Source organism: Streptomyces sp. NPDC041200, from assembly GCF_055591805.1.
In genome coordinates, this window is the sequence record NZ_JBVIZF010000001.1 from 267,069 (window position 1) to 322,457 (window position 55,389).

Genomic DNA, 55,389 nt, shown 5'->3' on the forward strand with positions numbered 1-55,389 from the left:
GTCCTCGGCATCCTCGCCGGGCTCTACCGCGACCGCTGGCCCGACCATGTGATCTCCACGGTCAGCCTGGTCGGGATGTCCATCCCCGAGTTCGTCGTGGCCACCCTGCTGGTGCTCGCCTTCTCCGTCACCGTCCCCGTCCTGCCCGCCGTGGTGCTGTACGGGCCGGGGGCCTCCACGGGTGAACTGCTCCCGGCGGTCTGGCTGCCGGCCGCGTCGCTCGCCATCGTGATGGCCGCGTACATCGTGCGGATGGCCCGTACGTCCGTCATCGACGTCATGGCGAGCGAATACGTCACCACCGCCCGCCTCAAGGGCCTGTCCACCTGGCGCGTGGTCACCCGGCACGCGCTGCCCGGCGCGCTGCTGCCCACCCTCCATGTGATCGCGCTCAACGTGGCGTGGCTGGTGGGCGGCGTCGCCGTCGTCGAGAACGTCTTCAACTACCCCGGCATCGGCAAGCTGCTGCTCACCTCCGTGCAGAACCGCGATCTGCCGGTCATCCAGGCCATCGCCCTCATCAGCGCGGTCGTCTACGTCGTCTGCAACCTCGCCGCCGACCTCGGCTCCATGGCCCTCAACCCCAAGCTCCGCACCCGAGGAGGGAGGATCCGATGAGCGCGCTGAAGACGCCTGCCGCGGCCCCCGTTCCCACCCCGCCGCCCGCCCGGTCGGCGGCCCCCGGCGCCGCCGCCCGCATCTGGCGCACCGTACGCACCTCCCGCCCCGCAGCCATCGGGCTCGGGATCGTCGCCGTCCACCTCGTGATCGCGCTGCTCGCGCCGCTGCTCACCCCGTACCACCCCACCACCGGCGACGCCGCGCACGCGCTGCTCGGGCCCGGCGCCGACCACTGGGCGGGCACCGACCAGTACGGGCGCGATGTGCTGACCCGGGTGCTGTACGGCGGGCGGTACGCGCTCGGCGTCTCCGTCACCGCGACCCTCCTCACCATCGCGCTGGGCACCGTCCTCGGCTGCGCGGCCGCCCTGCGCGGCGGCTGGCTGGACGATCTGCTGATGCGGATCCTGGACGCGGTGCTGTCCATCCCCGCCATCCTCGTCCTGCTGGTCATCGTCACCGCGCTGGGCACCGGCTCCGGGGTCATCGTGCTGGCCATCGGCGTCATCTGCGTCCCCCAGGTGGTACGGGTCGTACGCGGCGCCGCGCTCGCCGTCGTCCCCCAGGACTACGTCACCGCGGCGCGCGCCCGGGGCGAGGGGACGTGGGCCATCCTGCGGCGCGAAGTGCTGCCCAACATCACCGATGTGGTGTGCGTCGAGTTCGCCATGCGGGCGTCGTGGGTCGTGCTGCTGATCTCGTCGCTGTCCTTCCTCGGCTTCGGTGCCGATCCGCCCACCCCGGACTGGGGGCTCATGGTGTCCGAGAACCGCACCGCCATCACCGTCGTGCCGATGGCCAGCCTCGCGCCGATCATCGCCCTGGCCACGCTTGTCGTCGGGCTCAACCTCGCCGCCGACGGGCTGTCCAAGGCGTGGGGCGTCGACCGCATCCGGGAGGGCTCCTGATGAGCGCCATCGTCTCTGTGGCGGGCCTCGGCGTCGCCTACCGGTCGGGCGGGCGGGAGATCCCCGTCGTCCACGATGTGGGTTTTGAGCTGCTTCCCGGCCGGACCCTCGCCCTCGTCGGCGAGTCCGGCAGTGGCAAGTCCACCGTCGCCGCCACGCTGCTGGGCCATCTGCGGCACGGTTCGCGGCTCACGGGTGGCACGGTGCGGGTCGACGGGCGGGACGTCTTCGCCCTTCCGGCGCGGGAGTTGCGGCGGCTGCGCGGCGGTACGGTCGCGATGATCGCCCAGAACGCGGGCCAGGCCCTCACCCCCTCCATGCGCGTCGGGCGGCAGATCGCCGAGGCGGGCGGCGACGTGCCCGTCACCGACCTGCTCGAACAGGTCCGGCTGCCGCGCCCCGCCGAACTCGCCCGCCGCTACCCGCACGAACTCTCCGGCGGACAGCAGCAGCGCGTCGCCATCGCGATGGCCATCGCCACCCGGCCCAAGGTGCTGGTGTTGGACGAGCCCACGACCGGGCTCGACGTCCTCACCCAGCGCTCCGTGCTGGACCTGGTCGGCTCGCTGCGCGACGAACTCGGCCTCGCGGCGGTTCTTGTCAGCCACGACCTGGGTGTCGTCGCGCGGATGGCCGACGAGGTGTGTGTGCTCCGGTCGGGCCGGGTCGTCGAAGCGGCCCCCACCCGGCGGCTGTTCGCCGCCCCCGCCGATCCGTACACCCGCCGTCTGCTGGCCAGCGTGCCCCGGCTGACGGATACCGGGCTGGCGCTGGTCGGGGAGGACGGCACGCGTGAGGTCCGTCCGAAGCGGCCGGTGGCCGAGGACGCTGTGCAGTCCGTCGACGTACGGGACGTGACGATCGACTACGGATCCTCCCGGGCCGTCGACGGTGTCTCCTTCCAGGTGCGGCGGGGCGAGGTGCTGGCCCTGGTCGGCGAGTCCGGCAGCGGCAAGTCCACCCTCGCGTGGGCGCTGGCCGGACTGCGGGGCCCCTCGGGCGGTGCCCTGACCCACGAGGCCGGGGATCTGGGCGCGTCCGCGCGGCGGCGTCCGCTCGCGCTCCGGCGCAAGATCCAGCTCGTCTTCCAGAACGCCGATACCTCGCTCAATCCCCGGCGTTCGGTGGGTGACGCGGTGCGGCGGCCCCTGCGCTTCTTCGGTGCCGTGTCCTCGCGTGATGAGGCGGCCTCGCGGGCCCGCCGCCTCATCACCGACGTCCGCCTCGACCCGGACTTCGCCGACCGGCTCCCCGCGCAGCTCTCCGGCGGGCAGCGGCAGCGGATCGGCATCGCGCGCGCGTTGGCCGGTGAGCCGGATGTGCTCATCGCGGATGAGATCACCACGGCGCTCGATGTGTCGGTGCAGGCGGATGTGCTGCGGCTGCTGGATGACTTGCGGCGGGAGCGGGAACTGGCCTGCCTGTTCATCAGCCACGACCTGGCGGTGGTGCGGGGCATCGCGGACCGGGTGGTGGTGCTGCGGCGGGGAGTGGTGGTGGAGGAGGGGCCGACGGATGCGGTCTTCGCTGACCCTGGCCATCCGTATACGCGGCAGTTGATGGCCGCCGCCCTTGAGCCCGACCCGGAGGCGGTGGGGGCGGCGCCCCCGACCGACGACTGGGCCGATGCGGCGGGGCCGGACGCCACCTGGGACGACCTGGGCGGCGGCCACCGGGTGCGCAGGTGGCGGCCGTCGGATGGCTAGCCCCCACCCCGCCCCTCCCCGAACCCGGGGCCGCGCCCCGGACCCCCGCCAGGGCTGCGCCCCTGGGGTGTCGCCGGGGCTGCGCCCCGGGCCCTGTGCGGGCCCTTGGGTTTCGTCGCCGGGTGCGGGGCGGTGGGTGGGTTGTGCCCACCCGTTCCTCCCCCAGCTACCGCTGGGAGGTGCCCCCTCCGCGGAACGATGGCCCACAACCTGGCCACTCAGCCCCTCCGGCGATTGAGGAGCGGGGCCGCAACCATCAATTGAGGAACCCCGACGGTGAGAACCCGGTCCGCGAGAGCGGCGCCGGTTTAGGCGCAATAAAGGGAGAAGCGTGAGGTACCGCGAGACGTTCGACCGTGAGGTGCGGGTCGAGGACGTTTGGATTCCGACCCGCGACGGAACCCGGCTGCACGCCCGGATCTGGCGGCCGACGGACGCGGAGGCCGCCCCCGTACCGGCCCTCCTGGAATACCTCCCGTACCGCAAGAGCGACTGGACCGCCCCGCGCGACGCGCAGCGTCACCCCTGGTACGCCGGGCACGGCTACGCCTCCGTACGGGTCGACCTGCGCGGCAGCGGCGACTCCGAGGGCGTGATGCGCGACGAGTACGACGAGACCGAGCTGGCGGACGGCGTGGACGTCGTCAACTGGCTGGCCGCGCAGCCCTGGTGCACCGGCAAGGTGGGCATGTTCGGGATCTCGTGGGGCGGGTTCAACGCGCTGCAGATCGCCGCCCTGCGCCCCGAGCCGCTGAAGGCGATCGTCACGGTGTGCTCGGCGGACGACCGTTACGACAACGACGTCCACTACATCGGCGGCGCCGTCCTCGGCATCGACATGCTCGCCTGGGCGGGCACGATGCTGGCGTTCACCGCCCGCCCCCCGCACCCCACCTCGGTCGGCGAGGACCGCTGGCTGCCGATGTGGCGGGAGCGGCTCGACGCGCTGGAGCCGTATCTCCACACCTGGCTCGCCCACCAGGAGCGGGACGCGTACTGGCGGCACGGCAGCGTGTGCGAGGACTACGCGGCGGTCGACGCCGCCGTGCTCGCGGTCGGCGGCTGGGCCGATCCGTACCGGGACACCGTGCTGCGGCTGGTGGAGCACCTGGACGCGCCCGTACGCGGGCTGATCGGCCCGTGGTCGCACCAGTACCCGGACCGGGGGCTGCCGCCGGGACCGGCGATCGGGTTCCTCCAGGAGACGCTGCGCTGGTGGGACCACTGGCTGAAGGGCGAGGAGACGGGGGCCATGGAGGAGCCGCTGCTCCGGGCCTGGATCAACGACCCGGTGCCGCCCGCCACCTCGTACGAGACCATGCCCGGCCGCTGGGTCGGCGACGACGCCTGGCCCGCCCCGTCCGTGACCTGGGACGAACGCCCGCTGGGCAGCGGCGAAGAGCCGGTGATCGTACGCTCCCCGCTGCACACCGGGCTCGACGCGGGCCGCTACTTCCCCTTCGGCAACGCCACCGATCTGCCGCCGGACCAGCGCGAGGAGGACGGCCGCTCGGTCTGCTTCGACTCGGCGCCGCTGACCGAACGGGTGGAGATCCTGGGCCGCCCCCGCGTCCGGCTGCGGCTCGACAGCGCGACCCGGCGGGCCCATGTCATCGCGCGCGTGTGCGACGTGGCGCCGGACGGCTCGTCCACGCTCGTCACTCGCGGAGTGCTCAACCTGATGTCCCGGCACGGCCGCGACAAGGCCGTGGAGTGGGAGCCGGGGCGTTACGAGGACGTCGAGTTCGAGCTGAACGGGACCGGGTACGCCTTCCCGCCCGGGCACCGTGTCCGGGTCGCGGTCTCCGACGCGTACTGGCCGTGGGTCTGGCCGCACGGCGAGCGCGGCCAGCTCACCGTACGGCCCGCCGAGAGCGCGCTGCTGCTGCCCGTACGGGACCCGGGCGCCGACGCCACGCGGGCGCCGATCACCTTCGAGGAGCCCGAACAGGCCACGCCGCTCGCCGTGACCGTGGACGCGCCCGCCGAGCCCCGCCCCGAACGCACCGTCACCCACGACGTGGCCACGGGGGAGTGGGTCTTGGACGTGGACCCCAACTACGGTGGCTCGCGTACGTACCCGGGCGGGCTGCGGTACGAGGAGAGCGCCCGCGAGACGTACCGCATCCGCTCCGGCGACCCGCTGTCGGCCGTGGCAAGCTCGCGGTGGACCATCCGGCTGCGGCGCGACGGCTGGGACGCGGAGATCCACACCTCGACCGAACTGCGCGCCACGGCGGAGGAATTCATCATGGACAGCAGCGTCGAAGCACGGGCGAACGGAGAGACAGTGGCCCACCGCGCATGGCAGCACACCATCCCGAGGACGTCCGCGTGACGCCCTCGTCCGATCGCCCGTCCGACCGCCGCCCGCCGCGCCGCGCCGTCGCCGCCTCCGCCCGCACCCGGCAGCCGACCGAGGTACGGCGCCGACTGATCGTGGAGGCTGCCGTTCCGCTGATCGCGGAGCGGGGCACCGCGGGGGTCGGGGTGCGCGAGGTCGCCGCTGCGGCGGGGGTCTCGGTCGGCACCGTCACGTACCACTTCGAGAGCGTGCAGGAAGTCCTCTCCGAGGCGATGGTCCTGCACATCGAGCGCTACTACGCCGCCCTCACCGAGGCCGCCGACCGCGCCACCAGCGGCGCGGAGGGCCTGCGGCTGCTCATCGACGCGCTCTTCACGGACGACACGGACCGGCACTGGCGGATGTGGTTCGACTACTGGAACGCGGGGGAGCGGGACGAGGCCTTCGCGCGGGGGCAGGCCGAGCGGTACGAGAGCTGGCACGGCGAGATCCGGTCGCTGGTGGAGCGGGGCTGCGCCGAGGGCGACTTCCGCTGCGAGGACCCGGCGGACTTCACCCTCCGCTTCTCCGCCCTCGCGGACGGCCTCGCCCTGCGGCGGCTGCGGCAGGTCCCGGCGCTGAGCGTCGAGGACGCGCGACGGCATCTGCGGCGCTTCGCGGAGGCGGAGCTGAGGGGCTGAGGGGCTGAGCGCGAGTTTTCGCGGGTCGCCCGGCCCCGCCCCGTCCCTCCCGGCACCGGTATCCGGAGGGGCGGGGATGGGCCGTCTCAGATCAGTCGGCGCAGAGGGTCAGGCTGATTCTGGCTCCCCTGGGCACGGCGGTCGGGCTGTGGGGGGGGGGGGGGGAGACCTCGACGACCGTGCCCGGCTTGCCGTTCTTGCCGCAGTCCACCTCGCCGACCTCGCCGAGCGTGAGCTGGGCCTTCAACAGCAACTGCTTGGCGAACTCCAGGCTGAGGCCCCCGAAGGCGAGCTTGTACTTGCTGTCCTCCAGCGCGACGTAGGCCGCTTCGGGGTCGGCGGTCGCGGTGCTGACGGCGGCGGGCTTCGCGGCCTCCGAGCCGCTGTTGATGGTGGCCAGGGCCGTGCCGCCGCCGGCCACGACGATTGCGGCGGCGATGCCCGCGATGGCCGTGACCCGCTTGCGGCGGGCACCCCGCGCGATGCGGGCCGGGTCGAAGTCGGGAGCGTCGGTGGCGCTGACGAACTCGTTCATGGCGTTCACCAATTCCTCTTCGAAGGGCGTGTAGCCCGTGCAGCCGGGAAGCCCTGGGTCATGCGAAGTCATCGGGTTCCTTCCGTGGGCTGCTGTGATGAAGGGCGGAATGCGTGGGGAACTGGCTTCTGAGTTTTCCGATTCCACGGGCCAGCTGGGACCGCACGGTGCCGGGTGAGATCCTCAGGTCGGCCGCGATCTCGGCATCGGACAGGTCGCGGGAATACCGCAACACCACGACTGTGCGCATGCGCATCGGCAGGGATTGAAGGGCGCGGACCAGTTGGTCCCTGCTGTCGATGCGCCCGTACTCGTCCCCGGGGGCCGCCCGGACGCCGCCGTCCTGGTACGGAACCATGCGGCGGAACCTCCGCCACCGGTCGTTGGCCAGGTTCACCATGATGCGTCGGACGTAGGCGTCCGGAGCGTCCTTGGCGGCGATCGTGCGCCACTTGCGGCAGGCCCGCTCCAGGGTTTCCTGGACCAGGTCCTCCGCCGTCTCGCGATTCCCCGTCAAAACGAGGGCGCCGCGGAATAATGCGGCCGACCGCGTGGCGACGAACCATGGAAATCGATTTCGGCAGAACCGGCCTCGGCGAGGCCGGTTCTCAGCTTCCACTCAGGTGCCAGATCCACACGCTCCTCCCTTCCTGTCACCCCTCCTCGACGGGGAGGCCCTCTCATCTGCTGCACTGCGGCGATGAGAGCTGGGTCACAGGCGTTCAGCTCAGGAGGCGGGCTCCAGCGTGATGTCCTGCCGCAGGTCCCGCCTGGGCGGGTCCTCCACCACCAGGAATCGCGCGCGGGGGGCGTGCGCCGGGCCGGAGGCGATCAAGGTATAGCCGCCGGGCGTCAGGCCGGGGATCCGGTAGCCGCCGCCGACCGCCCTGACCAGGGACTGACGCTTGCCGCGGTCGGTCACCACGGTGATCCACGCCTCGCAGCCGTCCGGGTGGGCCGGGCAGCGCAGGGCGCCGCTCACGGTCGCCGTGGCGGCGTTCTTCGTCGCCGTGGTGGCCTGCGGGACGGTGACTGTGCCCCGCGGTGCTGCCGCGGCCTTCGGGGCATCGGCCCTGGTGGGCCCTGTGCCTCCGCCGCCCCCATGTGTCGTGGCGCCGCGGCGCGTGGTGGCGGCCCAGGCGCTGAGGGCGAGGTGTGTACGGCGGTCCTCGCGGGAGGCCGGGGTAGCCGTAGCCGTAGCCGTAGCCGTAGCCGGGGAGGCAGGGGAGGCGGGGGAGGCGGCCGGTGCGGTGCTCGCCGAGGGGGCGGGGAGCGTGGTGGCGGTGAGGCCACGGTGTTCCGCGAGGGTGGCCAGGACCTCGTCCAGGGCGGCGAGTTCGCGCAGCGCGGTGTGCAGGCGGTCCGCCCGGGGGCCCGCGGGGGCGCGCAGGACGGACTCCAGTTCACAGATCACCGGGCTGACCCGGACCCAGGTGCCGCCCCGCTCGCCTGTCTCGATCACACGGCTGAGAGCGTGCAGGGAGGTGGCGAAGATCTCGGTGACGCGCTCCACGCGGGCACGCAGCGGCGGGGCGAGATCGATGTCGATGTCCGCGGCCACGGCCAGCGCGTGGGCGTGCCGGGTGGCCGTGCCGAGCAGCGCGAGCCTGTTCTCACCGAAGCGGTCGCCGGTGCCCAGCGGCATCCGGACCAGCGGCCGGGCCACGTTCTGCACCTGAAGCAGGGCGGAGTCCACGCCGCGCGCGGCGCCACGGAGCCGGACCGGGGCCTCGGGGTCCTTCCAGCGCTCCGAGACCTGGGCGATCAGGTGCTCCAGCGCGGAGAGGTAGCCCCGCTGGGTCTCGCGTGCGACCTTGCGGGTGGACACCGGGAAGATCACCGCCGCGCAGGCGGTGGCCACCACGATGCCCAGCACGTTGTCCAGCAGACGCTCCGTCAGCAGCCATTCCATGTCGCCGTACGGGGTGGTCAGACCGTAGAGCTGGACGAGCGCGGCGACGAGGCCGGTGACCCAGAAGGCGTACTGGCGCTGCATGCCCCAGGAACCGAAGGTGAGCCCGGCCACGATGATCAGCAGGGTCCAGTGGATGTGGCCGGGTCCGATGAAGCGGAGCAGGGCCACTCCGATCACCGCGCCGAGGACCGTGCCCACCACGCGGTGCCCCAGCTTGCGCAGCCGCTCATGGGTGGTGTTGGTCCCGAACAGGGTGATCATCACGCCGATGAGACCCCAGTAGAAGCGCTGGCCGTCCAGGGCGTCCGCTACGGGGACGACGATGGCGGCGGCGATCCCGGCTTGTAGCGGGGCGCGCAGGTAGGGGACGGCGCGCCGCCAGCCCCGGTCCGCCTGGGCGGCGGACACCCGCTGGGCGGCGGGGCCGGCCCCGCTCGGGCGGTTGCGTTCCAGCGCCACGGTGGGCTGGAACGGCACCTTGGCCCGTACGGCGGACGCGTCGCGGCCCAGGCTCAGCCAGCAGGCGAGGGCGTCGGCGAGCGCGTCCAGCAGATCGGCGGTGCGCCGGGCCAGGGCGTGGACCTCGGCTTCCTCGGCGCTCTCCGTCTCCTGTGCGTCTTCCTGTGTGCCGGCGGCCTGCTGCCGGATCAGCTCGGCGGCCGGACGCAGCGCGTCGGTGCGGCCCAGATGGGTGTCCCGGGCGATGACGAGTCCGATGACCATCGCCTCGCGCAGCCGGACCGGGAGGGGGCGGGAAGCCATCTGCTGGACCGACTGGCCGATGCCCTGGAGGGCGAGTTCGGCGTCGAAGAGGTATTGGTGGAGAAGCTCGGCCGCCTCCGGCTCGGCGGCGACCTCGGGCCGGGCGAGACATCCGTCGATGATGACCGTGGTGACGTTCAGCCTGCGCAGCGCGCGGCGCATCTTCTTGACCGCGGTGGCCTGGTCGGCGTCCGGATCGAGGGCGGTCGCGGCGGCGTCCGCGACCCGGCGCGCCTCGACCAGAAAGGCCCGCTGGGTCCGCAGCAGGTCCTCGCGCGGCATGGGGTAGCACAGCAGCAGCCGGGCGGCGAGCACGGCCACCGAGGTCACGACGGCGACGGCGAAGAGCTTGCCGCACTCGTCCAGGGGGATGCGCACGATCGAGCCGACCACGAAGGCGTTGAACATCATCATGCCGGTCAGCAGCCCGAGGGTCCCGAAGCGGACCAGGAAGAACGCGAACGCCAGGGCCACCACCATGACGCACAGTTCGAGCACCCGGTGCGGGGCGAGCCACGCGGCGACCGGCAGGGCGGCGGAGTACGGGAACGCCATCCACAGGCTGGCCCGTGCCAGCCGCAGCGGAGTGTTCTCGGCGATCACGAACGCGCTCATCAGCCCCATCATGCCGCCGACCATCATGCCCAGCATGACCGGAATGTCCAGGGCGTGCGCCATCCCGTACCCCACCGCGAGCGCGGTGGTCATGGCCACCAGCGCGCGCCAGCCCGCCTGGAGCTGGCCGAGCCCGGGGTCGGCCGCGAGCACCCAGTCCCACCAGCGTCTCGGCCCGCCGACGCGATGGGGCGCGTACCCGGTGCCGGTGGCCTGGGCGGCGGCAGCGGTGGTGGTGTCGGTGCTGGTGGTCAACTGACCTCCGGTTCGTAGGCGTCCAAAAGTGTCCGGACCGCCTCGCGGGCGACCGTCACGGCGTGTTCCGCATCGTCGGCGTTCTCCCGGAGTGCGGCGAGCAGCGCCGAGGCCATCCGCTGCCGCGCCCGCTCCAGCAGGTCCCGGCCGAGCGGCGTGATGTGGGCCTCGGTGGCCCGCCTGTCCGTGACGCAGCGCCTGCGCTCCACCAGTCCGTGCTCCTCCAGCTCCTGGAGGACGACGGTGACCCGCGGCTGGGTCAGCCCGGTGTAGGAGGTCAACTCGGTGACGCGGCGCGGCCCGCCCTCCAGGACGTCCAGGGCGCTCGCGGAACTGCGCGGCAGCCCGAACTCTCCGGCCTGGAACAGGACCCGGGAGAGCCTGCCGATGCCACCGAGCAGACCTCGGGTCGCCGCCTCGACGCGCTGTTCGTCAGGCGTACGCGATCGATGCATTACACAACTATATAACCGGCCTATGGAGCCCGCGGGGGCGGGCCCGCGTTCGCCCCGCCGTGCGCCAGGGTCCTCCCACCAGAAGGCGCGCTGCGGCCTGCTCACCGCATCCCCTCGGCCCGCACCTCACCCCGGAAGCGACCGGGACTTCGCCGCCCTCGCCCGCCGGGACGGGATCCTCATCGACCCGGCCGGGCACCCCTTCTGCCTGGCCCTCGGCAAGGGCTCCTGAACCGGCGTCACGCCGATGCCATGCGGCGAACGGGGCCTGCGCGCCGTGGGCTCACTTCTTCTCGACCGGCGGGCAGGTGCCGGTGTCGGAGCCGATGCTGTTGATGGTGGCGTTGTCGCGGGGGTCACTGCCGTAGTTGATCTGGTCGGTGCACTTCACGCCGTCCAGGTTGGGGGTGCCCTCGGACTTGTCGCCGCTCTGGACGGGCGGGCAGGTGCCGGTGTCGGAGCCGATGCTGTTGATCGTGGCGTTGTCCCGGGGGTCGCCCGCGTAGTTGATCTGGTCGGTGCACTTCATGTCGGGCTTGTTCGGGACCGCCTTCGAGGCTTTGGTGCCATCGGCCTGGTCCGAGGAACCGGGGGACTGGGTGGCGCTCGCCGAGGTGCGGTCCTGCGAGGACGAGGCGTCCGTCTCATTGCCCTGGCAGGCCGTGAGTCCCAGCGCGGCAACGGCGATCGCCACGGCGGCTGCGGCCTTGCGGGCGCGGAGGGTGGAAAGGTGCGACATGGGGTCCCCGTATCTGTCGAAGCGGTGGTTCGGGCTCGTGACAACAAGACTGTCGGTCGCCGCTGTTGAACCACCGCCGTACTGCTAACGCCCGGCTAACGCCCCCGGACGCATGGCGTGAGTGCCTGCCCGGGAGAGACGGCGCGACCGGCTCAGGCGAGGGAGATCGTGATCAGGACGGGCTCGGCCGTACCCGCGTCGCGCGCTCGACCCAGGGATGCCGGTCCAGGACCCCGTGCAGCCCCACGATGAGTGTGGGGTCATTGGCGGCCCCGCGACCGGCATCCCTCATGTCGTCACTCCTTGGTGGCTCAGAGGCCGCAGCGCACCGTCAAGGTCGTCGCAGTACGTCGCGTGCCCGGTCACGGCCATCACCAGGGCCACGGTAGGCGGAGGACAGCCACTGAGCGGCGATGTTGGTGACCATCGCGCCGCCGCGGTCGCTCAGGTGGATGTGGTCCACGAACAGTTCGAGACCGTTGTCGCGAGCGACCTCGTCCCAGCTGTATCCGAGCAGGTAGTACTTCGTGGCCGCCAGGTAGGCCGTGGTGAAGCTGAAGTCGTAGGTGGGCCGGTGCCCCTGGTCTTGGAGGCGGTCGGTGAATCGCTCGTTCACGGGCATGTAGTCGACTGTGGCGCGGGTGGCGGTCTCCTTGATCGCGGCGTTGTAGTCGCGGAGCTTGTGGTTGATCTCGGAGTCGAGGTCTTCGCCCAGCGGGGGCAGGGACATCAGCGCGATGCGGGCGGAGGTCTTGTCCTTGATGCGGTCGATGATCGCCCCGAGGTTGTCCCGGTACTCCTCCAGGGGGACCTCGTCGCGGACGTCGTTGGTGCCGATGAGGAGGGTGACTGTATCCGGGTCACACGCCACGATGTCGCTGTCGACGCGCTCGCGCAGGCCCGCGCTGGTGTTGCCGTTCTCGCCGGCATTGATGAACTCGTATCCGCGGAACTCGGGCTTCTCTCGCAGGTCGCCGACCCAGTCCCGGCCGAGCGTGCCCTGGGTCATGCTCGCGCCGGCCGCAACAACCACCGGCCCGCTGCCCTTGGGGCGACCGTCAGCGCAGGCGTCGGCGGGTGGGTTGGTGGGGGAGCGTAAGAACGTCAGGTAGCCGACCGCGCCGGCGGCGCTCAGTCCGGTGAGGGCCAACGTGCACAAGGTGATGACGATTCGCTTCTTCGTGAACAGCTGCTTCATGGTCAGTACCCCAGGGCGACGGTGTGCCCAGCGGTGGCGGGGTCGGTCAGCGTGGCGAGGATGGCGTGGGCGAGGTCGGCCCGGGCGATGGTGATGCCCCCGCGCACGTTGAGATCGATGGCGGTGCGGTAGGGGCGGGGTTTGCCGTTGGTGAGGCGCGGCGGTCGCATGATCGTCCAGTCCAGGCCGCTGCCCTGGACGGCCTGGTCGGTGCGGGCGAAGTCGGCGAAGCCCTCTCGCAGGTACTGCCGCAGCATGGGCTTGACCACGGTCCGGGTGAACGGCCCGTCACCGGCGTCGACGATGTGGCCGCTCGCCGTGACAACGACCAGGCGGCGGGTGTCGGTGGCTCGCATCGCGGTGATGATTGTGCGAGCGCCGTCGCTGCACACCGAGGCATCGCCCTTGGCGCGGGGGCCCAGGGCCGATACGACGGCGTCCTGTCCGGTCACCGCCTCCATGATCGCCTCGGGATCCATGACGTCGGCGGTCACGACGTCGAGCCGCGGGTGACTGACCTGCCGCAGCCGGGCCGCGTTCCGCACGACCGCGGTGACGTGATGGCCGGCGTCCAGTGCCTGGCGCACGAAGTGCTTCCCGGTGCCGCCAGTGGCACCGACAACGGTGATACGCATGCTGACCCTCCAGCTCGAACTGGGGCTAGTGAACACTAACCTCCAGAGTCCGCTAGTGTTCACTAACCTGTCAAGCAGAGGGGAGGGCAGCGATGAGCACACGGGAGCGGATCCTCGACGCGGCTGCCGACATCCTGCGTACCCGCGGCGTCGTGCACGCCACGACCAAGGAGATTGCGCAGGCAGCAGGGGTGTCGGAGCCCACCCTGTACAAGTACTTCGGCGACAAGGAGCGGCTGCTGCTCGCAGTCCTTGAGGAACGGGTGCCCGGCCTGTCCCGAATCTCGGTCCGCCCGGGCAAGGGCGACGTCGAGGAGAACCTTGCCGATCTTGCGCACGCGGTTCTGGACTTCTACCAGCGGTCGATCCCGATGTTGGGCGCGCTCCTGGCGGACCCGGAGCGCATGGCGGCACACCGGGTGGCGATGAGCCGGCACGGCGGCGGCCCCGAGAAGGCGGTCTCCGGCTTCGCCGCCTACCTGCGAGCCGAGCAAGACCTCGGGCGCATCGCCGGGGACGCGGACCCGGACTCGTCCGCGGCCCTGCTGATCGGCGCGTGCTTCCAAGAGGCGTTCCTGCGCTACTACGCCCAGGGCACGGGCGCTGACGCCGCCCCGCGCTCCCACGCCGAGGCCCTCGCTCGGGCGGTTGTCAGACCTCTGCTGTAACCCGAGTCACCGTCACCGACGGTTCGGTATCGAGTCGCGAGGACCAGGCCATGCCCCGGCATGCGTGCGTGCGCCCCCACTTGGCGATCAGACGGCTCGTCTACGAGCAAGCCATTGCCGCCGTGCAGACCGCCTACGGGCTGAGCCTCGTCAACCGTGCCGACTGGCCGGAATCAACTCGCGTCAAACGACGCCCCGGCCCCGGGACCTGAGCGACGGTTCGGCGAAGTGCAGGAGCACTTCGCCGACGATCCGAGCACCCCGATGATCGCACCGAAGACCTCTGTCCTGCAGATCGCTTGCTGCTGATCCGACCGAGGTCGCCCGTTCATGATCCGTTCGGAGGGTCTCCTGGGCAGATGTTGACGAAGGTCTGTGATCTCGCATCGTCTCCATCCTCGTCACCGTGTGCGGGCAAGTGACCGCCCCGGCTCTCCGCGACGCGCAGTGCGTCACGCAGCGCCTCGCACAGCCGCTCCGCGAGGAAGCGGACTTCGCGGACGTCGGCTTTCCGGTCATTGAGCAGCGCGCGGGCATGACCGAGGAGTTCGGTGCCCATGGTCAGCTGAAGGTCCTCGATCTCATCCGCCCTGCGGCTCAAACGGGTGCTGCCGCTGTCCGTTGACAGGAAGCACGGCTTGCCTTCGGGGCTGGACCACGGCAGCAGCCGTAGACCGTTCGTCGCGGTCATCGCGCCACCTCCGCGAGCGTGTCGTCGTGAACAGTCCGTTCGAGTGCACGCACATTTTCTTTTCTCATCAGACCAGGATTCGACGCAAACTGCCGTGAGATCGATACCCGAAGGGTAATCCCACCGTGGGATGGTTCTTTATTCCACGATGGAACCGGAGGGATCATGCCGACGGTGCTGGCGCCGATCGAGCTGCCCGACTGGGCCTGGCAGCGGACCGAAGTGCGCAGGGAGCTACGCGACCGCGACATAGGGGCGGTGTTCCGCCGTGTCCAGCAATACGGCGGAGTGAGTCAGGCCAGGATTGCGGCGGCGGTGGCCATGACCCAGGCGCGGGTGAACGAGATCATCAACGGCAGGAGGGAGGTCACTCGGCTCGATGTATTCGAACGTATCGCGGACGGATTGGGCATGCCGGATGAAGCCCGTCAGCTGATGGGCCTTGCGGCGATACGCGGCGCGAGAGACGACGGCAGGGCGTTCGACTTGGCAGCCTTTCCGGAAGTCGTTCACGTGTACGCGCAGCAAGTCGCCGCATCAGAAGAAATCAAGCAGCTCGCGGCTTCGGCGGGAGAACTGGACGTGCTCGCCGTGCGTGGCCTTGGGCTCATTGGACTGAAGGGTTCGCTTCTCTGTTCCTCCCTCGCCCGACCGGCAGAGCGACAGCGTCCGCGTGTTCGCGTCTTGCTGCTCGACCCTGAATCTCTGGCCTTGGTCGACCGGGCGGCGGAGATTGGTGAGTCCCTCGAATCACTGGCAGCGGGAATCACGCTCTCTGAAACCCGGCTGCGTGAACTGTCCGATATTTGCGACCTGCGCGTGTACCGGTACGACATGCGGCCGACCTGGCGCGTTATCCGTGTGGATGACACCATGTTCGTTTCGACCTTCGATGCCAACTGGGAGGGGCACGAGTCTGCTGCCTACAAGGTCGTGGAAGCGCCGCAGGGCCCCTTGTTCCGAGGGTTCCAGCGGATGTTCGAGTCCATGGTCAATGAAGGAACTCGTGTCATCTGAGTGGAGGGAGTAGGACTTGATCGAGGCCGAACTGAAAGCGCGAGTTCGCGATCCTGAATCCGTAATCGCGCGGCTTGACCGGCTTGCGGATGCGCGGATCGAGGTGTACCAGGACACCTACTACGATGTCCCTTCGGGAGACCTTGGGGTGCAGGACCGGGAGTTGAGGGTCCGGACAATTCGCGGAGGCGGTGCAGCTCGATCCGTGCTCACCTACAAGGGCGCCCGCGTCGATGAAGGATCAGGGTCGAAGCCGGAACACGAGACACGTGTGGATGACCCTGATGCTGTCGGTGCCATACTTCATGGTCTCGGTTTCGTTCCCGTACTCGCGTTTCAGAAGCGATGCACGAACTATGACTTCAGCGCCCGTGGTCGGCATGTGCTGGCCACCCTGGTGCAAGTGCCCGAGATCAAGGGCACGTTCCTGGAGGTCGAGACTCTGGTCCAGGCGGAGCACGAGCTATCGGCTGCCCTTGACGATGTGCGCTCGGTCATGACGGAGCTTGGCATCCCCGAAAGCGACCTGACGACGGAGCTTTACACCGATGCCGTCGTGGCCCACCGCGCCTGATATGCGCCAGTCACCGGAGCTTGCCATGCCGCTGCAGATGAAACTGACGGCGATAACGCTCGACTGCACCGACCCCGAGGCACTGGCCGGGTTCTATCGGCGCGCCACCGGACTTGAGCCGCACCCTGCGAGCAACCGGGACTTTGTCGCGCTCACCTGTCAGGGCGGCCAGGTCGGGCTCGTCATCGGCTTTCAGCGAGTTGACGACTACCAGCCTCCGTGCTGGCCCGCCCAAACCGTGCCGCAGCAAATCCACCTCGACTTCGCGGTCGATGACCTCGACGAGGCCGAGGCCCTGCTGCTGGAGCTGGGCGCGACGAAGCCGGAGGAGCAGCCGGGCGGGGAGCGGTGGCGGGTCTTGGCCGATCCGGCCGGGCATCCGTTCTGCCTGACCAGGGGTTGATGCCATGGGCTGCCGTGGCACGACCGATCCGATGCTCAGCATGGGTCACGTCTGTCGTGAGGTGACGCGGCGTACGGCACGCCCCGCCAGGGTGTCCGTGCGGCGGCCGTCCTCGATGACGAAGCGGCCGTCGATGAGGACGTGGGGGAGGCCGGTCGGGAGGGTGCGGGGGTTCTCGAAGGTGGAGCCCGCCGCCACCGTCTCCGGGTCGAAGAGGACGAGGTCGGCGCGGTAGCCCTCGGCGATCAGGCCGCGGTCGGGGAGGCGGAGGCGGGCCGCGGGGCGGCCGGTGAGGTGGGCGACGCACTCCTCCAGGGACAGGACGCCCAGCTCGCGGACGTAGCGGCCCAGGTAGTGGGGGAAGGTGCCGTACGCCCGGGGGTGGGGTTTCGCGCCGTTCAGGATGCCGTCGCTGCCGCCCGTGTGGACGGGGTGCTTCATGATCGCCTGGACGTTCTCCTCGTGGCCCACGTGCTGGAGGATCGTGGGGCCGAGCCGGTCGTCGAGGAGCAGGCGGCGGGCGGTGGTCCACGGCTCCTCGCCGCGTTCGCGGGCGCTCGCGGCGACCGTTTTGCCGACGTATCCGGTGAGGGACGGATCGTTCACGCCGGAGATCTCGATCCGGTCCCATTCGATGGGCACGCCGTGGCAGCCGTCCGCCCCCTCCACCTCGACGACGTGGCGGATGCGCTCGGCCGTCGCGTCGTCGCGCAGCCGCGTGAGGATCGCGTCGGGCCCGCCCTCGGCGGCCCAGCTGGGGAGCATGGCGACGAGGGTGGTGCAGCCGGGGAGGTAGGGGTAGGTGTCGAGCGTGATGTCGGCGCCGTCGGCGAGCGCGGTGTCCAGCAGGGCGAGGAGTTCGGGGGCGCGGCCCTTGTTGACGCCGAAGTTCATGGTGGCGTGGGCGAGGTGGAGGGCGCAGCCCGCGTCGCGGGTGAGGGCCACCATCTCCTCGTACGCGCGCAGGGCGCCCGCGCCGTAGGAGCGGTGGTGCGGGCAGTAGTAGCCGCCGTACGCCGCCACGACCCGGCACAGCTCGGTGAGTTCGGAGTCGGTGGCGTACATGCCGGGGGTGTAGGTGAGGCCGGAGGACAGCCCGACCGCGCCCTGGCCGAGCCCCTCCGCCACCAGCTGCTTCATCCGGGCGACCTCGGCGGGCGTCGCGTCGCGGTCCTCCCAGCCGAGGGCGAGCATGCGGACGGTGCCCTGGGGGACGAGGTACGCGGCGTTGACGGCGATGCCCTGGCCGTCGAAGCCGTGGTCGAGGCGGTCCAGGTACTCGCCGACGGTGCGCCAGGTGAAGTCGATGTCGGAGCCGTCGCCGTTCCAGCCGGTGATGGCGGTACGGATCTGGGTGAGCGTGTGGTCGTCGACGGGGGCGTACGACAGGCCGTCCTGGCCGATGACTTCGAGGGTGACGCCCTGGGCGGCCTTCGCCGAGTGGTCGGGGTCGCGGAGCAGCGCGAGGTCGCTGTGCGCGTGCATGTCGATGAAGCCGGGGGAGAGGGCGAGGCCGTCGGCGTCCACGGTGCGGCGGGCGCTGGGGCGCGGCCCGCCGCCCTCGCGGACGACGGCGGCGATGCGGCCGCCGTCCACGGCCACGTCGGCCCGGTAGGCGGCACCGCCGGTGCCGTCGATGACGCGCGCGTCGCGGATGACGAGGTCCATGCGGTGCCTTCTCTCTGTGTGCCGGTCGCCGGTGCGGCGCGCTGTGTGTTCCCCACCCACCCGCCCTTGGCTTGCGTGGGGGACCCTGCGGGTCCCGCACGCCCCCGGCCGGGAGGCCTGCCCCCGCCCGGGCTCCGGCCCGCCGCGAGGCGCCCCCCGGGTGGGGGTCTGCGGCGGGTGCCCCGTCCGGGGCCCTCCGGCGCGCGCCCGGTGTGCCCCCGGGGGAGCCCCTGCTGAGGGGGGCGCCCGGTGTTCGTCCCGGCCGCGGACGTTCGCGGTCCGCGGCCGGGGGTCTACATCTGCCCGCCTCCGGACCTCCCCTGGTGGGGTGTGGCAGTGGCGGCGGGCCGTACCCCGGTTGCCCGTGGCGCGTGGTGTGCGTCCGGTGCGCACCCCGGGGGCCTGGGGCGCAGCCCCGGTGGGGTTCCGGGGTGCGGGCCCCGGAAGGGCGGGCGGGTGGGTCAGAAGAAGGTGCGGATGTAGTCCGTGACCGTGCCGTCCGCCTCCGCCAGGGGGATCAGCTGCCACTTGTCGAAGCTGGTGCAGGGGTGGGAGAGGCCCAGGGCGACCCAGTCGCCGACTTCCAGTTCCGCGCCCTCGGCGACCGTGACCCAGGCGTGCTGGTCGGAGAGGCCGGTGATGACGAGGCCGTGGGCGGGGCGTACGGAGCCGTCGCGGGCGGAGCGGATGGCCTGGGGCTCGGGCAGGTCGAGGTCGTAGGCGGCGTCCCGCTTGCCCGCGTTGAGGAAGGCCTGGCCGGGTTCGGGGCGGGAGACGACCTGGGCCCAGAGGCGGAAGGCGGGCCACAGATCGCCCTCCTCCGGGATGCGGTTGAAGGGGGTGATGCGCCGGTAATGGCCGTCGTCGTGGGAGACGTACGCACCGGAGCGCAGCAGCTTCAGCATGGGCCGGGAGAGGGCGGGCAGCTCATCGAAGACGTCGGCGACCACGTCGAACCAGGCGCTGCCGCCCGCGCTGACCACGACCTCGTCCACGCCCTCGAAGCGGCCCGCGGCGTCGAAGTCGGCGGCGAGCGTGATGAGGCGGCGCAGCCAGGTCCGTACGCGTTCGTCGTCCGCCTTGGGCACCTCGCCCTCGTAGCCCGCGACGCCGACCAGCCGCAGCGTCCCGGTCGCGGCCACCGCGTCGGCGACCGTGGCGCACTCGGCCTCGGTCCGCACCCCGGTGCGCGCGCCCTCGCCCGCGCCCAGCTCGACGACGACGTCGACGGGCCGCCCGGCCCCGGCCTGGCGCAGGGCCTCGTCCATGAGTTCGACGCCGCGTACCGAGTCGACGTAACAGATGAAGCGGAAGCCGGGGTCGGCGTCGAGTTCGGCGGCGAGCCAGCGCAGCGCGGCGGCGTCGACTATCTCGTTGGCGAGGAAGATCCGCTGGATGCCGAAGGCCCGGTAGATCCGCACGTGGGAGGGGACGGCGGCGGTGATGCCCCAGGCGCCGTGCTGGAGCTGGCGCTCGAAGAGCTGCGGAGCCATGGAGGTCTTGCCGTGCGGGGCGAAGGCCAGGAGGTGGCCGGTGGAATACCGCTCCATGGCGAGGAGATTGTGTTCCAGGGCCTCGGCCGACAGGGTCAGTACGGGAGTGGTGAAGCCGCCGGTGAACAGGGAGCGGCGTTCGGCGGCCAGCTCGCCCACGGTGCGGCCTTCGGCGTCCGGCGGCAGCCCCTTGAAGCGGTGGTCGACACGCTCCTGCGCGAGCTGGGCGACGGCTTGGGCGCGGTGGTCGGTGGCCATGGAGGAGCCTCCATAGAAATTCTGGTTGCATTCTCTGCAACGTTCATTGCGTATAACGCTTAGCGCTGTTTAACATCCGGCCAAGCACCGGGTCAACGGTGTGTCCTACCCACCCGCAAGGAGCGAGACCCATCGTGCGTCCAGCCCCGAGTGTCGACGTCGTGTGCCTCGGCGAGTCGATGGTGACCTTCGTGCCGTCCCGGCCGGGCCGCCTCGCGGAGGTGCCCGCCTTCGCGCGGGGTATCGGCGGCGCCGAGTCCAACGTGGCGTGCGGGCTGGCGGGCGCGGGGCACAGCGTGCGCTGGATCAGCCGGGTCGGCGCCGACGGCTTCGGCGACCATCTGCTGACGGAGATCGCGGCGACCGGGGTGGACGTCGGCGGCGTCCAGCGCGACCCGCGCCGCCCCACCGGGATCTACTTCCGTACGGCCGGCGAGCGGGCCGTCGAGCCGGGGGCCCCGGAACAGGACGACGCGCAGCCGCTCGCCGAGGTCGTCTACTACCGCGCCGGATCCGCCGCCTCGGCCATGTCCCCGGCGCTCATGCCGCGCGAACAGACCTGGTCCGGCCGGGTCCTCCACCTCACCGGCATCACCCCGGCGCTCTCGCCCGACTGCCTCGCCCTGATGCGCGAGCTGACCGCCCGCGCCCCCGGCCGCCCGCTGGTCTCCTTCGACCTCAACTACCGCGTCTCGCTGTGGGAGGACCCTGAACGGTCCCCGGACGAGGGACCGTCCGTGCTGCTCGACCTCGCCCGCGGCTGCGACCTGGTCTTCGTCGGCGAGGACGAGGCGGAGGCCGCCTGGGGCATACGCGGCGGCGCGGCCGCGATCCGCGAGGCGCTGCCCGAGCCGGACGTGCTGGTGGTCAAGCAGGGCAGCGACGGGGCCACCGCGTACGCCCGTGGGGCGGACGGCGCCGACACCGTCACCTTCGCGCCCGCCCTGCGCGTGGACGTCGTGGCCCCGGTCGGCGCGGGCGACGCCTTCGCCGCGGGCTTCCTCTCCGGCACCCTGCGCGGCCTGCCCGTCGCCCAGCGGCTGCGGCACGGCCATCTGATGGCGGCCGCCGCCCTCACCGTCCCCGGCGACCTCGGCACCCCGCCGCCCCGCGCGTACGCCGACCGGCTGGTGAGCCTGGACGCCGCCGAGTGGGGCACACTGCGATTCGGCCCCGGCTGGGCAAACCCGGCGCAATCGAGGTCCGATACCGCGGTGGTGGAGGTAACCGACCCATGAGCCAGACCGTCGACCGAGCGCTGAGCATCCTGCCCCTGCTGGCGGAGGGACCCGCCAATCTGGAGCAGGTCGCCTCGCGGCTCGGCGTGCACAAGTCGACCGCGCTGCGGCTGCTGCGCACGCTGCACGAACACGGCATGGTCTACCGCCAGAGGGACCAGCGCTACCGGCTCGGCGCCCGCCTCTTCGCGCTCGCCCAGGAGGCGGTGGAGAACCTGGACGTACGGGAGATCGCCCACCCCCATCTGGTCGCGCTCAACGAGCGGTGCGGACACACCGTGCACCTCGCGGTGTACGAGGAGAACGAGGTCCTCTACATCGACAAGGTGGAGAGCCGCTACCCGGTGCGGATGTACTCGCGGATCGGCAAGCCCGTCGCGATCACGGTCGCGGCCGTCGCCAAGCTGTTGCTGGCGGACCTGCCGGAGCCCGAGCGGCGGGCTCTGGCCGAACGGCTCCCGTACCCGGCGTACACGGCCCGCTCCACCCCGAACGCCGCCGCGTTCCTGCGGGAGCTGGAGACCGTACGGGAGCAGGGCTGGGCCACCGACCTCGGCGGCCACGAGGAGTCGATCAACTGCGTCGGGGCGCCCATCCGGGGCGCGGACGGCCGGGTCGTGGCCGCGTGCTCGGTGTCGGCGCCGAACGTCGTCGTCACCGCGGACGAACTCCTCACCCTGCTGCCCATGGTGCGCCGCACCGCGGAGGACATCAGCCGGGAGTACTCGGGCGGCGTCCCGGCCCGGCCGTCCGGCGGGCAGGGAACACCCGAGGCGCCACCTGAAGTTACCCCCGACGCAACACCGCACGTCACACCCGAGAAGAGAGCCGAGGAATCCTCCTCATGACCGACAAGCTGCAGAAGACCGCGATCACCCCGGCCACCCACACCGCCCCGCCCGCGAAGTTCTCGCACGGCGTCAAGAAGGGCAACATCTTCCAGGTCGCCGGTCAGGTCGGCTTCGGCCCCGCGGTCCCCGGCCAGGCCCCCGCCCCGGTCGGGCCGGGCCTGCGCGAGCAGACCCTGCAGACCCTGCGCAACGTGCAGTCCGTGCTGGAGGCGGGCGAGGCGAGCTGGGAAGACGTGATGATGATCCGCGTCTACCTCACCGACACCGGCCACTTCGCCGAGTTCAACGAGATCTACAACGAGTTCTTCGCGGACCTCAAGGAGGCCCCGGCGGCCCGTACGACGATCTACGTCGGCCTCCCCGCCGGACTGCTCGTCGAGATCGACGCGCTCGCCGTCCTCGGCTGACACCCCGTGAAGTAACGCCCGGGGCGGGCGGGTCCGCACCCCGCCCGCCCCGGAACCCCCCCCACATCTGTCCACCGACGTCGCCGGGACCAGACCCCTGATCACCCGCACCCAGATTCCCTCCGCGCGCGGCCCCCCGCCGTGCGGCGGTACCCCCTACCCACTTTCCGGAGTCCCCCATGCTGCTCGCAGCCGCCCCCGCTGCCGAGACCCCACCCCACACCGGTGGCCTGCTCGCGGTCATCCCCGGCACCGCCGGTCTGCTGACCGTCGCCGCCCTGGGCATCGCCCTCCTCCTCTACCTGATCATCAAGGTCCGGCTGCAGCCCTTCGTCGCGCTGCTCGGCGTCTCCATAGCCGTCGGCCTCGCCGCCGGGCTCTCGGTCACCGAACTCTTCGGCACCGTCCAGAAGTCCGACGCCGTCTCGCTGATCGAATCCGGTATGGGCGGCATCCTCGGCCACATCGCGATCATCATCGGCCTGGGCACCATGCTCGGCGCGATCCTGGAGGTCTCCGGCGGCGCCGAGGCGCTCAGCTCCCGGCTGCTCGGCCTCTTCGGGGAGAAGCGGGCGCCGCTCGCCATGGGGCTCACCGGCCTGATCTTCGGCATCCCCGTCTTCTTCGACGTCGGCATCTTCGTCCTGGCGCCGATCGTCTACGCGGCCACCAAGCGCAGCGGCAAGTCGATCGTGCTGTACGCGATGCCGCTGCTGGCCGGGCTCTCCATGACCCACGCCTTCCTGCCCCCGCACCCCGGCCCGGTCGCCGCGGCCGGACTGCTCCATGTCGACCTGGGCTGGGTCATCCTGATGGGCATCCTCGTCGGCATCCCGTCGGTGCTCGCCGCGTGGGCGTACGCCGCCTGGATCGGCAAGCGGCTCTTCGTCCCCGTACCGCAGGACATGGTCGAGGCGGCGGAGGAGTCCCGGCAGGCGGTCGAGGCCGAACAGCGGGCCGGAGGCGCTGCCGAGCGGCCGGTGGCCGTGAGCACGGTCCTCGCCATCATCGGTACGCCGCTGCTGCTCATCCTCTGCGCGACCTTCTCCTCCATCGCGCTGGACCCGAGCACCGGGCGCTCGGTCATCGAGTTCTTCGGCCACCCCTTCGTGGCGCTGACGATCGCCCTGTTCCTCGCGTACTACCTGCTGGGCATCCGGCGCGGCTGGTCCCGCAAGTCCCTGGAGACCGTCTCCACCGCCTCGCTCAAGCCGGTCGGCAACATCATCCTGGTCGTCGGCGCGGGCGGTGTCTTCGGCGCGGTCCTCAAGGGCAGCGGCGTCGCCCAGGCCCTCGCGGACGCCTTCGACAGCGCGGGCCTGCCGGTCATCCTGCTGTCCTGGCTGATCTCGGTGGTGCTGCGGGTCGCCCAGGGCTCGGCGACGGTCGCCATCGTCACCACCGCGGGCATCGTCTCCCCGATGCTGGCCTCGGGCGACTACTCGCAGGCCCATCTGGCGCTGGTCATCATGGCGATCTCGGCGGGCTCGATCTTCGCCTCGCACGTCAACGACGGCGGATTCTGGATGGTGGCGAAGTACTTCGGGATCTCCGAGCGGGACACGCTGAAGTCGTGGACCGTGCTGGAGTCGGTGCTGTCGGTGGCGGGCTTCGCGGTGGCGGGCCTGCTGAGCCTGGTGATCTAGCCGTACGTACGCCCCGGGGTCCGCGGGGACCCCGGGGCGCGGCCGGCCGGCGTCAGCTCGTCGCGCAGTACTGCGCTTCCTTGCCGATCGACCGGTACATGCAGTCCGCGTTCTCCAGCAGCTGCAGCACCGCGTCCTTGTTACGGCTCGTCTCGCGGGCGATCACCTCGTCCGGCGGGTAGAAGCCGCCCGCCCCGGCGGACGACGGGTACATCTCGAACGTGTATGCGAACACCTTCTGGCTGCCCCACAGCCAGTCGTCGATCGTCCCGTCCGTGATGTAGAGGTCGCTCGACTGCTCGGGGGTGTAGCCGTTGCTCGCCGCCATCTTCTTGCCGATCGCGGCGAACGCGTCGTGGTCGTCCTTGGTCATCCCGGTCGCGGTGTCGCTGTACGTCCAGCCGAACGGCCACAGCACCAGCTCGCTGTAGGTGTGGAAGTCGATGGAGGCCTTGAGCTGCTGCTTGCCGCCGACAACCCGGCTGCGCGCGAAGTCCGCGACGACCTTCACCTCGGGGGCCGACTCGGCCTTGGCGCCGCGGTAGGTCTCGGAGCCCGCGGAGCCGGAGGAGCCGCCGCAGCAGCCCCACTTGTAGTCCCAGTTGCGGTTGAGGTCGGTGCCGACGGAGGAGGAGCCGGAGTTGGGCTGCCGGTTCTTGCGCCAGCTGCGGTAGGTGCCGGTCGCGATGTCGTACTCGCCGCCGTCCGGGTTGAGGTCCGGGACGATCCAGATCTCGCGGCCGTTGACGATGTCGGTGATGCGGGAGTCGGTGCCGTAGCCGTCGGTCAGCTGGTGCAGCAGGTACAGCGCCATCTCGACGGTGAGGTGCTCGCGGGCGTGCTGGTGGTGGGTGAACAGCACCTCGGGCTCGGCCTCGTCGGTGGCCACGTTGTCGCTGATCTTCAGCGCGACGATGTTCCGGCCCTCGTACGACTTTCCAATGACGCGCTTGCTCAGCAGGGTGGGGTACTTGGCTACGGCCGCGTCGATCTCGGCGTTCATCTCGGCGTAGTTGTGGTACTTCGAGTCCGCCGACGGGAAGTCGAACGGCGCGGCCGCCCGGCCCGTGCCGCGGTCGGCCGGACCGGGCAGCGCGGTGAGCCGGTAGCCGAGCCCGCGCAGCCGCTTGGCCTGGGCGGAGTCGGCGGTGACGACGAGGGAACGGGCGTCCGTCTCGTCGATGGAGACGCCGGTGGCGGCGACGGCGGAGCGCTCGGCCGGGGAGGCGGGGCCCGCGACCTCGTATTGGCGCACGTTCTCATCGGCGGCGCCCGGGCGGGACGCCGCGTCGGCCGCCGCATCGGCCGAGGTGGCGCGCCCGGGGGCCGGATCGTCCGCCTGGGCCGCGATCGGCGCGGCGAGGGCGAGGGACAACAGGGCGGCGAGGGCGGTAACCCGTCTGCCGCGGGTGCGAAGTCGCATACATGCTCCTGGGGGGTGAAGGGCGAGCGACTGCTGCGCCAGTGTTCGGCCATGCGCATGACATGGTCAAGGGTGGGAAATGGTCGAAGCCGAAGGAACTTCTCATCGAGGGAAGGAACCCCCCTGTGAACAGACCTCTCGTCGGCGCGCTCTCGGCCCTCTTATTGGGCGGCGCGACCCTCGTGGGCGCCGGTGCCGCTCCGGCGGCGGCCGCCGCCTCCCACACCCAGGCCGCGCAGGCGGTCGACTTCGCCGGAACGGTCGCGCTCAGCAACTGCTCCGGCTCGGTCGTACGGACCGCGAAGTCCGCCGACACCGACCCCGCGCTCGTCCTCTCCAACGGGCACTGCCTGGAGACCGGCTTCCCGGGCGCGGGCGAGGTGATCGTCAACAAGGCGTCAAGCCGCAGCTTCACCCTGCTGAACAGCTCCGGCGGGAGCGCGGGCACGGTACGGGCGAGCAAGGTCGCGTACGCGACCATGACCGACACCGACGTCTCCCTGTACCAGCTGACCTCGACGTACGCGCAAATACAGCAGCGGTACGGCATCAAGGCACTGCAACTGTCGGACAGCCGCCCGGCCCAGGGCACCAGCATCAAGGTGGTCTCCGGCTACTGGAAGAAGATCTACTCCTGCAATATCGACGGATTCGCATACCGTCTCAAGGAAGGCGACTGGACCTGGAAGGACTCGGTCCGCTACACCTCCGCCTGTAACACGATTGGCGGAACGTCCGGTTCGCCCGTCGTCGACGCCACCACCGGCACGGTCCTGGCCGTGAACAACACGGGCAACGAGGACGGCGCGCAGTGCACCCTCAACAACCCGTGCGAGGTCGACGAGAGCGGGAAGGTGACGGTCCGCAAGGGCATCAACTACGCCCAGCAGACCTACGGGATCACCAAGTGCGTGACCACCGGCAACAGGATCGACCTCACCCTGTCCGGATGCGCGCTGCCCAAGCCCTGAGGTAGACGCCGCTCGCCTGGGTGACATCCATTCGGGTGGCGGCCCAGCTTGTGGAGGGGCACCCCCGTCCCCTCCACAAGCTGCTGACCGCACGCGGCCGCTCAGTACTTCCCGTCGAAGTAGAACCTCCAGCTGTTGCAGCCCTGGTCCGAGCCGCCCGCGCCGTCCCGGGTGCACGCCTTCACCGTGAAGTAGCCGGCCCCGTCCGTCCAGCCGAGGCTCGTACGCGGGGGCGAGCAGGACCCGGACCCGCCCGTGGCCTGCTCGGCCATGATCCGCTCACCGCCGAAGTACAGATAGCCCACCGCGCGGCGACCGTCGGCCTTCCCGCCGTCACAGACGTTGAGGAAGACACCGTCGACGGACACATAGGCATGGGCGGACGCCCAGCCGCCCTTGGGCGAGTCGTACGACACAACGCTTTCGCTGACCGGCCCCGCCGCGGCCGAGCCGGCGCTCAGGGCGAGAAGGCTCACCGCCGCCGCTGCCGTAGCGCATCCGGTGAGGACGCGACTCCTGCTGCTCATCGGGCTTACCCCGTTCTCTCGATCCGGCCTGATCGGTCGATCGGCCGGCAGCGAGTCTGGCGCCGGTGCCGCCGGGGAGAGAAGAGCGGATGGCTGTCCCGGACAGGGCCGTCTCTGTCCGGCCTGGTCAGAGCCATGGCCGCACCGTGTCCCGGACACGGTGCGGCGTGGTCGCGGCTACGGGAGGCCGTGGACCTTGGGGCCGACCGCCTTCGACCAGGCGTTTCCGCTCGCCGCGTCCCAGTTGGTGGACCAGGTCATCGCGCCGCGCAGGCCCGGGTAGGTCTTGCCGGGCTTGAAGCTGCCGCAGCCGGTGCCCTTGGTGAGGCAGTCGAGAGCCGCGTTGACCACGCTCGGCTCCACGTAGCCGGAGCCCGCTCCGCTGGGGGAGGCGGGGACGCCGAGGCCGACCTGGGACGGGGCGAGCCCGTTCTCCAGCTGGACGCAGGCGAGGGCGGTGAGGAAGTCGACCGAGCCCTGGGCGTAGACCTTGCCGTCGCAGCCGTTCATCGAACCGCTGTTGTAGTACTGCATGTTGACGACGGTCAGGAAGTCCTTGATGCCCAGGGCCGTCTTGAAGTACTCGGTGGACGGCGACTGCATGTCGATCGTCTGCGGCGCCATCGTCACCACGACATCGCTCTTCTTGTCGTGGACGGCCTTCAGCGCCTTGGTCATGTAGGTGGCGTTGAGGCCGTTTTCGAGGTCGATGTCGACGCCGTCGAAGCCGTATTCGTCCATGAGGCCGGTGATGGAGGCGGCGAAGGCGTTCGCCGAGGCGTCGTCGCTGACCGAGACCGTGCCGTTCTGGCCGCCGACGGAGATGATGACGGACTTGCCCGCGGCCTGCTTGGCCTTGATGTCGTCCTTGAACTGCTGTTCGCTGCCGTAGCCGACGGCCGGGTCGAGGGTGAAGCCGACGCCGCCCGGCGTTCCGGTCGCGTCCGCGAAGGCGACGGCGATGATGTCGTAGTCGTCCGGTACGTCGGCGAGCTTCTGCACGGCCGCGCCGTTGTCGAAGTTCTGCCAGTAGCCGGTGACGGCGTGCGCCGGTACGGCGGCGGTGCGGCCTTCGGCCGCGTGGGAGGGGGCGCCGGTGGATATCAGTCCGCCGGCGGCGAGCGCGGCGACCACCGCGGCTCCGAACAGTTGCTTCCTGAGAGGTGCGACCCGTGCGCGTGCCACGACAGCCTCCGAGCGTGGGGGGAGAAAAAGGGAGGTGGTGCCAGTGCGCGTCCAGGGGCCCCTGAGGCGTGCGACCAAGGTGGTCCAGACCAATGCGGTTGTCAAGTCCATGATGCGTATCCGCTGGTCGCGGGCTACTCCCGGCCGCGCACCAGGGGTGCGCGCGGACCAGGAGGGTGTAACTCTGAGGAACTGTTCTCTCACGCGGCTTTCGTGGATAAAGTGACGATGCACCAGACCAGGGGCAGTTCACGACCTGCGGCCGCCGCCGCTCGGCGACGACGTGAGACGGGGTAGCCGACGTGCCCACCGCGATAGCAGTCACCAGCCGTGAGCTGGTGCTTCCACCGCCCGACGGGCAGACCCCGTCGGCCGTAGTGCTGCGGCCACCGGAGGAGCAGTCGCTCGACGACGCGCTCGCCGAGGTCGGGGCGCTCCTCGACTCCCAGGGCTATCTGGTGACGGTCTATCCCGCCGCGACCCCGCCGCCCTTCATCCGCAGACTGCACACCGTGCGCTCCGTCCTGGAGAGCGACCGGATGGCGCTGTGCCCGCTCGAACTGCCGCCGCTGGCCGTCGCCGTCATCGCCCGTCAGCTGCGCCAGCTGTCCGTGTCCGACTTCAGCCCGGGCGTGCTGGCCTGTTCCGCCCGGCTGCTGGCGCACTACGTGCACGCGGGCGCGCTGCTCGGCAGCGTCGCCAAGCTGGACCGGGTGCCGGTGAGCCTCACCTCGCACGTCAAGTCCTGGATGCCGGGCACCCACTTCGGCGTGCTCGCCCACCCCGAACCGCAGCTGATCAAGGTGGGCGGGGGCGGGGCGCTGCCCGGGCCCGCGTACGCCACCGAGATGACCGTCGCCCGCGGCCAGCTCACCAGCCACGGCCATGGGACGGCCCCGCGCGACGACTGGGTCAGCGGGGCGCTGGCGCCCTCCTGGGGCGTCCGGGACGTCCAGGACGTGCCGCTGGCCCCCGAGTCGGCGCGCTGGTGGGGCACCCCGAAGCTGATCGAGTTCGCGGCGGCGATCCCGGACCTCTCGGTGCTCTACCAGCTCGTGGCGTCCGTGCGGAGAGAGGAGTGCCACTGGTGCGGCTTCGAACTCATCGGGGACCGCTGCGCGTTCTGCTCCTGTCCGGTGCCGCGCGGCGATGAGATTCCCGCCCTGACCCAGTCCGCCGAGCGTCCTGCCCTGACCAGCCGGTAAACGTCCCACTCACGAGGTTGTCCGTCCATGAATTCTCGCCAGCGCCGCGGAGTCATCCTGCTGGTCCTGTCGGTCCTGTGCGCCGGTGGCGCGTTCGCCGGAGTGCTCTCCGTCGTCAACGACGTGGAGTCGAAGGTCGGCCCCGAGACGACCGCGTACAAGCTCAAGTCGGACATCAAGCCCTACGAGGCGCTGGAGCCGGGGGCGTTCGAGGCGGTCTCGATGCCCGAGCGCTGGGTGCCCGACGCCGCGATCACCGATCTCGACGAGGTGCGCGGCAAGATAGCCGTGACCGAGCTGACCAGGGGCTCGCTCCTGCAGAAGGGCATGATCGTCGACCGGCCCGCGCTGAAGTCCGGGCAGCAGGAGATCGCGATCATGGTCGACGCGGCGACGGGGGTCGCGGGCAAGATCACCCCCGGCTCGAAGGTCAACGTCTACGCGACCTTCGAGGGCAAGACGCAGGGCGAGACGCCGGTCTCCAAGCTGATCGTCCAGGACGCGGACGTCATCGATGTCGGTGAGCTGAAGGCCCTCCAGCCGGACGAGGACGACGAGCGCCGCGTCGACCAGGCCGTGCCGATCACCTTCGCGCTCGACACCAAGGACGCCCAGCGCGTCGCGTACGCCGAGTCGTTCGCCTCCCACGTACGGCTCGCGCTGATCGGCCCCGGCGGCGACGCCTCCGTATCGCCGCGCGACCGCACCTACACCCTCGACGGCGACAAATGACCCCCGTGAACCCCGTGACTGTCGGAGAAGAGTGAGGAGGTGCCGCGGTGACGATCAGGATCCTCCCGGCCGTCGGCGACGCCGACGCGGCCCGCGCCATCGGCGGGCTGCTCGGCCAGCTGCCCGGCGTCGAACCGTCGGCGCCGGTGGGCGACTCGACCCGGCTGCTGGACACCCTCGCCGCGCTGGCCGCCGCCTCCCTGGAGGAGCTGCCCGAGGTCGTCCTCGTCCATGAGCGGATCGGCCCGTCGCCCGCGCTGGAGCTGATCCGGGAGGTCGCGCTGCGCTTCCCGGCGGTGGGCGTGGTGCTGGTCACCGGCGACGCGGGACCGGCCCTGTACTCGGCCGCCATGGACGCGGGCGCGCGCGGCATCGCCGGGATACCGCTGTCGTACGACGAACTGGCGGCCCGCGTGCAGGCCGCCGCCCAGTGGGCCAGCGGCGTACGGCGCCACCTCGGGGGCGGCGGCGACGTGGCCGCCACCGGGCCGGGCGGCACGCTGGTCGCCGTCGCGGGCGCCAAGGGCGGGGTCGGTACGACCGTCACCGCCGTGCAGCTCGCCCTGGCGGCGCGCGCGGCGGGACGCACCGTCGCGCTGGTCGACCTGGACCTCCAGTCCGGCGACGTGGCCTCGTACCTCGACGTCCAGTTCCGGCGCTCCATCGCCGACCTGGCCCAGATCACCGACATCTCGCCGCGGGTGCTCCAGGACGCGGTCTTCACCCACCACACCGGGCTCGGGCTGCTGCTCGCGCCGGGGGAGGGCGAGCGCGGCGAGGAGGTCACCGACCGGGCGGCCCGGCAGGTCGTCGGGGCACTGCGGACCCGGTTCGAGCTGGTGATCGTCGACTGCGGTACGCAGATGACCTCGGCGGGCGCGGCCATCGTCGAACAGGCCGACACCGCGCTGCTGGTGACCACCCCGGACGTGGTCGCGGTGCGGGCCGCCAAGCGGATGGTGCGGCTGTGGGACCGGCTCCAGGTCCGCAAGGCCGAGGAGACGGTGACGGTCGTCAACCGGCACAGCCGCAGCGCCGAGATCCAGCCGCAGCTGGTCGCGCGCGCCACGGGCACGGCGGTGGCGCGCACCGCGATCCCGGCCGGGTTCAAGGAGCTGCAGCCCGCCGTCGACTCGGGACGGATGCAGGACCTGGACCCCAAGTCCGCCGTCAAGCAGGCGCTGTGGGGGCTCGCCGGGGAACTGGGCCTGGTGGACGGCGCGCAGGGCACGCCCCCGCCGGGCCGCCGCACCCCCCACCGGGGTCATCAGGCGCAGGGCGGCGACCGCTCGCTGCCCGGGATGCGGCGGCGCCGTGCCATAGGAGTGGGGCTCGACGAGGGTGACGGCGGTGGCGAGGCGGGCGCGGGGACGGACGCGCTCAACGAGATCCCGCCGTCCGCCACCGGCCGCTTCCTGCGCAAGCGGGGCGGCGACCGCGGCCAGGTCACGGTGGAGTTCATCGGCGTCCTGCCGCTGGCGCTCATCGTGCTCGCGGTGGTCTGGCAGGTCGTGCTCGTCGGCTACACGTACTCGCTCGCGGGCAACGCGGCCGACAAGGGGGCCCGGGCGGGCGCGGCCGGGGGAGCCGCCGCCTGCCAGTCCGCGGCGCAGGACGACATCCCCGGCTCCTGGAGCGCCGAGGTCGACTGCCCCGGTGGGGGCGAGGGCGCGGTGTACAAAACGACGGTGACGCTGAACGTCCCGATCCTGTTCCCGGGCGCCGCCGACTTCCCGTGGACGGTGACCGGTTCGGCGGGCGCGGCGGATGAGACGGAAACCGCGGCGGGCCCGGGGCAGTGAGGGGGCGTACGGCGATGACCCGTAGGACCAGGCCCGGCCGCGACCGGGGGCAGGCGTCGATCGAGTTCCTCGGCTTTCTGCCGGTCCTGATCCTCGTCGCGCTGGCCGCCGTTCAGCTGGGGATCGCCGCGTACGCGGTCCAGCAGGCGGGTACGGCGGCGCGGGCGGCGGCGCGGATGGGGTCGCTGGACGAACCGGGCACCAGCCCGGATGCCGCCGGGAAGGCGGCGATCAGCGGCTGGCTGGCCGACGAGACGATCATCAGCGACGGCGACTGCGTCGGGGACGAGGCGAGCGCGACCGCGTCCGTCGAGATCCCCTCGGTCTTCCCCGGCTTCGACATCTTCGGCAGCGCGGAGAGGAGCGCCACTATGCCGTGCGACGAAGGATCCCTCCAGGCGGGAGGCCAGCCATGAGCCTGCGCGCCCGTATCAACGCGCCCGAGGGGCCCGCGGAGGGCCGCCAGGACGGGCATCTCGTCGCCGTCTACCGCGCCAAGCTGCTGGAGGAGATCGACCTCGCCGAGATGTCCTCGCTGGCCGCCGCCGAGCGCCGGACCCGGCTGGAGCGCGTCCTCGGCCACATCATCAGCCGCGAGGGCCCGGTGCTGTCCACCGGCGAACGGTCCCAGCTCATCCGCCGGGTGGTGGACGAGGCGCTGGGCCTCGGCGTGCTCGAACCGCTGCTGGAGGACGCCTCCATCACCGAGATCATGGTCAACGGGCCGGACCAGATCTTCGTCGAGCGCGCGGGCCGGGTCGAGCTGGTGCCCGTCCGGTTCGCGTCCGAAGAGCAGCTGATGCAGACCATCGAGCGCATCGTCTCCACCGTCAACCGGCGGGTGGACGAGTCGAATCCGATGGTGGACGCGCGCCTTCCGTCCGGTGAGCGGGTCAACGTGATCATCCCGCCGCTGGCGCTCACCGGCGCCACGCTCACCATCCGCCGCTTCCCGCGCGCCTACACCCTCAGCGAGCTGATCGGCATGGGCACGCTGGACGAGCAGATGCTGATGCTGCTCGCGGCGCTGGTGCGGGGCAAGTTCAACGTCGTCGTCTCCGGACCCACCGGCTCCGGAAAGACCACGCTGCTCAACGCCCTCTCCGGGCTGATCCCGGACGGCGAGCGCATCATCACCGTCGAGGACGCCGCCGAACTCCAGCTCCAGCAGACCCATGTCATCCGGCTGGAGTCCCGGCCGCCCAACGTCGAGGGCAAGGGCCGCATCACCATCCGCGACCTGGTCCGCAACTCGCTGCGCATGCGCCCCGACCGCATCATCGTCGGCGAGGTGCGCGGCGGCGAGACCCTGGACATGCTGCAGGCCATGTCCACCGGTCACGACGGCTCGCTGGCCACCGTCCACGCCAACAGCGCCGAGGACGCGCTGATGCGGCTCCAGACGCTCGCCTCGATGTCCGACGTGGCGATCCCGTACGAGGCGCTGCGCGACCAGATCAACAGCGCCGTGGACTGCATCGTCCAGCTCGTCCGGCAGGCCGACGGCTCCCGCCGGATCAGCGAGATCGCGCTGCTCGACAGCCACGGCCACGAGGAGTACCGCATCGCCACCGTCTGCCGCTTCGACGCCCAGCCCATGGGCGCCGACCGGATCGTGCACGGGCGGTTCTCGTACTTCCCGCTGCCGGAGCGGGTCGCCGAGCGGCTGCGGATGGCCGGTGAGGCGGTGCCGCCCGCCTTCGGGGTGGCCGCCTTCCCGGCGCAGCTGACCACGCGGGGCGCCGCGTACGACACGGGCGCGTACGGCGCGCGGGATGGGAGGTAGCCGCATGGACCGGCTCGCGGTGCTGACGCTCGGCACGACGCTGGTGTGCGGCGCGCTGGGTGTCGCCGGGGTGCACACGTACGCCCGGGGCACGGACCGGCAGCGCGCGCTGATCGACCGGCTCTCGGAGTCGGGCGCGGCGGAGGCCTCCGGGCGCTCGCGCCGCTTCGCCCGGGTGGACCGGCGGCTGCGCACCACCTCGCTGGGGCGCCGTCTTGAGCTGCGGCTCGCGGCGACGGGCCTGGACCTCACCCCCGGCGAGTTCTTCGTCTACACGGCCGGGGCGGCGGCCGGGCTGTGGCTGCTGGCGGCGTCGCTGCTGGCGGCGTTCTTCGGCCCGATCGCGGCGGTCATCGCCGTCTGGTCGGCGTTCGGGTTCCTGGGCTGGCAGCGGCAGAAGCGGATCGAACGGTTCATCAACCAGCTGCCCGAGCTGTCCCGCATCCTGGCCAACGCCACCCAGGCGGGGCTCGCGCTGCGGACCGCGCTGAGCATGGCGGCGGACGAGATGGAGGCCCCGGCGGGCGAGGAACTGTCCAAGGTCGCCGCCAAACTGGCGGTGGGTCACTCGGTGGACGACGCGCTGGGCGAGCTGGCCGAGCGGCTGCCGTCCCGGGAGCTGGTCGTGCTGGTCACCACGCTGGTGCTGTCGAACCGCGCGGGCGGGACCGTGGTCAGCTCGCTGCGCAACCTCACCCACACGCTGGAGGAGCGGAAGGAGACCCGCCGCGAGGTCCGCACCCAGCTCTCCCAGGTGACCGTCACCGCGTATGTGGTGCCGCTGATGGGCATCGGGACGCTGCTGCTGATGAACCGGATCGCGCCGGGCTCGCTGGACCGCATGACCGCGTCCATCTGGGGCCAGGCCGCGGTGATCGGGGCCTTCGCCCTGTACGGGATCGGCTTCTTCCTCATCCGCCGCATGTCGAAGATCGACGTCTGACCGAGGTACCGGGGTAGTGGGCATGGGATTCGGAGTGCTGCTGGCGCTGGCGGCCGGGCTCGCGGTGGCGGGCATCGCGTACGGCATCGCGCTGTACCGCAGCGAGGCCAAGCTGCCGAGCGACCTCGCGGTCGCGCTGGAGGTCGGGGCGACCCGTACGAACGCGGTCGGCTCGGCCGTCGACCGGCTCGGCATGCGCTACGCCCCGCTGGTGCTGCGGCTGATGGGCGACAAGCGGGTCGCGCGGGTGCGCCGCCGCATCGATCTGGCGGGCCATCCGGGCGGGCTGACGGTCGACCGGTACGCGGCCCGCCGGGCGGTCTACGGGATCCTCGGCTTCGGCGGCGCGCTGGTCATGCTGATGAAGGGCCAGCTGGTGCTGGCCCTGCTGCTGGTCGTCTTCGGCCTGTTCTGGATCGAGGTCGGCATCTGGGCGGCGGTGCGGGAGCGGAAGGACGCGATCGACCGGACGCTGCCCGACTTCCTGGACGTGCTGGCGGTCGTGGTGAGCGCCGGGCTGGGCTTCCGGCAGGCGCTGGACCGGGTGTCCGAGAAGTACGAGGGCCCGTGGGCGGATGAACTTCGCATCACACTTCGGCAAATGGACATGGGGGTCAGCCGCCGCCAGGCGTTCGAAGAACTGCGGAAGCGGAACGACTCCGAACAGGTCGCCCAGTTCGTCACGGCGCTTCAGCAGGGCGAGGAACTGGGCGCTCCGATCGTCGAGACACTGATCGCCATCGCGAACGACATGCGCCGCACCGACGCCCAGAACGCCCGGCGCCGCGCGGCCCGCGCCGTCCCCAAGGCGACCATGGTCATCACCACCTTCATGGTGCCCGGGACGATGGTGCTGCTCGTGGCGGGGTTCTTCATCGGGTCCGGCACCGACTTCGGTTCGGTCACGGGAGATTGACGGTCATTTGGGCGAATATGCTTCGCGATCGCAACCGGTTGTGGGACAGTCGTCGACGGTGAACTCCTCGGCGGCGGGAGGGGGTGAGAGGGATGGGCCGCGGCGGCGGAGGTCCGCGCACAGGGTTCGAACACCGTGTATCGGGAAGGCAATGCCCCCTGGGACACTGTTCCGAGGCAGCTGTTTCGGCGTACTTTGCTCGTGTCGCGAGCGACACCACGGGGGCCCAGTCGCCGGACCAGAGTGGGACGGCCACCCACGGAGGGGAACACGATGGGGAAGCGCGTTATGGGGAACGACCGGGGGCAGACCTCGATCGAGTACCTGGGGATCATCGCTGTGGTGGTCGCGATCGTCCTGGTACTGGCGACGACGGACTTCGGAAGCATGATCGCGAACGCGATCTCCGACAAGATCGCTCAGGTCGTCGGCATCTGACCGAGCGGGTGAGTGACCGCGTGAAGGCTCGCGGATACCGCGACAGCGACGCCGGGCAGGCCTTTCCGATCTACCTCACCGCGGTCGCGGCCCTGCTCTTCCTCGCCCTCGCCTTCTTCGCGGTGGGCCAGGCCGGGGCCACCCGCAACGGCGGACAGACCGCCGCCGACGCGGCCGCCCTCGCCGCCGCCCAGGAGTACCGCAACCAACTGGGCGAGGCGCTGCTGACGGCTGTTAAGGACGGCAGCCCGCTGGAGGACCTGCTGAACGGGCGGGGGATCGGGGCGACGGGCGCCTGTGACGAGGCGACGTGGTTCGCCCAGCAGAACGGGGCGGACGTCACCGGCTGCGAGGGCCCGGAGTATCTGCCCACCTCCTTCACCGTCACCGTCAAGACGCAGAAGCCGGTGGGCAAGACCGTCATCCCCGGTACGGAGGGCCAGTACGGCGAGGCGGAGGCCAAGGCGGTCATAGGACCGCGCTGTACGCTCCAGCCGCCTGACGAGCCGTCGCCGACCCCGACGCCGGCTCCCACGGGCGACGAGGACGGAGACGACGGCGGCGGGGACGACGACGGCGGAGGCAACGGCGGCGAGGACGAGAAGCCGGTCATCACCCTGATGTGTGACGGCGAGACCGTCACCATCGACCCGGCGCGCCCGGAACTGCTCCCGGACGTCAAAGACCTGTTCTCCGTGCACCTTGCCGACTGAGCGACTGACGAGTAGACGAGCAAAGGACAGCGAGCGATGAGCATTCGGCACACGACGAAGGCCCGGAGGGGGGCTGCCGCGGCGGCGCTCGCAGCGGCCCTGGCCCTCGCCGTGGCCGGGTGCGGCAGCGGTGACGGCGGCGGGAAGGGCGGGAAGGGGGACGGCTCCCCGCAGAAGTCCACCGAGGCCGAGACCGACGACGGGCAGGGGGAGACGGAGCCCGCCGCGGACTCCAAGAAGGTCATCGGCGAGATGAAGGGGCCGAAGAACGTCGTCGTCACCCTCCACTCCGCGGAGCGCGACAGCGGCGGCTTCGTCACCGTCAACGGGACGGTGACCAACCGCGGCAGCACGCTGTTCAACCCGATCGACTGGCGTTCCCCGGAGGTGGAGTTGGCCAAGTCCCGTTCGTCCGTGTCGGGCGCGACCCTGGTCGACGCGAAGGGCAAGAAGCGGTATCTCGTGCTCCGGGACACCGATGGGCAGTGCCTGTGCACCACGGGGCTCTCGGGGATCAAGGAGAACGAGAGCCGACCGTTCTTCGCGCAGTTCCCGGCCCCGCCCAAGAGCGTCACGGAGGTCGACTTCCAGCTCCCGACGATGCCGTCCGTCAGCATCAAGCTGTCCGGGTGAGCCCCGCCATGACGACACGGACGACAGCCCGCCGCGGCGCGACGGCCCTGGCCGCCCTCGCCCTCATCCTCACCACCCCGGCCCACGCCGACAGCGGCCCCGGCGCCCCTGCCGACACCCGGCCGCCCCTCAAGATCGACGCCGACGACCCCGATCTGCGGATGCCGGAGGGCGCGAAGCTCGCGGCCGGGCGGGTCCTGGACATCAAGTCCGTCGTCGAGACGGACAATGGCGACGAGCGGCGCGAGGACACCAACACCAAGGTGAGCTTCGCCCTCCAGGCCGAGGTGCTGTTCGGCAAGGACAGCGCGAAGCTCGGCGCCGAGGCGAACGCCCGTATCCAGCAGATCGCGGACGAGGCGGAGCGGCAGAACGCGAAGAGCGTCCGGGTCTTCGGCTTCACCGACAACCTGGGCTCGGCCGCCCACGGCCTCGAACTCTCCCGCAAACGCGCCGACGCGGTGCAGCAGCGCCTGGCGTCCGGCCTGGACTCCTCGGTCGCGTACCAGATCCGCGGCTACGGCGAGCAGTACCCGATCGCGGACAACGCGACGGAGGAGGGCCGCAAGAAGAACCGCCGAGTAGAGGTCAGCTTCCCCCGCGGCGGCTAGCGGGCCTTTCCCCACCCCGCCCCTTCCCGAACCAAGGGCTCCGCCCCTGGACCCCGCTCCTCAAACGCCGGAGGGGCTGGAAGCGGGGCACCCCGCCCCCAGAGCCCCCGGAGTTGCCACGCCCGGACCGTCACGCGTGCCTCCCGCGCCCGGGCCCTCACGCGCGCCGCCCGCGCCAGGCCCGCCCCGGAAGCAGGCGGGCCTGTGGTGGCCCGTCGCACCGCCCGTGCTGCACCCCTGGAGCTGCGCCCGGGGCGCGCGCCCCTAGCCCCTCCGGGGTTTGAGGAGCCGGGGGTGTGGGGGCGGAGCCCCCGGCGGGGCACGGGGCGGGGCCCCGGTTCGGGAAGGGGCGGGGTGGGGAGAAAGCCCCGGTGGAGCCGTGCCGCATCATGGAGCACGTTGCCCCACCCCGCGCGGGAGTTCCCCTGAATACCACCGTCGCCGAGATCCTCGCCGTCACCTTGCTCCTCGCCGTGCTGGCGTTCGCCGTCGCCCGGCCCCGGGGCTGGCCCGAGGCCGTCGCGGCGGTGCCCGCGGCGGCGGTCGTGGTGGGGGCCGGGGCCGTGACACCGGCGGCGGCGTGGGCGGAGACGCGGAGCCTGCTGCCCGTCGTCGGGTTCCTGGCGGCCGTGCTGCTGCTGGCGCAGATGTGCGCGGACGAGGGGGTGTTCGAGGCCGCCGGGCAGGCCGTGGCACGGGCCTGCCGGGGGCGTACGGACCGGCTGCTGGGCGGCGTGTTCGCGGTGGCGGCGCTGGTCACCGCCGTACTGAGCCTGGACGCGACGGTCGTCCTGCTCACCCCCGTGGTGTTCGCGACGGCGACCCGGCTCGGGGCCCGCTCCCGCCCGCATGTCTACGCCTGCACCCACCTGGCGAACTCCGCGTCGCTGCTGCTGCCGGTCTCCAACCTGACCAACCTCCTCGCCCTGGAGGCGAGCGGGCTGTCGTTCACGCGGTTCGCGCTGCTCATGGCCCCGGCCTGGCTGGTGTCCATCGCCATCGAATTCCTGGTCTTCCGCCGCTTCTTCGCCGCGGACCTGGCCGCCGGGACGACGAAGCCGCCGCCCGCCGAGTGGCCCCGGGTGCCGGTGTTCGCGCTGACCGTGCTGGGGCTGACGCTGGCCGGGTTCGTCGGGACGTCGCTCGTCGGGCTGGAGCCCGCGTGGGCCGCGGCGGCGGGAGCGCTGGTGCTCGCGGTGCGGGCGCTGCGGCGGCGGACGACGACGGTACGGGGCGTGGTCGGCGCGGCGGGCCCGCTGTTCTGCCTGTTCGTGCTCGCCCTGGGCGTCGTCGTCCAGGCGGTCCTGGACAACGGCCTGGAGTCGGCGCTGTCCCGGGTGCTGCCGACCGGCACCGGCCTGCCCACCCTGCTCGCGATCGCGGGCGTCGCCGCGGTGCTGGCGAACCTCGTCAACAACCTGCCCGCCACGCTGGCGCTGCTGCCGATCGCCGCCGAGGGCGGCCCGGGCCCGGTGCTGGCCGTGCTGATCGGGGTCAACCTGGGCCCCAACCTGACCTACGTCGGCTCCTTGGCCACGCTGCTGTGGCGGCGTATCGTCCGCCACCACGGGGCGGACGCCGACTCCGGGCTGGGCGAGTTCACCCGTCTCGGGCTGCTCACCGTGCCGACCACGCTGGTGGCGGCGACGGTGGCGCTATGGGCCATGCTGGCGACGCTATGACGCTATGAGGAACCCATGATCGTGCTCATCTGGATCGCCGAGGGCACCTGGCAGTCCGCGGTGGACGCCGCCCGCGACCACCTGCCCGCCGACGGCGACGCCGAGATCCGTCTGCTGTACGTCACCGACGACCACGTGGCGGGCGCCGCGCACGGCGCCTTCGCCGGGCTGCTGGGCCGGGGCCGCCCCGGGCGGGACCCGGGGGATCAGATGGAGGAGCTGGCCCGGACGGCGGCGACCGACTTGCTGGACGCCGCCGCCGAGCGACTGCGCCGACCGGTGGCCCGGCTCCAGCGGCACGGCCGGGTCGAACACGAGGTGGTGCGCGAGGCGGACGGCGTTGACCTGCTCATCTGCGCCCGCGACGGGGACCGCGACCGGCTGGGGCCCCACAGCCTGGGGCCAGCCGCGCGCTTCGTCGTGGACCACGCGCCGTGCGCCGTCCTGCTGGTGTGGCCCGAGGCCGCGCCCGGCATCGGATCGCTGCCGCCGCCACCGCCCTGAGCGAGCGCTCACGAGCGGGTCAGGACCTCAGGACTCGATCCAGTTGTGGGCCTGGGCCAGCTCGATGACCCGGCGGCGCACCTGCTTGATCTGGTCGGCGGTGAGACTGCCGCCCATCTCGACCAGCGTCTCCGTCAGCTCCTGCCGGAACTCGCCCACCGAGAGCACATCGCACATCGTGTCGTCGCCCGAGTCCGGCGCGGAGGCCCGGATCACCGGGGGCGCGGTGTGCTCCAGGATGCGGACCTCGGACGCCTTGGGACCCTTGTCGCCGTACTCGGGGACGAACCGCACCTTCGAACCGGGCTGGAACAGGTGCTTCTCGTCCAAGAGGTCGTTCGCGTGCATGAACACGTCCTCGCCACCGTCATCCGGCGCGATGAAGCCGTAACCGCGAAACTCGTCGAACCGCAGAATCTTGCCCGTCGTCGTCAACGTGCCACCCCTACCCCTATACCTCTACCTCATGTACCTCATGAACAGCGCGTTCAGCGTACAGAAGCAGGTGGAGCCGAAAAAGGGCCGGGGTGGACCGCGACCTGGACGCCCCGCCGCAGGCCCCAGCGCTCCATCGCGCCCGCCTCGGCCTCCAGGACATGGCGCGCCCGCGGCCGCGGCAGCCCGAGCCGTCCGGGCCGCAGGGTGGTGACGGCCAGCACGGTCAGCCGGTGGTCGAGATAGGCGACGTCGATGGCGAAGCGCATCCGAAAGGTGTGCACCCCGCTCGCGGGGGACAGCAGGATCGCGCCGGTCAGCCCGTCCCGGCCCAGCAGCCCCCGGGCCCGGGCGCGGTACGAGGCGGCGATCTCCAGCGGTACGACGAGCGGTGCGCCGGGCGGTGCGTCGCTCGGTACGTCGCCCGGTCCGACGCGCGGTGCGTCAGGCGGTACGTCCGCCCCGCCCGGGACGTGGAGCGTTCCGGTGCCGTCCCGCCAGCGGCCCATGTGTGTCCCCTTCACCACCCGGTGTCCACCCTTGGGATGAGTGTTCCACCGATGGGTCCCCCGGGCGGGCGGCTTCCGTAGGCTCGGGCCGTGCTGGAACCGCTGCTGATCCTCCTCGCCGCCGCGTACGGCGCCGCCGCCGGGCTGCTGGTGCCGCGCCCGCTGTACCGGCTGGCGGTCGAGCCCGGGGAGCCGTGGCGCGCGGACTGCCCGCGCGGGCACGCGCTCACCGGCCCGGCCCGCGGCTGGCTGGGCCCCGCCCGCTGTCCGCGCTGCGGGGAGGGGGCACCCCCGTACGGGCCGGGCCCGCTGCTCCCCGTCCTGCTCACCGCGCTGGTGTGCGCGGGCCTGGCGGCGGCCGCCGGGGCACGTCCGGAGCTGGCGGTGTGGCTCCTGCTCGCCCCGCCCGCGGTGCTGCTGGCCGGAGTGGACCGGGCGGTGAACCGGCTGCCGGACGTGCTGACCCTGCCGATGGCGGCCGCCGCGGCGGCGCTGCTCGGCGCCGCCGCGCTGCTGCCGCACAGCGCCGGGTCCTGGCCGCGGGCGCTGCTGGGCGGGGTGGTGCTGGGCGGGGCGTATCTGGTGCTGTTCCTGATCAGCCCGCGCGGCATGGGCCTGGGCGACGTCAAGCTGGCGCTGACGCTGGGCGTGGCCCTCGGCTGGTACGGCTGGGCGGTGCTCTTCTGGGGCGGGTTCGCCGGGGTGCTGCTGGGGTCGCTGTACGCGATGGCGCTGGTCCTGGCGCGCAAGGCGGGCCGCGAAACGCCGCTGGCGTTCGGCCCGTTCATGATCCTCGGCGCGGGCGCGGGGCTGGTACTGGGGGCGCTCGGAACCGGCTGACGCGCCAAGGTGTCGACGCCGCGCACATCCTCACCCCCGCCGATGCATGGACAACCGCTCACGAAGGGTTATGGTGGAAACCCCCCCTCGGGCCGGTCCGTACTCCCCCCCACGGACCGGCCCGCTCTATTACGGGGTTCTCCACGGCCTGTCGCGGTGCTGAGGCGGCACCCAGCCCGCACGGTGCGTCACGCAACGTGACGAGGGAGAGGGCTCCGGGTGGCCTCCGTACGTCCGTGCGGCGTCTCGATACCCTGTCCGACCGGCTCGGTTAGCCACCCCCGCCGCCCCGCAGTAGGGTGCTGCCCTTGGGGCGGACAGCCATGGCGAGCCATGCAAAGCACTGAGGGGCTGGAAGACGTGAAACTGCGCGACCTGGTGTACGGGCTCTACGCACGCCGGGTGGAGGGCCGCCTCGACCACGACCAGGTGCCCAAGCACATCGGGGTCATCCTCGACGGCAACCGCCGCTGGGCGCGCGCCTCCGGCGGCACCACCGAGCAGGGTCACCAGGCGGGCGCCAGCAAGATCCAGGAGATGCTGGGCTGGTGCAGCGAGACCGACGTCGAGGTCGTCACGCTGTGGATGCTCTCCACCGACAACCTGGACCGCCCGGAAGAGGAGCTGAAGCCGCTCCTGAACATCATCGAGGGCGCCGTGCGCGACCTGGCCGCCGACGGCCGGTGGCGGGTGCATCACGTGGGGAACCGGGACCTGCTGCCCTCCCGTACCCAGACGGTCCTGAAAGAGGCCGAGCGGGACACGGAGCACATCGACGGAATACTGGTCAACGTCGCCGTCGGCTACGGCGGCCGCCAGGAGATCGCGGACGCCGTGCGCTCGCTGCTCCTGGACCACGCCACCAAGGGCACGTCCTTCGAGGAGCTGGCCGAGGTCGTCGACATCGACCTCATCGCCGAGCACCTGTACACCCGTGGCCAGCCCGATCCGGACCTGGTGATCCGCACCAGCGGCGAGCAGCGGCTGTCGGGCTTCATGCTCTGGCAGAGTGCCCATTCGGAGTACTACTTCTGCGAAGTTTTCTGGCCCGCCTTCCGCAAGGTCGACTTCCTCCGCGCCCTGCGTGACTACGCGGCGCGGCACCGCCGCTACGGCAACTAATCGCCTTATCGCATAAGACAGTTCACCGGCCGGGGCCGGACGCGACACCGCGTCCGGCCCCGGCCGCCGTGTAGCACGCCCGTTCCTCAACGTTCATGTAGGGGCCGTCATATGCCGTTGCATGGCTCCGCACCTTCGAGGGAATATCCCTTCCAGGTCGACGCCCTGTTCCACTGTCCAGTGGGTGTCGAACTGCCAGCGGACGGCATCGGGTCGTCCGCCCGGGAGGCCCTTTGCACACGGACGACTGTGCGGATCGTGCGTATGACGCGGAGGGCCGGCGCTCGGCCTGTTCCGCGGGGCCTGAGCCCGGTCCGCTCCCCGTCTACGACGGGGAGACCTCACTCCCGCGACGCCGTCGCACCCCAACCTCTCCCGAGGGGGTTCGTCCACCCGTGGTGACCAGCAAGAAACGCCGCGAGCACGACCGGCGCACCTATGTCCTCGACACCAGCGTCCTGCTTGCCGACCCAGGAGCCATGTCCCGCTTCGACGAGCACGAAGTCGTGCTGCCGGTCGTCGTGGTCACGGAGCTGGAGGCCAAGCGGCACCACCCGGAGCTGGGGTATTTCGCCCGGCAGGCACTGCGCCTGCTGGACGAGTACCGCGTCCGGTTCGGCCGTTTGGACGCTCCGATTCCGATCGGCGACCTGGGCGGCACCCTGCGCGTCGAGCTCAACCACTCCGACCCGGGCATCCTCCCCGCGGCCTTCCTGACCCACGGAGGCCGGGTAGGGGACAACGACGCGCGGATCCTCGCCGTCGCCCGGAACCTGCAGGCCGAGGGGTACGACGTCACGGTCGTCTCGAAGGATCTGCCCCTGCGCATCAAGGCGTCCTCGGTGGGGTTGCTCGCCGAGGAGTACCGCGCGGAACTGGCGATCACCGATTCGGGCTGGACCGGGATGGCGGAGCTGGCCGTCTCGGCCGAGCAGGTGGACGACCTGTTCGCCGCCGAGACCGCGTACATCCCCGAGGCGGCCGAACTGCCCGTGCACACCGGACTGGTCCTCCAGTCCGAGCGCGGCAAGGCGCTGGGCCGGGTCACCCCGGACGGGCAGGTACGGGTGGTGCGCGGCGACCGCGAGGCGTTCGGCATCCACGGGCGCAGCGCGGAGCAGCGCATCGCGCTGGACCTGCTGCTCGACCCCGAGGTCGGCATCCTGTCCATGGGCGGCCGGGCCGGTACGGGCAAGTCGGCGCTCGCGCTGTGCGCGGGCCTCGAGGCGGTCCTGGAGCGGCGGCAGCACCGCAAGGTGATGATCTTCCGTCCGCTGTACGCGGTGGGCGGCCAGGAGTTGGGCTATCTGCCCGGCAGCGAGGCCGAGAAGATGAGTCCCTGGGCTCAGGCGGTCTTCGACACGCTGTCCGCGGTGACCAGCTCCGAGGTGATCGAGGAGGTGGTGGAGCGCGGCATGCTGGAGGTGCTTCCGCTCACCCACATCCGCGGCCGGTCGCTGCATGATGCCTTTGTGATCGTCGACGAGGCGCAGTCGCTCGAACGGAACGTGCTCCTGACCGTTCTGTCCCGGATCGGCGCCAACTCCCGCGTGGTGCTGACTCATGACGTGGGGCAGCGCGACAACCTCCGCGTCGGGCGGTACGACGGGGTGGTGGCGGTCGTCGAGAAGCTGAAGGGGCATCCGCTCTTCGCGCACGTCACCCTCAACCGCTCGGAGCGGTCGCCGATCGCGGCCCTGGTGACCGAAATGCTGGAGGACGGCCGCATCTGATCCGGTTGCGTCCGGTACGCCAGTAAACGCGCCGCACGGAAAGGCCAAAGAGCCTAACTGTGCGGCGCGTTCTCGCGCGTGAATTTCCAGAAACCCTAGGGCGTAAACGGCGTGTGAGCTTTCACACCTGCCGGGGAATTGCCTCCGGGTATCCGTGTCCGGCAGTCTGTGGGTTCTGTCAGGCCTCGCATACGGCACACCAGTACCGCCAGCGGTACAGAACCACAGCAGTACCAGAACTGAAGAGAGTTCGCCGTATGCCGCCCGAGCACCTCGCGATCCTCCTGCGGGAGGACGCACCGGGCCAGTGCCTCCCGTGACCAGCCACACCCACTGAGCAGTACCGGGGACGGAACAAGGGGGGGCCAGCGCACAGAGGCACGATTGCGCCCGCGAGGTCACCTAAGCGGGCGACGCTGGAAGGAAAACCGAGTGAGCCGGATTTCGGTCCGGGGATTCGCAGTGGCCTCGGCCACCGCGGTCACCACTGTGGGCGCCGTCGTCGGTGTCGCCGCGGGTGGCGAGCAGCAGAGCTCGTCCGACCCGATCGAGGCGACCGCCGCCGATTCGACGCTCCTTGCGGACATACCCGCCGGCCAGCAGGCCGTGGCGCAGACAGCATCCCTGACGCAGCAGGCGGACGTTCAGTCCACCGCGGCCGACGCGGAGGCGAAGAAGTCCGCTGAGGAGGCGGCCCGCAAGCAGGCAGCTTCGGACGCGAAGGCCAAGAAGGCCGCCGCGGACAAGGCGGCCGCCGAGAAGCTGGCCAAGGAGCGCGAGGCAAAGAAGAAGCAGGAGCTGGCGAGCCGTTCGGCGTCGCGTGACTCCGGCGACTTCCCGGTCAAGGCCTCGTACACCACTGCCGAGGTCCAGGCCATGGCCCGGCAGATGATTCCGGGCGACCAGTTCCAGTGCTTCAGCAACATCGTGGATCACGAGAGCGGCTGGAACTACCAGGCCACCAACCCGTCCTCGGGTTCGTACGGTCTGGTGCAGGCGCTGCCCGCGTCCAAGATGGCCTCGGCCGGTGCCGACTGGAAGACCAACCCGGCCACCCAGATCAAGTGGGGCCTGGGCTACATGAACGAGCGCTACGGCAGCCCGTGTGAGGCCTGGTCGTTCTGGCAGGCCAACAACTACTACTGATCGGTCCGGGCTCTCCGGCCGCTCAGTGACATAGCTTCGCGAAACCCCCGTCCGGCAGGTCGGGGGTTTCGCGCGTCCGCAGCCGGTAACGTCATCCCGACGACCACGGGGGAACCGGGGGTAGGGAAAGCTGAATGTCCAGATTGCCAGATTGGGTCGGCAGGTTGGGGGCCGGTCTGACGCGGCTCGCCGCGCGGCTCGAACGCGAAGAGGCCGCGGCACGCGGTGACGAGGGCGGCGGAGGAGCCGGTCGGCCACCCGAGCCCGCCGGAGGTGCCGGGGGTGCCGGGGGCCCGGAGCCGTCACCGCGTCAGCCGGATACGCCGCGCGAGCCGCGCCAGCCGCACGAACCGGATGCGCCGGACGCGTCGCGGCATGAGCCGTCAGAGCACCCCGAACGGCCGGGTCCGCCCGGGCCGTCCGAAGGTGCCGAGGCGGCCAGCGTGCCCGCCCCGCCCGCGTACGCCCCCACCGTCTCCGCCCGGCCCCAGCCGGTCGACGCCGTCCCCTGGGGCATGCGCGTCGCCGCCGAGGCCGCCTGGCGGCTGCTGGTGCTGGCCGGAACGCTCTATGTGCTGATGCAGGTCATCAGCTCCATCCAGCTGGTCGTGTTCGCCTTCACCGTGGCCCTGCTCATCACGGCCTTGCTGGAGCCGACCGTCACCCGGCTGCGCCTCCGGGGCGTCCCGCGCGGCCTCGCCACGACCATCACCTTCATCGGCGGCTTCATCATCATGGGGCTGGTCGTGTGGTTCGTGGTCTGGCAGGTCATGGAGAACATCGACGAGCTGTCCGACAAGCTCCAGGACGGCATCGACGATCTGCGGCGCTGGCTGCTGCACAGCCCGTTCCATGTGACCGAGAAGCAGATCAACCATGTCGCCAAGAGCCTGCGCGAGGCCGTCGGCGCCAACACCGAGGAGATCACCTCGGCCGGGCTCGAAGGCGTCACGGTCGTGGTCGAGGTGCTGACCGGCATCCTGCTGACCATGTTCAGCACGCTGTTCCTGCTGTACGACGGACCGCGGATCTGGGGCTGGGTGCTGGGGCTCGTCCCCGCGGCGGCCCGGCCGGGTGTGGCGGGCGCGGGGCCGCGCGCCTGGGCCACGCTGACCGCCTATGTGCGCGGCACGGTGATAGTGGCCCTCATCGACGCGATCTTCATCGGCGTCGGGCTCTTCTTCCTCGACGTACCCATGGCCGTGCCCCTCGCCGTGTTCATCTTCCTCTTCGCCTTCATCCCGCTGGTCGGTGCCGTGGTCTCCGGCGCGCTCGCGGTCATGGTGGCGCTGGTCACCCAGGGCGTCTTCACGGCGGGGATGGTGCTGGTGGTGGTGCTGGCGGTGCAGCAGATCGAGGGCCATGTGCTGCAGCCGTTCATCCTGGGCCGCGCGGTACGGGTCCATCCGCTGGCCGTGGTGCTCTCCGTCGCGGGCGGCTCGCTGATCGGCGGCATCGGCGGCGCGGTGGTGGCCGTACCGCTGGTGGCGGTCGTCAACACGGCCGTCGGCTATCTGCGCGCGTACAGCAGGGAGAGCGCCCTGCGCGCCAGCCCGGGCCCGCACGGCGCGACCGCCGTGTCCACCGCGCCGCCCCGGCCGACGGGGGGCGCGGGCGAGGGCGGTACGTAACTCCCGTAGCGGCAGCGCGAAGGGGCGCCCCACCGGATCGGTGGGGCGCCCCTTCGTCTCTGCGGCGTCAGCCGTGTCGCTGTGGCGTCAGCGCGGCCGGACGGTGTCAGCCGTTGTCGGCCAGGACGCCCTCGGCGTCCAGGGTGGCGCCGACCGCCTGCAGCACTGCGGCGATCTTGAAGGCTTCCTGGACCGTCTCGCGGTCCACGCCCGCCTTGCGGAGCACCTGCTCGTGCGAGTCGAGGCACATGCCGCAGCCGTTGATCGCGGAGACCGCGAGCGACCACAGCTCGAAGTCGGTCTTGTCCACGCCCGGGTTGCCGATGACGTTCATCCGCAGACCCGCGCGCAGGTTGCCGTACTCCGGGTCGGACAGCAGGTGCCGGGTCCGGTAGTACACGTTGTTCATCGCCATGATGGCGGCCGCCGACTTGGCGGCGGTGTACGCCTCGGGCGACAGGTTGGCCTTGGCCTCCGGCTCCAGCTCGCGCAGCACCTGCGGCGAGCGCGAGGCGATCGCGCAGGCCAGCACGGTGCCCCACAGCTGCTGCTGCGGAAGCTCGGAGTTGCCGATCACCGAACCGAGGTTCAGCTTCAGGTCCTTGGCGTAGTCCGGCAGCGCGGACTTCAGGGTGTCGAGTGCCATGTCAGTTCACCTCACTCGCCGGAAAGGAGCGCGACCGGGTCGAGGGTGTCCTCGCCCTGCGTCCAGTTGCACGGGCACAGCTCGTCGGTCTGCAGGGCGTCCAGCACCCGCAGGACCTCCTTGGGGTTACGCCCCACGGAACCGGCCGTCACCATGGTGAACTGGATCTCGTTGTTCTGGTCCACGATGAAGACGGCGCGCTGTGCGAAGCCGTCCTCGCCCTCGATGCCCAGGTCGCGCATCAGCTCGTGCTTGGAGTCCGCCATCATCGGGAAGGGCAGGTCACGCAGGTCGGCGTGGTCCTTGCGCCAGGCGTGGTGGACGAACTCGGAGTCGCCGGAGAAGCCCAGGATCTGAGCGTCACGGTCGGCGAACTCGTCGTTCAGCTTGCCGAAGGCCGCGATCTCGGTCGGGCACACGAAGGTGAAGTCCTTGGGCCATGCGAAAACGATCTTCCACTTGCCCTCGTAGGTCTTGTGGTTGATCTGCTCGAACTCCTGCCCCTTCTCCAGCGAGACACAGGCGGTCAGGTCGAACTCGGGGAACTTGTCACCGACAGTGAGCACGTTTCTCCTTGCAGCTTTCGCGTGGGAGGGACCCTTTGTGGGGGTTTCCCGGGGTTGGACGATCTCCACCCTGGCACATTCCACATTGATCAGTGAAATAGCTAGACTCGCTGAAGTTGATTGGAGGTGGCTATCAGTGGCCGCGACAGCGACACCGGCCGGAAAGCCGCGGCAGCCGAGCTTGTCCCAGCTCAAGGCGTTCGCCGCGGTCGCCGAGCATCTGCACTTCCGCGATGCGGCGTCCGCCATCGGGATGAGCCAGCCCGCCCTTTCGGGGGCCGTCGCCGCGCTGGAGGAGACACTCGGGGTTCAGCTTCTCGAGCGCACGACCCGCAAGGTGCTGCTCAGCCCGGCGGGTGAGCGGCTGGCCGCGCGAGCACGCTCCGTACTCGCCGAAGTGGGCGCGCTGCTGGAGGAGGCCGAGGCGGCGCGGGCGCCGTTCACCGGGGTGCTGCGGCTCGGGGTGATCCCGACGGTGGCCCCGTATCTGCTGCCGACCGTGCTGCGGCTGGTGAACGAGCACTATCCGCGCCTCGACCTCCAGGTGCACGAGGAGCAGACCACCTCGCTGCTGGACGGGCTCGCCCAGGGACGGCTGGACCTGCTGCTGCTCGCCGTGCCGCTCGGCGCCCCGGGGGTGGTGGAACTGCCGCTCTTCGACGAGGACTTCGTGCTGGTCACGCCCCGGGACCACTGGCTGGGCGGGCGTACGGACATACCCCGCGAGGCGCTCAAGGAGCTGGATCTGCTGCTGCTGGACGAGGGCCACTGCCTGCGCGACCAGGCCCTGGACATCTGCCGCGAGGCGGGCCGTACCGAGGGCGCCCCGGTGACCACGACCGCTGCCGGGCTCTCCACGCTGGTGCAACTCGTCGGCGGCGGGCTCGGGGTGACCCTGCTGCCGCGTACCGCGCTGCGGGTCGAGACCGGCCGCAACGAGGACCTGGCCACCGGTGACTTCGCCGACCCGGCCCCCGCCCGCCGCATCGCCCTGGCCATGCGGGCCGGGGCCGCGCGGGCGGAGGAGTTCGAGGCGCTGGCCGCCACGCTCCGCGAGGCGGTGCGGCCGCTTCCGGTGCGGGTCGCGCGCTGACGCGGGGCGCACGCCGAACGCGCCGTCGCGGCGGGGGTTCCCTCCCCGCCGCGACGGCGCGTTCTCGTCTGTCGTAGCCGGGGCTACTCGGTCCGCAGCCCCTCCGGGCGCATCATGCGCCACAGCGGAGGCAGGCTGGCCAGCGTCACCAGGGCGATGACGCCCGCGCCGATGCCGGTCATCACGGCGAGTCCGGTCCAGTCCACGGCCAGCTCCTCGCCGACCATCTTCAGCAGCAGCGTGCCCAGGGCCAGCCCGCCAGCGACCGACAGCGCGAGACCCAGCACCACCGGGACCGCGGTCTGCCACAGGATGGACCAGCTCAGCGTGGAGCGCCGGGTGCCGAACGCGACCAGGACGGACAGCAGCCGCTTGCGGTCCCGCAGTTGCTCCAGAGTGGTCACGATCATGCTGGCCCCGATGAGCAGCAGCGTCGCGGCGGCGCCGATGTACAGGACGTTGCGGATCGTCTGGAACTCGCCCGACTGCGACGAGCTGGTGAGAGTTATCACGTCCATCGCCGGGTCGATCGCCACGCTGGCGTTGCGCACGTACTCGTCGGCGTCCGGCACCTTGGAGTCCATCCGCATCATCGCCACCGCCTGCGGGTCGTCCAGCTCCGTGACGTCGAAGGCGCCGGGGGTGGCGAAGACGCCGGAGCGGTAGACGCCCGTCGGGTCCTTCCTGGGCTTCGCCGCCGTGGCCGAGCCGGGGATCGTCCACAGCTTCGGCTTGTCGGCCGTGGGCATGCCGTCGTCGTCGAAGCTCAGGTTGACCTGCGCGCCGGGTTTCGCGAAGGGGCGCTCGGGGACCGCGTAGTTCACTGCCCCTTCGGCCTCCGCGTCGGCCGGCGGCGGGCTGATGACGAAGACATCGCCGTCCCGGCAGCTCCCCAGGTGGGCCAGCTCGCGCAGCGCGGGGCAGTCGGCGACGGTGAGGGAGTCGGTCGGGATGTCGGCCGGGTCCTTCGCCTTGCTGCGCGCGTCGGAGATGAAGTCCTGGGTGACCCCGAGCACGCTGCGCACGCCCTTGGCCGCGCCGAGCCGGTCGAAGGCGTCGCGGGCCTGGGCGCCGTCGTCCACCTTCATGTTCATCATCAGCTGGGCGCGGTTCGGGTCCTGGTTCGTCTCCTCGGTGCTGTTGGCCTCCACGCTCGCGAAGAGCATCTGGAGCGCGATGGCCCCGGCGACCGCCACCGTGATGCCGCTGACCGCGCGCGCCGCGGTGCCGCTGCTGAGCTGGAGCCGCCGGGTGGCGAGCTGCCAGGGCACCGGGCCCTTGCCGAAGCGCTCCACGACGGACTCCACCAGCCACGGCAGCAGCGCGGTAGTGCCGATGAGGAGCAGCACGGCACCGGCCGCGGCCTGGAAGGCCTGGCGATCGCCGGTCGTACTGCTCGCCCCGAAGCCGCCCGCGAGCGGGGCCAGCATCCCGACGCCGAGGAGCGGGAGCAGCAGCCGCCACCACAGCCGCCGCCGCCTGGGGGTGGCGTTCCGTACGACGCCCAGCGGTTCGATGGCGATGGCGCGCAGGGCGATGAGCGTGACGGCGACGGCCGAGGCGGGCACGGCCACCGCGATCGCCAGGGCGAGCGGGAGAGCGGGCGTGATGTCGGAGGTGTAGAAGCTGAGGTTCATCATCGAGGAGCCGCCGACGGCCTCCCGCAGCAGCAGGAAGAGCGCGGCGCCGACCGCGAGCCCGAGGACCGAGCCGAAGAGCGACTCACCCGCGGCGATCCGCCGGGTCATGTGGATGTCGGCGCCGACCAGCCGCAGCGCGGCCAGCCTCCGGTCCCGGCGCTCGCCGCCGAAGCGGGCGGCGGTGGCGATGAAGATGAGCACCGGCAGCAGCAGCACCACACAGCCGATGACGACCAGCAGCACCAGCGCGGGGTCCAGCCCGTCCCCGCTGGTGTCCGTGGCACCCCAGTTGTCGAGGTGGTAGCTGGAGGGGACGCTGTCGAACTGCTTCGGGGTGATCCCCGCGTAGTAGCGCAGCTCGCCGGGGCCGGTCACCCCGCTGTCGCCGATCACCCCGGCGACGCGGTACGGGAAGCGGTCCCGGAGCAGCTTGCCCTCGTCGGAGGCGAGCAGCTTCTTCAGCGCGGGGGAGACGTACATCTCCCCGGCGCCCGGAACGCCGCTGACGCCCGGGGGGTGGGGCGGACGGTCGCCGTCGGGCGCCATCACCATGCCCGAGATGTCCAGGTCGCGGAAGTCGGTGTCCGCCTGGGCGACGTGGACCGTGCCGGGACCCGGCTTCGGCTCCTCCCCGAAGCCGAAGGCGGCGATGGCGTTGGACCGCTCGGTGCGCGCGGCGTCCATGGTGGGGACGGAGGCGGCGAACAGCAGCAGCGTGACGCCGAGGCCCACCCCGACCGCCGTCATGATCGTCCTGGCCCAGCTCTCCCGTCCGCCGGAGACCGCGAACCGCCCGCCCATGGCGAGGTCCGCGGCCCAGCGGGCGATGCCGGGGCGCCGCGGGGGCGCTTCGGGGGCCGGTGCCGGGGGCGAGGGCGGTACGGCCGTCAGCGTCGCCCGGCCGGAGTGACCGTCGTCCGCGCCGGTGCGGCCGTCGTCCGGGCCGCTCATCGGGCGCCCGCCATGTCGCGCGCCTTGCCGTCGCGCACGACGACCTCGCGGTCGGAGTACGCGGCGACCCGTGCCTCGTGGGTGACCAGGACGACGGCCGTACGGGTCTCCCGGGCCGCCTCGGTCAGCAGCTCCATGACCCGCTCGCCGTTGAGTGAGTCCAGCGCGCCGGTCGGCTCGTCGGCGAACAGCACCCGCGGCCCGGTGACCAGCGAGCGGGCGACCGCGACGCGCTGCCCCTGACCGCCGGAGACCTCGCCGGGCCGCTTGTCCGCCACGACGGCGACCTCCAGCCGCTCCATCCAGGACAGCGCCCGGGCCTCGGCCTCCTTGCGCTTGACCCCGCTCAGTCGCAGCGGCAGCGCGACGTTCTCCACGCAGGTCAGCTCGGGCACGAGCTGGCCGAACTGGAACACGAAGCCGAACTCGCCGCGGCGCAGGCTGCTGCGCTCGGCGTCCGACATCGCGGACAGCTCGCGCCCGCTGTAGTGCACCGAGCCGGAGTCCGGCCGGACGATCCCGGCCAGGCAGTGCAGCAGGGTCGACTTGCCGGAGCCGGAGGGGCCCATGACGGCGACGACCTCGCCGGGGTGGATGGAGAAGTCCGCGCCGTCCAGCGCGGGGGTGGGGCCGTACGACTTGTGGAGGCCGTCGGCAATCAGCAGGGATCCTGCCGGAGTCATGAACGCACCGCCTTGGCGAGGGGGCTGAGGCGGGCCGCGGTGAGCTCAAGCCAGCGCAGATCGGCCTCGAGATGGAAGAGGGCGTGGTCGCAGATGAGTTGGTCGCTGAGGTCGCCGCCACGCTTGCGCTGGGTCAGCTCGCGCATCAGCCGCAGGTGTTCCGCGCGCTGGACGTCGAGCAGATCGGCGGCGTCGCGCCCGGTGAGCAGCGCGAGGACGACCTTGGTGTACAGGACCGACTGAAGGTAGGGCTCGGGCTTCTCGGGCTGCGCGAGCCACTGCTCCACATCGGTGATGCCCGCGTCGGTGATCGCGTAGCGCTTGCGCTCGGGACCGCCCGCGTGCTCGACGCCGTCGACCTCCACGAGGCCGTTCTTCAGGAGCCGGGACATGGTCGAGTAGACCTGTCCGTAGTGCAGCGGGCGGTCGTGCCCGAATCTCTCGTCGAAGGCGCGCTTGAGGTCGTAGCCGTGCCGTGGACCGGACTCCAGAAGCCCGAGCAAAGTGTGGCCGATTGACATGCGCGGCACTCTACACCATGCGTATACATGGTGTGTATAGCCGAGTTCGGGAGGGCGTTTGTGCTGGTCAGAGCCTTACTACCCGGTTCGGCCTCCGGATGCGCCGTCATCGGTCCCGTCCCCGCCCGCCGCGCGGGGCGGGCGGCCGCGGCGGGGGATCGGGCGGGTCGTGCCGGGCAGCCGCCCCGCGTCCGACAGCGCCTTGCGGAGCAGGAATTCGATCTGCGCGTTGGCACTGCGCAGCTCCTCGCCCGCCCACCGGGCGAGGGCGTCGTAGACCGCCGGGTCGAGCCGCAGCAGCGTCTGCTTGCGCTGCCGCCGCGGCTGCCGGCCGGCCGTGCCCTCCGCGGCCGCGTCCTCTTCGTCCCGGTCCGTCACTGGTAGAGCGTGCCCGTGTTGAGGACGGGCTGCGGGGAGCGGTCTCCGCACAGCACCACCATCAGATTGCTGACCATCGCGGCCTTGCGCTCCTCGTCCAGTTCGACGATGTGCTCCTCGGCGATCCGGGCGAGGGCCGCCTCGACCATGCCGACCGCGCCGTCCACGATCTGCCGCCGGGCGGCGACCACCGCGCCCGCCTGCTGCCGCTGGAGCATCGCGGAGGCGATCTCCGGGGCGTACGCGAGATGGGTGAAGCGCGACTCGATGATGCGGACCCCGGCCGCGTCGACCCGGGCGTGCAGCTCGACCGCGAGCTTCTCGGTGATCTCCTCGGCGTTGCCGCGCAGCGACAGGCCGTCCTCGTCATGGGCGTCGTACGGGTACTCGATGGCGATGTGGCGCACGGCCGCCTCGGTCTGGGTGGCGACGAACTCCAGGAAGTCGTCCACCTCGAACATCGCCTGCGCGGTGTCCTCGACCTTCCAGACCACGACGGCGGCCAGCTCGATCGGGTTGCCGTACGCGTCGTTGACCTTGAGCACCGCGGTCTCGTGGTTGCGCACCCGGGTGGAGATCTTCTCCCGGCTGGTCAGCGGGTTCACCCAGCGCAGCCCGTCGGTGCGGATGGTGCCGCGGTAGCGGCCGAAGAGCTGGACGACCCGGGCCTCGCCCGGCGCGACCATGTTCAGCCCGCCCATGGTGATGAGCGCGGTGAGGATCACCACGATCCCGGCGACGATCAGCGCGGTGGACCCGGCGCCCTTGTGGTCGGCGGCGACGGCCGCCCCGGCGAAGATCAGCCCCACCCCGGCGACCAGCCCGACCAGGCCCAGCAGCAGGGCGAGACCGCCGCTGATGTTCTTGGCGGGCCGCTCCCGTACCTGTGGCTCGGGGATGGCCGGTATGTCGGCGTGGGTGGCGGTGGTGTCGGTCATGGGGTCCCCGTTCCTCTTCGAGAATGTCTAGCAAAGTGATAACACATTTACGTTCCTGTGCAACCCCCGGCGGCACTGGGCCGTCAGTTCCCATGAGAGACGTGCTCTTTGTCACGTACGGAAAAAGCTTGATCGATGAGTATTTGCCGGTAGTTGCGGTGCTAGCTTCATGAGCTGGGCTGGGGCCGGGGGGCTATGGACTGGAGCGGCGGGAGAGATGGGTAGAGCGGACGAGCGGCGGGC

At 71.4% G+C, this 55,389-nt stretch carries 57 protein-coding genes (2 of these 57 running past the window's edge); 35 read left to right on the top strand and 22 right to left on the bottom strand.

The annotated features are described in order from the left end of the window. From ACZ6CL_RS01320 to ACZ6CL_RS01340, 5 genes are all read left to right on the top strand, one after another. A protein-coding gene (locus ACZ6CL_RS01320; protein ID WP_468931215.1) for an ABC transporter permease crosses the window boundary here: on the top strand, positions 1-618 show its 3' portion. 342 nt of this gene lie to the left of the window's left edge; 618 of the gene's 960 nt are visible here — the last part of the coding sequence; its start codon lies beyond the left edge, outside the window; it ends in the stop codon at positions 616-618. Beyond that, the gene (locus tag ACZ6CL_RS01325) at positions 615-1,529 is read left to right on the top strand and encodes an ABC transporter permease (RefSeq protein WP_468929655.1); all 915 of its coding nucleotides are present in this window, start codon (positions 615-617) and stop codon (positions 1,527-1,529) included. Before ACZ6CL_RS01320 ends, ACZ6CL_RS01325 begins: the two co-directional genes overlap by 4 nt. Beyond that, positions 1,529-3,235, top strand: a complete 1,707-nt coding sequence (locus tag ACZ6CL_RS01330) for a dipeptide ABC transporter ATP-binding protein (RefSeq protein WP_468929658.1) — start codon at positions 1,529-1,531, stop codon at positions 3,233-3,235. Before ACZ6CL_RS01325 ends, ACZ6CL_RS01330 begins: the two co-directional genes overlap by 1 nt. A 331-nt stretch (positions 3,236-3,566) precedes the next feature. Further along, positions 3,567-5,573, top strand: coding sequence for a CocE/NonD family hydrolase (locus ACZ6CL_RS01335; RefSeq protein ID WP_468929661.1), 2,007 nt, complete (start codon positions 3,567-3,569; stop codon positions 5,571-5,573). Continuing rightward, a complete protein-coding gene (locus ACZ6CL_RS01340; RefSeq protein ID WP_468929662.1) occupies positions 5,570-6,220 on the top strand; it encodes a TetR/AcrR family transcriptional regulator in 651 nt (216 codons plus the stop codon). The genes ACZ6CL_RS01335 and ACZ6CL_RS01340 overlap by 4 nt, the downstream gene beginning before the upstream one ends. Before the next feature lie 91 nt (positions 6,221-6,311). Here the strand turns inward: ACZ6CL_RS01340 and ACZ6CL_RS01345 are convergent, their stop codons facing one another. The 4 genes from ACZ6CL_RS01345 to ACZ6CL_RS01360 all read right to left on the bottom strand — a co-directional run bounded on the left by ACZ6CL_RS01345 (position 6,312) and on the right by ACZ6CL_RS01360 (position 10,757). Beyond that, entirely contained in the window at positions 6,312-6,827 is a 516-nt protein-coding gene (locus tag ACZ6CL_RS01345; RefSeq protein ID WP_468929664.1) for a hypothetical protein, read from the bottom strand. Further along, complete coding sequence (locus ACZ6CL_RS01350; RefSeq protein WP_468929667.1) at positions 6,814-7,272, bottom strand: SigE family RNA polymerase sigma factor; 459 nt, start codon at positions 7,270-7,272, stop codon at positions 6,814-6,816. Before ACZ6CL_RS01350 ends, ACZ6CL_RS01345 begins: the two co-directional genes overlap by 14 nt. A gap of 210 nt (positions 7,273-7,482) precedes the next feature. After that, a complete protein-coding gene (locus tag ACZ6CL_RS01355) occupies positions 7,483-10,302 on the bottom strand; it encodes an FUSC family protein (RefSeq protein WP_468929669.1) in 2,820 nt (939 codons plus the stop codon). Beyond that, positions 10,299-10,757, bottom strand: a complete 459-nt coding sequence (locus ACZ6CL_RS01360) for a MarR family winged helix-turn-helix transcriptional regulator (protein ID WP_468929672.1) — start codon at positions 10,755-10,757, stop codon at positions 10,299-10,301. Before ACZ6CL_RS01360 ends, ACZ6CL_RS01355 begins: the two co-directional genes overlap by 4 nt. Before the next feature lie 22 nt (positions 10,758-10,779). Between ACZ6CL_RS01360 and ACZ6CL_RS01365 the strand changes: the two genes are divergently transcribed. Next, complete coding sequence (locus tag ACZ6CL_RS01365; protein WP_468929673.1) at positions 10,780-10,989, top strand: hypothetical protein; 210 nt, start codon at positions 10,780-10,782, stop codon at positions 10,987-10,989. Between the two features lie 51 nt (positions 10,990-11,040). On the opposite strand, the gene ACZ6CL_RS01370 is transcribed toward ACZ6CL_RS01365, so the two are convergent. From ACZ6CL_RS01370 to ACZ6CL_RS01380, 3 genes are all read right to left on the bottom strand, one after another. Beyond that, complete coding sequence (locus ACZ6CL_RS01370; protein WP_468929676.1) at positions 11,041-11,496, bottom strand: hypothetical protein; 456 nt, start codon at positions 11,494-11,496, stop codon at positions 11,041-11,043. Between the two features lie 331 nt (positions 11,497-11,827). Continuing rightward, a complete protein-coding gene (locus tag ACZ6CL_RS01375) occupies positions 11,828-12,694 on the bottom strand; it encodes an SGNH/GDSL hydrolase family protein (protein ID WP_468929678.1) in 867 nt (288 codons plus the stop codon). A gap of 2 nt (positions 12,695-12,696) precedes the next feature. Beyond that, entirely contained in the window at positions 12,697-13,329 is a 633-nt protein-coding gene (locus ACZ6CL_RS01380; RefSeq protein ID WP_468929681.1) for an NAD(P)-dependent oxidoreductase, read from the bottom strand. A 92-nt stretch (positions 13,330-13,421) separates the two neighbouring features. On the opposite strand from ACZ6CL_RS01380, the gene ACZ6CL_RS01385 reads away from it, so the two are divergent. Beyond that, positions 13,422-13,997, top strand: a complete 576-nt coding sequence (locus ACZ6CL_RS01385) for a TetR/AcrR family transcriptional regulator (RefSeq protein ID WP_468929683.1) — start codon at positions 13,422-13,424, stop codon at positions 13,995-13,997. Positions 13,998-14,325: 328 nt separating this feature from the next. On the opposite strand, the gene ACZ6CL_RS01390 is transcribed toward ACZ6CL_RS01385, so the two are convergent. Then, the gene (locus ACZ6CL_RS01390; protein WP_468929684.1) at positions 14,326-14,688 is read right to left on the bottom strand and encodes a hypothetical protein; all 363 of its coding nucleotides are present in this window, start codon (positions 14,686-14,688) and stop codon (positions 14,326-14,328) included. A gap of 165 nt (positions 14,689-14,853) precedes the next feature. Here ACZ6CL_RS01390 and ACZ6CL_RS01395 point away from each other — a divergent pair, with 165 nt between their 5' ends. The 3 genes from ACZ6CL_RS01395 to ACZ6CL_RS01405 are packed head-to-tail and all read left to right on the top strand — an operon-like array spanning position 14,854 to position 16,682. Further along, positions 14,854-15,705: a helix-turn-helix domain-containing protein gene (locus ACZ6CL_RS01395; protein ID WP_468929686.1), complete on the top strand. Its 852-nt coding sequence runs from the start codon at positions 14,854-14,856 to the stop codon at positions 15,703-15,705. A 16-nt stretch (positions 15,706-15,721) separates the two neighbouring features. Further along, a complete protein-coding gene (gene cyaB / locus ACZ6CL_RS01400) occupies positions 15,722-16,279 on the top strand; it encodes a class IV adenylate cyclase (protein ID WP_468929688.1) in 558 nt (185 codons plus the stop codon). Positions 16,280-16,304: 25 nt separating this feature from the next. Next, positions 16,305-16,682 (top strand): VOC family protein, encoded by a 378-nt coding sequence (locus ACZ6CL_RS01405; RefSeq protein WP_468929689.1) that lies wholly within the window; start codon positions 16,305-16,307, stop codon positions 16,680-16,682. Between the two features lie 45 nt (positions 16,683-16,727). On the opposite strand, the gene ACZ6CL_RS01410 is transcribed toward ACZ6CL_RS01405, so the two are convergent. Further along, positions 16,728-18,350: an N-acyl-D-amino-acid deacylase family protein gene (locus ACZ6CL_RS01410; protein ID WP_468929692.1), complete on the bottom strand. Its 1,623-nt coding sequence runs from the start codon at positions 18,348-18,350 to the stop codon at positions 16,728-16,730. Between the two features lie 461 nt (positions 18,351-18,811). Next, positions 18,812-20,101 (bottom strand): amino acid deaminase, encoded by a 1,290-nt coding sequence (locus tag ACZ6CL_RS01415; RefSeq protein ID WP_468929694.1) that lies wholly within the window; start codon positions 20,099-20,101, stop codon positions 18,812-18,814. A gap of 134 nt (positions 20,102-20,235) precedes the next feature. On the opposite strand from ACZ6CL_RS01415, the gene ACZ6CL_RS01420 reads away from it, so the two are divergent. From ACZ6CL_RS01420 to ACZ6CL_RS01435, 4 genes are all read left to right on the top strand, one after another. Beyond that, on the top strand, positions 20,236-21,339 hold the full coding sequence (locus tag ACZ6CL_RS01420) for a sugar kinase (protein ID WP_468929696.1): 1,104 nt from the start codon (positions 20,236-20,238) through the stop codon (positions 21,337-21,339). Continuing rightward, positions 21,336-22,187, top strand: coding sequence for an IclR family transcriptional regulator (locus tag ACZ6CL_RS01425; RefSeq protein WP_468929698.1), 852 nt, complete (start codon positions 21,336-21,338; stop codon positions 22,185-22,187). Before ACZ6CL_RS01420 ends, ACZ6CL_RS01425 begins: the two co-directional genes overlap by 4 nt. After that, on the top strand, positions 22,184-22,597 hold the full coding sequence (locus ACZ6CL_RS01430; protein ID WP_468929701.1) for a RidA family protein: 414 nt from the start codon (positions 22,184-22,186) through the stop codon (positions 22,595-22,597). The genes ACZ6CL_RS01425 and ACZ6CL_RS01430 overlap by 4 nt, the downstream gene beginning before the upstream one ends. A 179-nt stretch (positions 22,598-22,776) precedes the next feature. Beyond that, a complete protein-coding gene (locus ACZ6CL_RS01435; protein ID WP_468929702.1) occupies positions 22,777-24,243 on the top strand; it encodes a GntP family permease in 1,467 nt (488 codons plus the stop codon). Between the two features lie 52 nt (positions 24,244-24,295). Here ACZ6CL_RS01435 and ACZ6CL_RS01440 read toward each other — a convergent pair whose 3' ends face one another. Beyond that, a complete protein-coding gene (locus tag ACZ6CL_RS01440) occupies positions 24,296-25,666 on the bottom strand; it encodes a M14 family metallopeptidase (protein ID WP_468929705.1) in 1,371 nt (456 codons plus the stop codon). 125 nt (positions 25,667-25,791) lie between these two features. Here ACZ6CL_RS01440 and ACZ6CL_RS01445 point away from each other — a divergent pair, with 125 nt between their 5' ends. Then, the gene (locus ACZ6CL_RS01445; RefSeq protein WP_468929708.1) at positions 25,792-26,637 is read left to right on the top strand and encodes a S1 family peptidase; all 846 of its coding nucleotides are present in this window, start codon (positions 25,792-25,794) and stop codon (positions 26,635-26,637) included. A gap of 101 nt (positions 26,638-26,738) precedes the next feature. On the opposite strand, the gene ACZ6CL_RS01450 is transcribed toward ACZ6CL_RS01445, so the two are convergent. After that, positions 26,739-27,164, bottom strand: coding sequence for a hypothetical protein (locus ACZ6CL_RS01450; protein WP_468929710.1), 426 nt, complete (start codon positions 27,162-27,164; stop codon positions 26,739-26,741). A gap of 177 nt (positions 27,165-27,341) precedes the next feature. Further along, positions 27,342-28,349 (bottom strand): chitinase, encoded by a 1,008-nt coding sequence (locus tag ACZ6CL_RS01455; RefSeq protein WP_468929712.1) that lies wholly within the window; start codon positions 28,347-28,349, stop codon positions 27,342-27,344. A 302-nt stretch (positions 28,350-28,651) separates the two neighbouring features. Between ACZ6CL_RS01455 and ACZ6CL_RS01460 the strand changes: the two genes are divergently transcribed. From ACZ6CL_RS01460 to ACZ6CL_RS01520, 13 genes are all read left to right on the top strand, one after another. Beyond that, positions 28,652-29,554, top strand: a complete 903-nt coding sequence (locus tag ACZ6CL_RS01460) for a hypothetical protein (protein WP_468929714.1) — start codon at positions 28,652-28,654, stop codon at positions 29,552-29,554. A gap of 27 nt (positions 29,555-29,581) precedes the next feature. Continuing rightward, positions 29,582-30,286, top strand: coding sequence for a Flp pilus assembly protein CpaB (gene cpaB, locus ACZ6CL_RS01465; RefSeq protein WP_468929715.1), 705 nt, complete (start codon positions 29,582-29,584; stop codon positions 30,284-30,286). A 47-nt stretch (positions 30,287-30,333) separates the two neighbouring features. Next, positions 30,334-32,088: an AAA family ATPase gene (locus tag ACZ6CL_RS01470; RefSeq protein WP_468929718.1), complete on the top strand. Its 1,755-nt coding sequence runs from the start codon at positions 30,334-30,336 to the stop codon at positions 32,086-32,088. Positions 32,089-32,102: 14 nt separating this feature from the next. Beyond that, positions 32,103-32,504, top strand: a complete 402-nt coding sequence (locus tag ACZ6CL_RS01475; protein ID WP_468929720.1) for a TadE/TadG family type IV pilus assembly protein — start codon at positions 32,103-32,105, stop codon at positions 32,502-32,504. After that, the gene (locus ACZ6CL_RS01480; protein ID WP_468929723.1) at positions 32,501-33,874 is read left to right on the top strand and encodes a CpaF family protein; all 1,374 of its coding nucleotides are present in this window, start codon (positions 32,501-32,503) and stop codon (positions 33,872-33,874) included. Before ACZ6CL_RS01475 ends, ACZ6CL_RS01480 begins: the two co-directional genes overlap by 4 nt. A gap of 4 nt (positions 33,875-33,878) precedes the next feature. Further along, on the top strand, positions 33,879-34,817 hold the full coding sequence (locus tag ACZ6CL_RS01485) for a type II secretion system F family protein (protein ID WP_468929726.1): 939 nt from the start codon (positions 33,879-33,881) through the stop codon (positions 34,815-34,817). A gap of 22 nt (positions 34,818-34,839) precedes the next feature. Continuing rightward, the gene (locus ACZ6CL_RS01490; protein WP_468929729.1) at positions 34,840-35,733 is read left to right on the top strand and encodes a DUF5936 domain-containing protein; all 894 of its coding nucleotides are present in this window, start codon (positions 34,840-34,842) and stop codon (positions 35,731-35,733) included. A 273-nt stretch (positions 35,734-36,006) separates the two neighbouring features. Then, the gene (locus tag ACZ6CL_RS01495; RefSeq protein WP_179936527.1) at positions 36,007-36,171 is read left to right on the top strand and encodes a hypothetical protein; all 165 of its coding nucleotides are present in this window, start codon (positions 36,007-36,009) and stop codon (positions 36,169-36,171) included. Between the two features lie 20 nt (positions 36,172-36,191). Beyond that, the gene (locus tag ACZ6CL_RS01500) at positions 36,192-36,884 is read left to right on the top strand and encodes a pilus assembly protein TadG-related protein (protein ID WP_468929732.1); all 693 of its coding nucleotides are present in this window, start codon (positions 36,192-36,194) and stop codon (positions 36,882-36,884) included. A gap of 36 nt (positions 36,885-36,920) precedes the next feature. Continuing rightward, on the top strand, positions 36,921-37,517 hold the full coding sequence (locus ACZ6CL_RS01505; RefSeq protein WP_468929734.1) for a hypothetical protein: 597 nt from the start codon (positions 36,921-36,923) through the stop codon (positions 37,515-37,517). An 8-nt stretch (positions 37,518-37,525) separates the two neighbouring features. Beyond that, a complete protein-coding gene (locus tag ACZ6CL_RS01510) occupies positions 37,526-38,128 on the top strand; it encodes an OmpA family protein (protein ID WP_468929736.1) in 603 nt (200 codons plus the stop codon). A 389-nt stretch (positions 38,129-38,517) separates the two neighbouring features. Next, positions 38,518-39,810 carry an SLC13 family permease gene (locus ACZ6CL_RS01515; protein ID WP_468929738.1) on the top strand — a complete coding sequence of 431 codons (1,293 nt, stop codon included), beginning with the start codon at positions 38,518-38,520 and terminating at the stop codon, positions 39,808-39,810. A gap of 15 nt (positions 39,811-39,825) precedes the next feature. After that, a complete protein-coding gene (locus ACZ6CL_RS01520) occupies positions 39,826-40,314 on the top strand; it encodes a universal stress protein (protein WP_468929741.1) in 489 nt (162 codons plus the stop codon). Positions 40,315-40,341: 27 nt separating this feature from the next. Here the strand turns inward: ACZ6CL_RS01520 and ACZ6CL_RS01525 are convergent, their stop codons facing one another. Continuing rightward, positions 40,342-40,749 carry a cold shock domain-containing protein gene (locus tag ACZ6CL_RS01525; protein ID WP_468929744.1) on the bottom strand — a complete coding sequence of 136 codons (408 nt, stop codon included), beginning with the start codon at positions 40,747-40,749 and terminating at the stop codon, positions 40,342-40,344. A gap of 53 nt (positions 40,750-40,802) precedes the next feature. Then, entirely contained in the window at positions 40,803-41,258 is a 456-nt protein-coding gene (locus ACZ6CL_RS01530) for a DUF192 domain-containing protein (RefSeq protein ID WP_468929746.1), read from the bottom strand. 93 nt (positions 41,259-41,351) lie between these two features. On the opposite strand from ACZ6CL_RS01530, the gene ACZ6CL_RS01535 reads away from it, so the two are divergent. From ACZ6CL_RS01535 to ACZ6CL_RS01555, 5 genes are all read left to right on the top strand, one after another. After that, the gene (locus ACZ6CL_RS01535) at positions 41,352-42,098 is read left to right on the top strand and encodes a prepilin peptidase (RefSeq protein ID WP_468931217.1); all 747 of its coding nucleotides are present in this window, start codon (positions 41,352-41,354) and stop codon (positions 42,096-42,098) included. A 360-nt stretch (positions 42,099-42,458) separates the two neighbouring features. After that, on the top strand, positions 42,459-43,220 hold the full coding sequence (locus tag ACZ6CL_RS01540; RefSeq protein WP_468931220.1) for an isoprenyl transferase: 762 nt from the start codon (positions 42,459-42,461) through the stop codon (positions 43,218-43,220). 395 nt (positions 43,221-43,615) lie between these two features. Further along, a complete protein-coding gene (locus ACZ6CL_RS01545; protein WP_468929749.1) occupies positions 43,616-44,953 on the top strand; it encodes a PhoH family protein in 1,338 nt (445 codons plus the stop codon). Positions 44,954-45,385: 432 nt separating this feature from the next. Next, positions 45,386-46,099: an aggregation-promoting factor C-terminal-like domain-containing protein gene (locus ACZ6CL_RS01550; RefSeq protein WP_468929750.1), complete on the top strand. Its 714-nt coding sequence runs from the start codon at positions 45,386-45,388 to the stop codon at positions 46,097-46,099. Positions 46,100-46,233: 134 nt separating this feature from the next. Then, entirely contained in the window at positions 46,234-47,730 is a 1,497-nt protein-coding gene (locus ACZ6CL_RS01555) for an AI-2E family transporter (RefSeq protein ID WP_468929753.1), read from the top strand. 106 nt (positions 47,731-47,836) lie between these two features. Here ACZ6CL_RS01555 and ACZ6CL_RS01560 read toward each other — a convergent pair whose 3' ends face one another. Together ACZ6CL_RS01560 and ACZ6CL_RS01565 are read right to left on the bottom strand one after the other, a co-directional pair. Continuing rightward, complete coding sequence (locus tag ACZ6CL_RS01560) at positions 47,837-48,376, bottom strand: alkyl hydroperoxide reductase (protein WP_468929755.1); 540 nt, start codon at positions 48,374-48,376, stop codon at positions 47,837-47,839. 11 nt (positions 48,377-48,387) lie between these two features. Further along, on the bottom strand, positions 48,388-48,942 hold the full coding sequence (locus ACZ6CL_RS01565; RefSeq protein WP_468929757.1) for a peroxiredoxin: 555 nt from the start codon (positions 48,940-48,942) through the stop codon (positions 48,388-48,390). 136 nt (positions 48,943-49,078) lie between these two features. Between ACZ6CL_RS01565 and ACZ6CL_RS01570 the strand changes: the two genes are divergently transcribed. Beyond that, the gene (locus ACZ6CL_RS01570; protein ID WP_468929759.1) at positions 49,079-50,035 is read left to right on the top strand and encodes a hydrogen peroxide-inducible genes activator; all 957 of its coding nucleotides are present in this window, start codon (positions 49,079-49,081) and stop codon (positions 50,033-50,035) included. Between the two features lie 83 nt (positions 50,036-50,118). Here ACZ6CL_RS01570 and ACZ6CL_RS01575 read toward each other — a convergent pair whose 3' ends face one another. The 5 genes from ACZ6CL_RS01575 to ACZ6CL_RS01595 form a co-directional block, all read right to left on the bottom strand. Beyond that, positions 50,119-52,626, bottom strand: a complete 2,508-nt coding sequence (locus tag ACZ6CL_RS01575; protein WP_468929762.1) for an FtsX-like permease family protein — start codon at positions 52,624-52,626, stop codon at positions 50,119-50,121. Continuing rightward, positions 52,623-53,309 (bottom strand): ABC transporter ATP-binding protein, encoded by a 687-nt coding sequence (locus tag ACZ6CL_RS01580; RefSeq protein ID WP_468929764.1) that lies wholly within the window; start codon positions 53,307-53,309, stop codon positions 52,623-52,625. Before ACZ6CL_RS01580 ends, ACZ6CL_RS01575 begins: the two co-directional genes overlap by 4 nt. Next, positions 53,306-53,830 (bottom strand): PadR family transcriptional regulator, encoded by a 525-nt coding sequence (locus ACZ6CL_RS01585; protein WP_468929766.1) that lies wholly within the window; start codon positions 53,828-53,830, stop codon positions 53,306-53,308. The genes ACZ6CL_RS01580 and ACZ6CL_RS01585 overlap by 4 nt, the downstream gene beginning before the upstream one ends. A 78-nt stretch (positions 53,831-53,908) precedes the next feature. Beyond that, positions 53,909-54,208 carry a type II toxin-antitoxin system antitoxin gene (locus ACZ6CL_RS01590; RefSeq protein WP_468929769.1) on the bottom strand — a complete coding sequence of 100 codons (300 nt, stop codon included), beginning with the start codon at positions 54,206-54,208 and terminating at the stop codon, positions 53,909-53,911. After that, the gene (locus ACZ6CL_RS01595; protein ID WP_468929771.1) at positions 54,205-55,146 is read right to left on the bottom strand and encodes an SPFH domain-containing protein; all 942 of its coding nucleotides are present in this window, start codon (positions 55,144-55,146) and stop codon (positions 54,205-54,207) included. The genes ACZ6CL_RS01590 and ACZ6CL_RS01595 overlap by 4 nt, the downstream gene beginning before the upstream one ends. 217 nt (positions 55,147-55,363) lie before the next feature. On the opposite strand from ACZ6CL_RS01595, the gene ACZ6CL_RS01600 reads away from it, so the two are divergent. Then, positions 55,364-55,389, top strand: partial view of a transglycosylase domain-containing protein gene (locus tag ACZ6CL_RS01600; protein ID WP_468929773.1) — the 5' end (the start) only. Its footprint extends 2,212 nt past the window's final position; only the first 26 of its 2,238 coding nucleotides appear in the window; its start codon is at positions 55,364-55,366; the stop codon falls past the right edge of the window.

Coding starts and splice junctions, on each gene's coding strand:
- ACZ6CL_RS01370 (WP_468929676.1), bottom strand. CDS start 11,496: ATGTCGCACCTTTCCACCCTCCGCGCCCGCAAGGCCGCAGCCGCCGTG.
- ACZ6CL_RS01415 (WP_468929694.1), bottom strand. CDS start 20,101: ATGGCCACCGACCACCGCGCCCAAGCCGTCGCCCAGCTCGCGCAGGAG.
- ACZ6CL_RS01345 (WP_468929664.1), bottom strand. CDS start 6,827: ATGACTTCGCATGACCCAGGGCTTCCCGGCTGCACGGGCTACACGCCC.
- ACZ6CL_RS01430 (WP_468929701.1), top strand. CDS start 22,184: ATGACCGACAAGCTGCAGAAGACCGCGATCACCCCGGCCACCCACACC.
- ACZ6CL_RS01580 (WP_468929764.1), bottom strand. CDS start 53,309: ATGACTCCGGCAGGATCCCTGCTGATTGCCGACGGCCTCCACAAGTCG.
- ACZ6CL_RS01480 (WP_468929723.1), top strand. CDS start 32,501: ATGAGCCTGCGCGCCCGTATCAACGCGCCCGAGGGGCCCGCGGAGGGC.
- ACZ6CL_RS01560 (WP_468929755.1), bottom strand. CDS start 48,376: ATGGCACTCGACACCCTGAAGTCCGCGCTGCCGGACTACGCCAAGGAC.
- ACZ6CL_RS01425 (WP_468929698.1), top strand. CDS start 21,336: ATGAGCCAGACCGTCGACCGAGCGCTGAGCATCCTGCCCCTGCTGGCG.
- ACZ6CL_RS01405 (WP_468929689.1), top strand. CDS start 16,305: ATGCCGCTGCAGATGAAACTGACGGCGATAACGCTCGACTGCACCGAC.
- ACZ6CL_RS01375 (WP_468929678.1), bottom strand. CDS start 12,694: ATGAAGCAGCTGTTCACGAAGAAGCGAATCGTCATCACCTTGTGCACG.
- ACZ6CL_RS01365 (WP_468929673.1), top strand. CDS start 10,780: ATGGAGCCCGCGGGGGCGGGCCCGCGTTCGCCCCGCCGTGCGCCAGGG.
- ACZ6CL_RS01585 (WP_468929766.1), bottom strand. CDS start 53,830: ATGTCAATCGGCCACACTTTGCTCGGGCTTCTGGAGTCCGGTCCACGG.
- ACZ6CL_RS01530 (WP_468929746.1), bottom strand. CDS start 41,258: ATGGGCCGCTGGCGGGACGGCACCGGAACGCTCCACGTCCCGGGCGGG.
- ACZ6CL_RS01595 (WP_468929771.1), bottom strand. CDS start 55,146: ATGACCGACACCACCGCCACCCACGCCGACATACCGGCCATCCCCGAG.
- ACZ6CL_RS01380 (WP_468929681.1), bottom strand. CDS start 13,329: ATGCGTATCACCGTTGTCGGTGCCACTGGCGGCACCGGGAAGCACTTC.
- ACZ6CL_RS01440 (WP_468929705.1), bottom strand. CDS start 25,666: ATGCGACTTCGCACCCGCGGCAGACGGGTTACCGCCCTCGCCGCCCTG.
- ACZ6CL_RS01410 (WP_468929692.1), bottom strand. CDS start 18,350: ATGGACCTCGTCATCCGCGACGCGCGCGTCATCGACGGCACCGGCGGT.
- ACZ6CL_RS01325 (WP_468929655.1), top strand. CDS start 615: ATGAGCGCGCTGAAGACGCCTGCCGCGGCCCCCGTTCCCACCCCGCCG.
- ACZ6CL_RS01485 (WP_468929726.1), top strand. CDS start 33,879: ATGGACCGGCTCGCGGTGCTGACGCTCGGCACGACGCTGGTGTGCGGC.
- ACZ6CL_RS01395 (WP_468929686.1), top strand. CDS start 14,854: ATGCCGACGGTGCTGGCGCCGATCGAGCTGCCCGACTGGGCCTGGCAG.
- ACZ6CL_RS01435 (WP_468929702.1), top strand. CDS start 22,777: ATGCTGCTCGCAGCCGCCCCCGCTGCCGAGACCCCACCCCACACCGGT.
- ACZ6CL_RS01490 (WP_468929729.1), top strand. CDS start 34,840: ATGGGATTCGGAGTGCTGCTGGCGCTGGCGGCCGGGCTCGCGGTGGCG.
- ACZ6CL_RS01475 (WP_468929720.1), top strand. CDS start 32,103: ATGACCCGTAGGACCAGGCCCGGCCGCGACCGGGGGCAGGCGTCGATC.
- ACZ6CL_RS01555 (WP_468929753.1), top strand. CDS start 46,234: ATGTCCAGATTGCCAGATTGGGTCGGCAGGTTGGGGGCCGGTCTGACG.
- ACZ6CL_RS01515 (WP_468929738.1), top strand. CDS start 38,518: ATGGAGCACGTTGCCCCACCCCGCGCGGGAGTTCCCCTGAATACCACC.
- ACZ6CL_RS01575 (WP_468929762.1), bottom strand. CDS start 52,626: ATGAGCGGCCCGGACGACGGCCGCACCGGCGCGGACGACGGTCACTCC.
- ACZ6CL_RS01390 (WP_468929684.1), bottom strand. CDS start 14,688: ATGACCGCGACGAACGGTCTACGGCTGCTGCCGTGGTCCAGCCCCGAA.
- ACZ6CL_RS01505 (WP_468929734.1), top strand. CDS start 36,921: ATGAGCATTCGGCACACGACGAAGGCCCGGAGGGGGGCTGCCGCGGCG.
- ACZ6CL_RS01495 (WP_179936527.1), top strand. CDS start 36,007: ATGGGGAAGCGCGTTATGGGGAACGACCGGGGGCAGACCTCGATCGAG.
- cpaB (WP_468929715.1), top strand. CDS start 29,582: ATGAATTCTCGCCAGCGCCGCGGAGTCATCCTGCTGGTCCTGTCGGTC.
- ACZ6CL_RS01520 (WP_468929741.1), top strand. CDS start 39,826: ATGATCGTGCTCATCTGGATCGCCGAGGGCACCTGGCAGTCCGCGGTG.
- ACZ6CL_RS01385 (WP_468929683.1), top strand. CDS start 13,422: ATGAGCACACGGGAGCGGATCCTCGACGCGGCTGCCGACATCCTGCGT.
- ACZ6CL_RS01510 (WP_468929736.1), top strand. CDS start 37,526: ATGACGACACGGACGACAGCCCGCCGCGGCGCGACGGCCCTGGCCGCC.
- ACZ6CL_RS01360 (WP_468929672.1), bottom strand. CDS start 10,757: ATGCATCGATCGCGTACGCCTGACGAACAGCGCGTCGAGGCGGCGACC.
- ACZ6CL_RS01450 (WP_468929710.1), bottom strand. CDS start 27,164: ATGAGCAGCAGGAGTCGCGTCCTCACCGGATGCGCTACGGCAGCGGCG.
- ACZ6CL_RS01330 (WP_468929658.1), top strand. CDS start 1,529: ATGAGCGCCATCGTCTCTGTGGCGGGCCTCGGCGTCGCCTACCGGTCG.